Source organism: Pseudomonas sp. TWR1-1-3, assembly GCF_049896805.1.
Classification (GTDB): Bacteria; Pseudomonadota; Gammaproteobacteria; order Pseudomonadales; family Pseudomonadaceae; genus Aquipseudomonas; species Aquipseudomonas bubulae.
Map to the genome: position 1 here is coordinate 516,161 of NZ_JAFCUZ010000001.1, position 56,885 is coordinate 573,045.

At 60.4% G+C, this 56,885-nt stretch carries 49 protein-coding genes (2 of these 49 running past the window's edge); 26 read left to right on the forward strand and 23 right to left on the reverse strand.

Annotated features, from left to right (window positions below):
- Together ACP7BE_RS02380 and ACP7BE_RS02385 are read left to right on the forward strand one after the other, a co-directional pair.
- Window positions 1-527: the 3' end of a lactonase family protein gene (locus ACP7BE_RS02380; RefSeq protein WP_426104574.1), read on the forward strand. It extends 646 nt beyond the left edge of the window; the window shows 527 of its 1,173 coding nt (coding positions 647-1,173); its start codon lies beyond the left edge, outside the window; its stop codon occupies window positions 525-527.
- 51 nt (window positions 528-578) lie between these two features.
- The gene (locus ACP7BE_RS02385; RefSeq protein ID WP_130871612.1) at window positions 579-842 is read left to right on the forward strand and encodes a hypothetical protein; all 264 of its coding nucleotides are present in this window, start codon (window positions 579-581) and stop codon (window positions 840-842) included.
- A gap of 78 nt (window positions 843-920) precedes the next feature.
- Here the strand turns inward: ACP7BE_RS02385 and ACP7BE_RS02390 are convergent, their stop codons facing one another.
- Window positions 921-1,652, reverse strand: a complete 732-nt coding sequence (locus tag ACP7BE_RS02390) for an anti-sigma factor family protein (protein ID WP_095000560.1) — start codon at window positions 1,650-1,652, stop codon at window positions 921-923.
- Complete coding sequence (locus ACP7BE_RS02395) at window positions 1,649-2,155, reverse strand: sigma-70 family RNA polymerase sigma factor (protein ID WP_095000559.1); 507 nt, start codon at window positions 2,153-2,155, stop codon at window positions 1,649-1,651. The genes ACP7BE_RS02390 and ACP7BE_RS02395 overlap by 4 nt, the downstream gene beginning before the upstream one ends.
- Before the next feature lie 161 nt (window positions 2,156-2,316).
- Between ACP7BE_RS02395 and ACP7BE_RS02400 the strand changes: the two genes are divergently transcribed.
- Complete coding sequence (locus ACP7BE_RS02400; RefSeq protein WP_095018125.1) at window positions 2,317-3,399, forward strand: catalase family peroxidase; 1,083 nt, start codon at window positions 2,317-2,319, stop codon at window positions 3,397-3,399.
- A complete protein-coding gene (locus ACP7BE_RS02405; RefSeq protein ID WP_426104577.1) occupies window positions 3,396-3,938 on the forward strand; it encodes a cytochrome b in 543 nt (180 codons plus the stop codon). The genes ACP7BE_RS02400 and ACP7BE_RS02405 overlap by 4 nt, the downstream gene beginning before the upstream one ends.
- Before the next feature lie 57 nt (window positions 3,939-3,995).
- Here the strand turns inward: ACP7BE_RS02405 and ACP7BE_RS02410 are convergent, their stop codons facing one another.
- The 9 genes from ACP7BE_RS02410 to ACP7BE_RS02450 all read right to left on the reverse strand — a co-directional run bounded on the left by ACP7BE_RS02410 (window position 3,996) and on the right by ACP7BE_RS02450 (window position 16,423).
- Entirely contained in the window at window positions 3,996-4,643 is a 648-nt protein-coding gene (locus ACP7BE_RS02410; protein ID WP_426104579.1) for a glutathione S-transferase, read from the reverse strand.
- Window positions 4,640-8,281: an AAA family ATPase gene (locus tag ACP7BE_RS02415; protein WP_426104581.1), complete on the reverse strand. Its 3,642-nt coding sequence runs from the start codon at window positions 8,279-8,281 to the stop codon at window positions 4,640-4,642. Before ACP7BE_RS02415 ends, ACP7BE_RS02410 begins: the two co-directional genes overlap by 4 nt.
- Window positions 8,278-9,522: an exonuclease SbcCD subunit D C-terminal domain-containing protein gene (locus ACP7BE_RS02420; RefSeq protein ID WP_426104583.1), complete on the reverse strand. Its 1,245-nt coding sequence runs from the start codon at window positions 9,520-9,522 to the stop codon at window positions 8,278-8,280. Before ACP7BE_RS02420 ends, ACP7BE_RS02415 begins: the two co-directional genes overlap by 4 nt.
- 66 nt (window positions 9,523-9,588) lie before the next feature.
- On the reverse strand, window positions 9,589-11,223 hold the full coding sequence (locus ACP7BE_RS02425) for a BatD family protein (RefSeq protein WP_095039211.1): 1,635 nt from the start codon (window positions 11,221-11,223) through the stop codon (window positions 9,589-9,591).
- Window positions 11,220-12,962, reverse strand: coding sequence for a VWA domain-containing protein (locus ACP7BE_RS02430; protein WP_426104585.1), 1,743 nt, complete (start codon window positions 12,960-12,962; stop codon window positions 11,220-11,222). The genes ACP7BE_RS02425 and ACP7BE_RS02430 overlap by 4 nt, the downstream gene beginning before the upstream one ends.
- Complete coding sequence (locus tag ACP7BE_RS02435; protein WP_095025859.1) at window positions 12,959-14,032, reverse strand: vWA domain-containing protein; 1,074 nt, start codon at window positions 14,030-14,032, stop codon at window positions 12,959-12,961. Before ACP7BE_RS02435 ends, ACP7BE_RS02430 begins: the two co-directional genes overlap by 4 nt.
- Entirely contained in the window at window positions 14,025-14,519 is a 495-nt protein-coding gene (locus tag ACP7BE_RS02440; protein ID WP_095000550.1) for a DUF4381 domain-containing protein, read from the reverse strand. The genes ACP7BE_RS02435 and ACP7BE_RS02440 overlap by 8 nt, the downstream gene beginning before the upstream one ends.
- Window positions 14,516-15,460: a DUF58 domain-containing protein gene (locus ACP7BE_RS02445; protein ID WP_095000549.1), complete on the reverse strand. Its 945-nt coding sequence runs from the start codon at window positions 15,458-15,460 to the stop codon at window positions 14,516-14,518. The genes ACP7BE_RS02440 and ACP7BE_RS02445 overlap by 4 nt, the downstream gene beginning before the upstream one ends.
- 3 nt (window positions 15,461-15,463) lie before the next feature.
- Complete coding sequence (locus tag ACP7BE_RS02450) at window positions 15,464-16,423, reverse strand: AAA family ATPase (protein ID WP_016780594.1); 960 nt, start codon at window positions 16,421-16,423, stop codon at window positions 15,464-15,466.
- A gap of 752 nt (window positions 16,424-17,175) precedes the next feature.
- On the opposite strand from ACP7BE_RS02450, the gene ACP7BE_RS02455 reads away from it, so the two are divergent.
- From ACP7BE_RS02455 to ACP7BE_RS02475, 5 genes are all read left to right on the forward strand, one after another.
- Window positions 17,176-17,901, forward strand: coding sequence for a DUF1120 domain-containing protein (locus ACP7BE_RS02455; protein WP_095000548.1), 726 nt, complete (start codon window positions 17,176-17,178; stop codon window positions 17,899-17,901).
- A 120-nt stretch (window positions 17,902-18,021) separates the two neighbouring features.
- Window positions 18,022-18,756, forward strand: coding sequence for a DUF1120 domain-containing protein (locus tag ACP7BE_RS02460; protein ID WP_095000547.1), 735 nt, complete (start codon window positions 18,022-18,024; stop codon window positions 18,754-18,756).
- A 126-nt stretch (window positions 18,757-18,882) separates the two neighbouring features.
- Window positions 18,883-19,578, forward strand: a complete 696-nt coding sequence (locus ACP7BE_RS02465; protein ID WP_315263810.1) for a fimbria/pilus chaperone family protein — start codon at window positions 18,883-18,885, stop codon at window positions 19,576-19,578.
- Window positions 19,579-19,674: 96 nt separating this feature from the next.
- A complete protein-coding gene (locus ACP7BE_RS02470) occupies window positions 19,675-22,035 on the forward strand; it encodes a fimbria/pilus outer membrane usher protein (protein WP_426104590.1) in 2,361 nt (786 codons plus the stop codon).
- Between the two features lie 13 nt (window positions 22,036-22,048).
- Window positions 22,049-22,645, forward strand: a complete 597-nt coding sequence (locus ACP7BE_RS02475; RefSeq protein WP_095000544.1) for a fimbrial protein — start codon at window positions 22,049-22,051, stop codon at window positions 22,643-22,645.
- A gap of 29 nt (window positions 22,646-22,674) precedes the next feature.
- On the opposite strand, the gene ACP7BE_RS02480 is transcribed toward ACP7BE_RS02475, so the two are convergent.
- Window positions 22,675-23,418, reverse strand: coding sequence for an amidohydrolase family protein (locus tag ACP7BE_RS02480; RefSeq protein ID WP_426104593.1), 744 nt, complete (start codon window positions 23,416-23,418; stop codon window positions 22,675-22,677).
- A 150-nt stretch (window positions 23,419-23,568) separates the two neighbouring features.
- Window positions 23,569-23,925 (reverse strand): hypothetical protein, encoded by a 357-nt coding sequence (locus tag ACP7BE_RS02485; RefSeq protein ID WP_095000542.1) that lies wholly within the window; start codon window positions 23,923-23,925, stop codon window positions 23,569-23,571.
- A gap of 433 nt (window positions 23,926-24,358) precedes the next feature.
- Here ACP7BE_RS02485 and ACP7BE_RS02490 point away from each other — a divergent pair, with 433 nt between their 5' ends.
- Window positions 24,359-29,215, forward strand: coding sequence for an NAD-glutamate dehydrogenase (locus ACP7BE_RS02490; RefSeq protein WP_426104595.1), 4,857 nt, complete (start codon window positions 24,359-24,361; stop codon window positions 29,213-29,215).
- 77 nt (window positions 29,216-29,292) lie between these two features.
- Here the strand turns inward: ACP7BE_RS02490 and ACP7BE_RS02495 are convergent, their stop codons facing one another.
- Entirely contained in the window at window positions 29,293-29,556 is a 264-nt protein-coding gene (locus ACP7BE_RS02495) for a DUF4404 family protein (RefSeq protein WP_095000540.1), read from the reverse strand.
- 297 nt (window positions 29,557-29,853) lie between these two features.
- On the opposite strand from ACP7BE_RS02495, the gene ACP7BE_RS02500 reads away from it, so the two are divergent.
- The 3 genes from ACP7BE_RS02500 to rssC all read left to right on the forward strand — a co-directional run bounded on the left by ACP7BE_RS02500 (window position 29,854) and on the right by rssC (window position 32,549).
- Window positions 29,854-30,543, forward strand: a complete 690-nt coding sequence (locus ACP7BE_RS02500; protein ID WP_095000539.1) for an MlaA family lipoprotein — start codon at window positions 29,854-29,856, stop codon at window positions 30,541-30,543.
- Between the two features lie 342 nt (window positions 30,544-30,885).
- Complete coding sequence (gene rssB, locus ACP7BE_RS02505; RefSeq protein ID WP_095000538.1) at window positions 30,886-32,070, forward strand: two-component system response regulator RssB; 1,185 nt, start codon at window positions 30,886-30,888, stop codon at window positions 32,068-32,070.
- The gene (gene rssC / locus ACP7BE_RS02510) at window positions 32,067-32,549 is read left to right on the forward strand and encodes an anti-sigma factor antagonist RssC (protein WP_095000537.1); all 483 of its coding nucleotides are present in this window, start codon (window positions 32,067-32,069) and stop codon (window positions 32,547-32,549) included. The genes rssB and rssC overlap by 4 nt, the downstream gene beginning before the upstream one ends.
- Before the next feature lie 95 nt (window positions 32,550-32,644).
- Here the strand turns inward: rssC and ACP7BE_RS02515 are convergent, their stop codons facing one another.
- Entirely contained in the window at window positions 32,645-33,766 is a 1,122-nt protein-coding gene (locus ACP7BE_RS02515; RefSeq protein ID WP_426104598.1) for an aryl-sulfate sulfotransferase, read from the reverse strand.
- An 82-nt stretch (window positions 33,767-33,848) separates the two neighbouring features.
- On the opposite strand from ACP7BE_RS02515, the gene ACP7BE_RS02520 reads away from it, so the two are divergent.
- Window positions 33,849-34,919: a GlxA family transcriptional regulator gene (locus tag ACP7BE_RS02520; protein ID WP_095026874.1), complete on the forward strand. Its 1,071-nt coding sequence runs from the start codon at window positions 33,849-33,851 to the stop codon at window positions 34,917-34,919.
- Between the two features lie 56 nt (window positions 34,920-34,975).
- Here ACP7BE_RS02520 and ACP7BE_RS02525 read toward each other — a convergent pair whose 3' ends face one another.
- Window positions 34,976-35,884 carry a LysR family transcriptional regulator gene (locus tag ACP7BE_RS02525; protein WP_130871603.1) on the reverse strand — a complete coding sequence of 303 codons (909 nt, stop codon included), beginning with the start codon at window positions 35,882-35,884 and terminating at the stop codon, window positions 34,976-34,978.
- Between the two features lie 124 nt (window positions 35,885-36,008).
- On the opposite strand from ACP7BE_RS02525, the gene ACP7BE_RS02530 reads away from it, so the two are divergent.
- The 9 genes from ACP7BE_RS02530 (at window position 36,009) to dctM (ending at window position 44,927) form a co-directional block, all read left to right on the forward strand.
- A complete protein-coding gene (locus tag ACP7BE_RS02530; RefSeq protein WP_095026873.1) occupies window positions 36,009-36,836 on the forward strand; it encodes an FAS1-like dehydratase domain-containing protein in 828 nt (275 codons plus the stop codon).
- 21 nt (window positions 36,837-36,857) lie between these two features.
- Entirely contained in the window at window positions 36,858-38,021 is a 1,164-nt protein-coding gene (locus tag ACP7BE_RS02535; protein ID WP_095000532.1) for an acyl-CoA dehydrogenase family protein, read from the forward strand.
- Between the two features lie 16 nt (window positions 38,022-38,037).
- A complete protein-coding gene (locus ACP7BE_RS02540) occupies window positions 38,038-38,430 on the forward strand; it encodes a VOC family protein (RefSeq protein ID WP_095018112.1) in 393 nt (130 codons plus the stop codon).
- Entirely contained in the window at window positions 38,427-39,797 is a 1,371-nt protein-coding gene (locus tag ACP7BE_RS02545) for an MmgE/PrpD family protein (RefSeq protein WP_095025855.1), read from the forward strand. The genes ACP7BE_RS02540 and ACP7BE_RS02545 overlap by 4 nt, the downstream gene beginning before the upstream one ends.
- Complete coding sequence (locus tag ACP7BE_RS02550) at window positions 39,794-40,999, forward strand: CaiB/BaiF CoA-transferase family protein (protein ID WP_340068710.1); 1,206 nt, start codon at window positions 39,794-39,796, stop codon at window positions 40,997-40,999. The genes ACP7BE_RS02545 and ACP7BE_RS02550 overlap by 4 nt, the downstream gene beginning before the upstream one ends.
- A gap of 16 nt (window positions 41,000-41,015) precedes the next feature.
- Window positions 41,016-41,843, forward strand: coding sequence for an HpcH/HpaI aldolase/citrate lyase family protein (locus ACP7BE_RS02555; protein WP_426104603.1), 828 nt, complete (start codon window positions 41,016-41,018; stop codon window positions 41,841-41,843).
- A gap of 76 nt (window positions 41,844-41,919) precedes the next feature.
- Window positions 41,920-42,912 (forward strand): TRAP transporter substrate-binding protein, encoded by a 993-nt coding sequence (locus ACP7BE_RS02560; protein ID WP_095000527.1) that lies wholly within the window; start codon window positions 41,920-41,922, stop codon window positions 42,910-42,912.
- Window positions 42,913-43,011: 99 nt separating this feature from the next.
- Window positions 43,012-43,650, forward strand: a complete 639-nt coding sequence (locus ACP7BE_RS02565; protein WP_095000526.1) for a TRAP transporter small permease — start codon at window positions 43,012-43,014, stop codon at window positions 43,648-43,650.
- Window positions 43,647-44,927 carry a C4-dicarboxylate TRAP transporter large permease protein DctM gene (gene dctM, locus ACP7BE_RS02570; RefSeq protein ID WP_095000525.1) on the forward strand — a complete coding sequence of 427 codons (1,281 nt, stop codon included), beginning with the start codon at window positions 43,647-43,649 and terminating at the stop codon, window positions 44,925-44,927. The genes ACP7BE_RS02565 and dctM overlap by 4 nt, the downstream gene beginning before the upstream one ends.
- 529 nt (window positions 44,928-45,456) lie before the next feature.
- Here dctM and ACP7BE_RS02575 read toward each other — a convergent pair.
- Both ACP7BE_RS02575 and ACP7BE_RS02580 read right to left on the reverse strand, forming a co-directional pair.
- Entirely contained in the window at window positions 45,457-45,834 is a 378-nt protein-coding gene (locus tag ACP7BE_RS02575) for a redoxin domain-containing protein (protein ID WP_198417394.1), read from the reverse strand.
- A gap of 108 nt (window positions 45,835-45,942) precedes the next feature.
- The gene (locus ACP7BE_RS02580; protein ID WP_170943704.1) at window positions 45,943-46,425 is read right to left on the reverse strand and encodes a MarR family winged helix-turn-helix transcriptional regulator; all 483 of its coding nucleotides are present in this window, start codon (window positions 46,423-46,425) and stop codon (window positions 45,943-45,945) included.
- Between the two features lie 142 nt (window positions 46,426-46,567).
- Between ACP7BE_RS02580 and ACP7BE_RS02585 the strand changes: the two genes are divergently transcribed.
- The gene (locus ACP7BE_RS02585) at window positions 46,568-47,779 is read left to right on the forward strand and encodes a YeeE/YedE family protein (protein ID WP_095000522.1); all 1,212 of its coding nucleotides are present in this window, start codon (window positions 46,568-46,570) and stop codon (window positions 47,777-47,779) included.
- Between the two features lie 38 nt (window positions 47,780-47,817).
- Here ACP7BE_RS02585 and ACP7BE_RS02590 read toward each other — a convergent pair whose 3' ends face one another.
- From ACP7BE_RS02590 to ACP7BE_RS02610, 5 genes are all read right to left on the reverse strand, one after another.
- Window positions 47,818-48,183: a hypothetical protein gene (locus ACP7BE_RS02590; protein ID WP_176464265.1), complete on the reverse strand. Its 366-nt coding sequence runs from the start codon at window positions 48,181-48,183 to the stop codon at window positions 47,818-47,820.
- 197 nt (window positions 48,184-48,380) lie between these two features.
- Window positions 48,381-49,895, reverse strand: coding sequence for a nucleobase:cation symporter-2 family protein (locus ACP7BE_RS02595; protein ID WP_095000520.1), 1,515 nt, complete (start codon window positions 49,893-49,895; stop codon window positions 48,381-48,383).
- Between the two features lie 96 nt (window positions 49,896-49,991).
- On the reverse strand, window positions 49,992-51,350 hold the full coding sequence (locus ACP7BE_RS02600) for an 8-oxoguanine deaminase (RefSeq protein ID WP_095000519.1): 1,359 nt from the start codon (window positions 51,348-51,350) through the stop codon (window positions 49,992-49,994).
- Between the two features lie 556 nt (window positions 51,351-51,906).
- Entirely contained in the window at window positions 51,907-53,610 is a 1,704-nt protein-coding gene (locus ACP7BE_RS02605; protein WP_146540973.1) for an amidase, read from the reverse strand.
- A gap of 215 nt (window positions 53,611-53,825) precedes the next feature.
- Window positions 53,826-54,695: a LysR family transcriptional regulator gene (locus ACP7BE_RS02610; RefSeq protein ID WP_095000508.1), complete on the reverse strand. Its 870-nt coding sequence runs from the start codon at window positions 54,693-54,695 to the stop codon at window positions 53,826-53,828.
- Between the two features lie 154 nt (window positions 54,696-54,849).
- On the opposite strand from ACP7BE_RS02610, the gene ACP7BE_RS02615 reads away from it, so the two are divergent.
- Both ACP7BE_RS02615 and ACP7BE_RS02620 read left to right on the forward strand, forming a co-directional pair.
- Window positions 54,850-55,887: an amino acid ABC transporter substrate-binding protein gene (locus ACP7BE_RS02615; protein WP_095000507.1), complete on the forward strand. Its 1,038-nt coding sequence runs from the start codon at window positions 54,850-54,852 to the stop codon at window positions 55,885-55,887.
- Window positions 55,888-55,900: 13 nt separating this feature from the next.
- Window positions 55,901-56,885 carry the 5' portion of an amino acid ABC transporter permease gene (locus ACP7BE_RS02620; protein ID WP_150628375.1) on the forward strand. The gene runs 170 nt beyond the window's last position, so 985 of the gene's 1,155 nt are visible here — the first part of the coding sequence; the start codon lies at window positions 55,901-55,903; the stop codon falls past the right edge of the window.

Below are 56,885 nucleotides of genomic sequence, written 5' to 3' on the forward strand. Positions count from 1 at the left end.
CGGAGCATCCACTGGTAGCCGCGGCACCGGCCTTCATTGAGTTGCCGGCAGGTAGCGGGCCGCGTCATCTGCTGTTTTCCAAAGATGGCAAGCATGCGTACCTGACCACTGAAATGAGTGCCCAGGTGTTTGTGTTCGACTATGCCGATGGTCAGCTCAAGCAGCGTCAGGTGGTGGATCTGGCTCAGGGTATGCCTGCGCAAAATCGTGCCGCCGGTGCTGTGCATGCTTCACCTGACGGCCGTTTCCTGTATGTCAGCAACCGTGGCAAGGCCAATGAAATCCTGGTGTTTGCGATCGATCCGGGCAATGGCGAGTTGACTGAAATCCAGCGCCGCTCGGTGGAGGGTGATCACCCGCGCGAGTTTGCCCTGAGCCCCAATGGCAAGTTTTTGCTGATTGCCAACCAGATGAGCAATGCCATTGTGGTGCTTGAGCGTGATCCTGCCAGCGGCAAGCTGGGCAAGGCCGTGCAGTCCCTGGCAATGGACGCGCCGTCTGATGTGAAATTTATCAACCGCCCGTAATCAAGGGCGTGCTGGCCTCTATCAATTGCGCTGATAGAGGCTAGTGCTGCAATGAATTTCTGCACGATCGCCCTTGGCGTTAAGTTGGTTGCACGGCCTGAAAAGGCAAGCAAACCAACTGAATCGTCGAGGGTTAGTGCCATGAACTTCAATCTGTTCTCTGTAATTGCTGCTTCAGCCATCTCCGCTACTGTGGCTTTGCCTGCCAGCGCGACCCCGGTGCTTGGCGACAAAAAGTCTGCGGCCTATACCCAGAAATACCTGCAACAAAGCGCCCATTTTTATGCGGCGCTGAATCATAAAACCCGCTCTTGAGAGCACGCTAACCGTAGCAGCTGCCGAAGGAACGAGGCTGCGTTCCTTCGGCAGCTGCTACGAAATACTTGTGCGCGTTTAAAGCTTCACCGTCTCCAGCAACCCGGCCGGGCCAACCATGGCGTAGTTGTAGCCAGGGCCGGACCAGTACTGGGCCTGCAGTTCGCCATCCTGGCGGTTACCCCGTGGCAACAGGCTGTTGTGTGGCCCAGGCGGACGGATATAGAAGCTGATCTGGCGCCCTTGCCGATCCTGGTATAACACCATCGCTGCGCCGCCCTGGTCGGTGGTCAGCAGGCGACTGCTCACCGGTCTGAAGCCTGCGCCCGTCAGATCCGGCAAGCGTTCGGCGTGGCTGAAGTAACGGTCAACCCAACCTTGCATCTCGCTGCTTTGTACGACGTTATAGTCCGCGGGCAAAAAACCCTGCTCGGCAAACATGCGATGGGCTGCCAGGGCGTCGCTCATGGGCAGGTTGCCAGGCTGGATGATTTGTCGGGCTTGCCAGCCCCCCAGCCCACCCACACTCACGGCAATCAGCAGCACCGCCGCACTGGCCCAGTGGCGCCGTGATTGTCGGCGCTGGTGCTGGCGCAGGGCCGTTGGGTCAAGTGCCGGGTTGGCCGGTTGCAGCAAGTCTTGATTCAACGCAGAGCGCAGGTTCTGTGCATCGCGCTGCCAGGCTTCGACCTGGGCGGCGATAGGCGGGTTGGCTTGCAGATAAAGCTCAACTTGATGGCGTTGAGCATCGCTGAGCGCGTGATCGACGTAAGCATGAAGATCGCGCTCGCTGGGCGGGATGCTGATCATTTGAGTCTCCGCAGGGCAGGGCGGGTGATTTCGCCCTCGCTGAGTTGGCGCAAGGCGTTGCGCGCTCTGGACAGGCGCGACATGACGGTGCCGATCGGCACGTCGAGTATTTCGGCCACTTGTTTGTAGCTCAAACCCTCCACCGACACCCACAACAGCAGGGCGCGCTGTTCGGTGGCCAATTGGTCGAAGGCTTCGAGTGTCGATTGGGCAAGTACCGTGCGTTCAGTCGAAGGCTGGGTGTCATCGCGGCCGGTAAAAAATTCCAGCATGCGCGCATAGCGCCGTGACCGCCGGTGGTTGTCGACAAACTGGCGATACAGGATGGTGAACAGCCAGGCGCGCAAGTCACCGTCAGGGCGTTTATCGGCAACGCTGCCGAGGGCTCGCTCCAGGCAGTTTTGCACCAGGTCGTCGGCATTGCTGGCATGACGGGTCAGCGACAGGGCGAAGCGCCGCAGGCGCGGGATCAGTTCACGCAGTTGCTCATCAAGTGAGGTCATCGTCTGGCCAAATGACTGGGTGGGTGCAGGCAAGACGTTCAGGATGAGGCCTTATTCCCGGTGTTGTCGAAAAAAATTAATCGTTCATGGCTGGAATAAGATTTTGCGGCCTGCGTCCTATAGGTCATTCACCTCACGGTCCTGTGGCCCCGGAGTTTTATATGGTCGATCAATTGCCGCCTGTGCGGCCCGCCACACCCCCGTTAAGTCCTGCCAGTGTGCTGTTGCGCCTGGCGGGCATCGGAGGGGTGGTGGCGGTTATCCTCGGCGGGTTCTATTACGTCAACGGCACGCTGGACCCGCAGCGTTTGAGCCCCGGCAAACTGGTCAATGCGCTGGAACACAATAACGGCGTGCATCCGGGTTACCGGCGTAACCATGCCAAGGGCCTGTGCGTGGCGGGTTATTTTGAGGGCAGTGGTGCTGCGCAGGGGTTGTCTACCGCGCAGGTATTCGGTACCGGGCGTACGCCGGTGGTCGGGCGTTTTGCCTTGCCCAGTGGCAACCCCTATGCCCCCGACAGCAGTGTGCCGATCCGCAGTTTTGCCCTGCGCTTTACCCAGGCCAATGGTCAGCAATGGCGTACAGGGATGAACAGCATGCCGGTGTTCCCGGTGGGCACGCCTGAGGCGTTCTACCAGATGCTGCAAGCCGGTGCCCCAGAAGCGGCCACGGGCAAGCCTGCGCCCGGTGCCATGCCGGCGTTTTTTGCCGCGCACCCGGAAACGGCGGCCTTTTTGCAATGGGTCAAAACCGCGAAACCCTCGGCCAGCTATGCCACCGAGAGCTATAACGGGATCAATGCGTTTTATCTGGTCAACGCAGCCGGGCAGCGGCAGGCGGTGCGCTGGGGTGTGGTGCCGTTGGGGCAGGACGCGCCGGGTGCTGCGGCGCCCGACGATGCCGATTATCTGGAGCAGGATCTGGATAAACGCCTGGCGGCGGGGCCTTTGAAATGGCAATTCAACCTGACATTGGCCGAGGCGGGTGACCCGACCACTGATGCCAGCAAGGCCTGGCCAGCGGGGCGCAAGGTGGTGGATGCAGGCACCCTGGTACTGGTTAAGGCCCAGGCGCAGAACGACGGCGAATGCCGCGATATCAATTACGATCCGCTGATTTTGCCCAGTGGCATAGAGGGCTCGGCTGACCCCTTGCTGGCGGCGCGCTCGGCGGCCTATGCCAGTTCCTATGTACGACGCACCAGCGAAGTTGACCAGCTACCCAAGGAGACACGGCCATGAGCGCACCCACTAAGCATTTCGCCCCGGTGGCGCGCCTGCTGCACTGGCTGATGGCGCTGATGATTATTGCCATGCTGTTTATCGGCGCAGGTATGGCGGCTTCGGTGTCGCAGCGGCATGAATGGCTGCTCAATCTGCACAAGCCCTTGGGTATCGCCATCCTGTTGCTGGTGGTGGTGCGCCTGTTTGTGCGTTTTGCTACCCGCCAGCCGCCGTTGCCTGCAGATCTGCCTGGGGTACAGGTGCTGGCTGCCAAGCTGTCCCATCTGTTGCTGTATGCCTTGATGCTGGTGTTGCCGCTGGTGGGCTGGGCGATGATTTCGGCAGCGGGGGACCCGGTCATGCTCGGCGGTTCATTGCAGTTGCCGGGTATTCTGCCGGCTGATCCCAGGGTGTTTGCATCGTTGCGCAAAGCGCATACATTTCTGGCGTATTTGCTGTTTTTTACCGTCCTGGCCCATTTGGCAGCGGCGCTGTTTCATGGCTGGGTGAGGCGCGACGGGGTGTTGCAGAGCATGTTGCGGGGCAAGCAGGGTTGAGCCTGAGTCAAAAGCCTCTCACCCCAACCCTCTCCCGGAGGGAGAGGGAGCTGATTATCAGTGGTCTTGAAGTCGCGTATGCTCAGTCCCCTCTCCCTCCGGGAGAGGGGTGGGTGAGGGGCTTTTGGCCATCGCCGAAGCAAACAGGTCAGAAGCCAGAAACCGCTCCAGCCAGGCATTCAGGTGCGGCAACGGCGCCTGCGCAAACCACTCGCGATCGACATGGGCAAACTGTCGAACAAAGGGCGCCAGAGCCACATCGGCAAGACCCAGCGCAGACCCTGCAAGGTACGGCGTGTGCGCCAGCACATCTTCCAGCCGCTGCAAATACTCGACACCCTGAGCCCGGTAATGCTCCATCGGATGCTCCGGATAGCGGATGGCGTATTTGTAGCGATCCAGGAGTACCTTGAGCACGCTGTCATTCGCCTCGATCAGCCCCCTGTGATCCGCTTGCAACCAGTTGTCCGGATCATGTTGGCCCAGCGCCCAGAGCATGATCTCCAGACTTTGTTCGATTACCCGACCATCAGCACAGACCAGCACCGGCACCGTGCCCTTGGGCGAGGCCGCGAGCATTTCGGCCGGCTTGGCCTTGAGGCTGACCTCGACGATCGATAACGGCACGCCGCTGTAACGCAAGGCCATGCGGGCCCGCATGGCATAGGGGCAGCGGCGGAAGGAATAAAGCAGGTGCCGGTTCATTTCACCTCCACGGTGCTCAAGCCGTTGCCTTGGCGCTGCACCTGGATTTGCACCGGGATGCGTTCATGCATTTCCTGCACATGGGAAATCACCCCCACCTTGCGCCCCTGGGCCTGCAGGCCGTCCAGGGCGTCCATGGCCAGTTGCAGTGACTCGGGGTCGAGGCTGCCAAAGCCTTCGTCGATAAACAGCGATTCGATTTTCAGGGTGCTGGAGGCCATCGACGCCAGCCCCAGGGCCAAGGCCAGCGACACCAGGAACGTTTCACCCCCCGACAGCGAATGCACCGAGCGCAGCTCGTCACCCATTTCGGTGTCCATCACCAGCAGGCCAAGCATGCTACCGCCACGCTTGAGGCGGTAGCGGCGTACCAACTGGCGCAATTGCGCGTTGGCGTGATGCACCAGCAGGTCGAGGTTGTAGGCCTGGGCGATCTTGCGGAATTTGTCGCCGCTGCCCGAGCCGATCAGCTCGCTGAGGCGCGCCCAGCGTTGCCATTCGCTATCGGCTTGGGCGATACGTTGCCCAAGCGCCTGATTGACTTCCTGGCGCCTCTGGTCTTCTGCCTGTTGTGCGCGCAGTTCGGCGATCTGCTGTTCGCTGGCGCTGATCAGCGCAGTGAGTTCGGCCAGTGCCTGGTTGAGGGCGTCGGCGTCCAGGTTGCCATTGGCTTGCGCCTGGTGTTGGGCCAGGCGCTGTTCGCGCTCCTGCAGCAGTACGCGGGCTTGCTCGACGGCTTTTTCGCCGTTTTGCAGTTGCTGACGCAGTTCGCGCACCTGTGTGTCGTCGTAACTGAGCAACTGTTGCAGTTGGTTGTCATCAAGTTCGCTGTGCAGCGCGCGCCATTCGCTGAGCCGGGCGCTCAGGTTGGCGTGTTCCTGCTGCAAGGCCTGCAGGCGCTCCTGGCCGGATTTGAGCTCGGCGGCCAGTTGCAGCAACTGGTTGGCGGTGACCTGCAAGGTTTGCCCGGCCTGGGTCTGGACCGTGCGGGCCTGTTCGACAGCCTGCTCCAGGGCCTGCTGCCACTGTTCGGCGCTGCTGTAGTCACCCAGCAACGCCTTGAGGCTGTGCTGGCTTGCCTGTTGCTGGGCCTTCAGTTCGCTGACGCTGCGCTGCAGGGCGTCCAGTTCCTTGCTGCGATTGGCTTGCTGATACTGCTCGCGCTCGATGCTGCTGGCCCTCTGCGCCTGCTCCGCCTGTTCGTCGCGCTGCTGATCGAGTTGGGCCACTCGCTCAGCCACTTGCTGGTCGAGGCTTATAAAGCAGGCGGATGCGTTGTCGCGCAGGGCATTGAGGGTGGCCGGTGGCAGCAGGCTGGCAAATTCGCGCAGCTCGTCCTCAAGGCGCTGGCTGTCGGCATTGAGGTGTAATTGCTGCTCTGCCAGTTGCTGGCCAGCGAGCTGGCTGGTCTCGCTGCAGCGCTGCACTTGTTGCTGCAGGTGGGCCGCTTCCTTTTGCAGGCCAAGCAGGACGTTCTGACGCTGCTCGTCCTGGCTGATGCTGTGCTGCAACTGGTTCAGGCGCAGGGTCAGCCATTGTGCGCGCTTGTCCGGGTCCTGGGCCTGCCACTGTTGATGCAGTGGATGCGCTTCAAGGCTCGGCGCGAGGGCCTGTTGTTCTTCAATGAGGTGTTGATGTTGCACACGCAGTTCCTGGATCTGCGCTTTCATTGCGCTGAATTTATCGCGCAACTGATCCAGTGTTTCTTTAAGCCCGTCTACGGTTTGACGGGCGTTGGTTTCTTCCCGTTCATCGTGGCGGGACAAGCTGTGCAACAAGGCTTCGGGCTGGTGGTAGGGGTGTTCGTGGCTGCCGCATACCGGGCAGGGCTGATCGTCCTGCAGTTGTTCGCGCAGCTCTTCAACGCTGGCGCTACGGGCCAGGCGCTGGCGCTCCAGTAGCTGGCGGGTGATTTGCAGGGCTTGCTCGGCAGCCTCGTACTGACTTTTGGTCTGGTTGCCTTGCTCGACCAATGTTTCGCGCTCGGCGTGCAGTGCCTGCAGTTTGGTGTGTAACGCCAGCAGGCGATTGTCGAGGGTCTGCCAGGTGCTGCTCAGGCGTTGCAGCTCTTCAAAGGCGCGCTGCTGCTGGCGGTTGTCCTGGAGCAGGCTGCCCAGGGTCTGGATTTGCTCGTTGACCGCATGGGGCTCGGCGCCTGCTTCCTGGAACAGGATTTCCAGGCTGTTGCGCAGCTCGGTCAGTTGTTGCGTGGCCTGTTGGGCGCGTTGTTCAAGGCCGGGCAGTTCCTTGCGCCCGGTAGTGAGGTTATTGCTCAGCCGCACCAAGTGTTGCAGCCGGGGGCGATAGGCGTCCCAGGCGCTGGCCAGTGGCGCCAGTTCGCGGCTGTGTTCGAGTTGTGTGGCTATGTGCGCCAGGCGTTCGGTGCCTTGCTGCTGGCGCTCAAGCAGGGCATTGAGTGCCTGCTGGCCTGTGCTGCAGGCCTGTTCAGCCTGCTGCTGGAGGGCTTGTTGGGTGCTCAGCGCCTGGGTCAGGCGATCGAAGTTGGCTTGTTCCAGCAGGGCTTGCTGGACCTGCGGTGCGGCTTCCCGTTGCTGCGTCTGTGCCTGGGTTGCCGCCAGCGTGGCGCTTTGCACCTGGGCTTGCAGCTGGACCTGGCGCTGGCTCAGTTCGGTCTGTTGCTGCAGCTGGGCGCCGATGTGCTCGGCCAGCGGGTTCAGTTGCCCATTTAGCTCGGCAAGGCGGGCAAATTGATGCCGTTGCGGCGCCAGTTGCTCAAGCAGATGCAGGGTCTGGCGCTGTCCGGCCTGGCTGTCGAACAGGGTTTGTGCCTGTTGCAGTTGCTCGACCGCGCTCTGGCGCTGTGCTTGCAGTTCGCCCAGGGTGTTGAGCCAGGTCTGTTGCAGCTCTAACTGTTTGAGCTGGCCCTGCCGGTTTTTCAGCTGTTGCTGCGCTTCGTTGAACTGTCGGTCCAGTTCGGCTCGGGCTTCGGGTTCCAGGGGGGTAATGCCCACAGCCTGGTCTTTGAGTTGCTTGAGCGCTTCCCGGGCTTCTTTGGCCTTGTCGAAGGCACGTTTGCCCAGGCGCGTATAAAGGGCCGTGTCGGTGAGCTTTTCCAGCAGTTCACTGCGCTCGTTGTCATCGGCCTTGAGAAAGGCGCTGAATTCGCTTTGCGCCAGCATCACCGCACGGGTGAACTGTTCGAAGTTCAAGCCCAGGCGCGCTTCGAGCTGGACTTTGTAATCGCCTTTCTGGCTGGCCAGCAATTGATCGCTGTCCAGGTCGCGCAGGCTCTGGCGGCTGGCCTGCAGCTTGCCGGTGGCCTTCTCGCGGGCGCGGTTGGCTTCCCAGCGGGCGCGGTAGCGGCGCCCGTCGATACCGACAAAATCCACTTCGGCATAGCCTTCACCGGTGCCGCGGCGCAGCAGGGTGCGCGGGTCGCCGGTGGCGATTTCACCGTCGGCATCCGGCACTTTGGCATCGCGACCGGTGTTGTTCAGCCGTGGCACGGCGCCAAACAGGGCCAGGCACAGGGCGTCGAGCAGGGTGCTTTTACCGGCGCCGGTGGGGCCGGTAATGGCGAACAGGCCGGCACTGGCCAAAGGTTCGGCGGTAAAGTCCAGTTCAAAGGGGCCCGCCAGGGAGGCAAGGTTTTTCAGGCGAATGGCGAGGATTTTCATGGCTGTTCACCTTCAAGCTGTACTTCCTGCAGCAACACGGCAAAGTCCTTGAGGGTCTGTTCGTCGACTTCGCTGCCGTAGCTTTCCTGCCAGGCGCGGCTGAACAGTTCCTGGGGGGTGAGCTGGTCGAGTTCGATCAGGCGGGTGGCATCGTCATCGCCGTGGCGGCTGCCGCTGCCGGCATAGTCGGCGGCGATGCGCACCAGGCGCACGGACTTGCCCTGCAGCGCGGTTTCGATCTGCTGGCGTAAATCGGGCTGCGGTTCGTCGAGGGTGACCCGCACTTCGAGCCAGGGCTGGCGCTGGGTATCGGCGAGCAGGTCGATATCAGGCAGTGCGGCCAGGTGGGTGAGGATTTCAGCCAGTGGCAGCGGGCCAATGCGTTGCAGGCTGACGGCGCGGGGAATCAACAGCGGCTCAACGCTGACCAGGGTTTCGCCTTTGAGGGTGACATCGAGGATCTGGTGCTGATAGCCAATTTCCGAGAAGGACAACGGGATCGGCGAGCCGCAATAGCGGATGCGTTCTTCGCTGTTGACCCGCTGCGGCTTGTGTAAATGGCCCAAGGCCACATAGCTGATATCGGGGCCGAAGAGGCTCGCGGGCAGGGCTTCGGCATTGCCGATGATCAGGCTGCGCTCGGAGTCTTCGCTGACCGAGCCGCCCGCCATATGGGCATGGCTGATGGCGATCAGGGCCTGGCCCGGCTTGCGTTTGGCGTTGGCGGCTGCGATCAGCCATTCATGCACCTGGCCGATACCGCGCAGGTAGTCATCGCCCAGGTGGGCGCCGGTGACTTCGGCGGGGCGCAAAAACGGCAGGGCCAGGCACCAGGCGGCAATTTTGCCCTTGGCATCGGGCAAGGGGATCAGCAGGCGTTCGGCATCGAGCTGGCCGTCGTCGAGCCACAGCACCCGGCCCAGGGCATGGGTGCGCAGACGACGCATCAAGGGGGCGGGCAGTTCGATCCGCGAGCCGGAGTCGTGGTTGCCGGCAATCATCACGATGGTCAGTTTGGGCTGTTGCTCATGGGCGCTGACGATAAAGTCGTAGAGCCGCTCCTGGGCTTTGACCGGCGGGTTGACGGTGTCGAAGATATCACCGGCGATCAGCAACACATCGGGCTTGTGTTCTGCCAGCCGGGCCAGTAGCCAGGTGAGAAAACAGGCGTGTTCGAAGTCGCGGTCCTGGCCGTGGAGGTTTTGCCCCAGGTGCCAGTCGGAAGTGTGAAACAGGCGCATGACAGAATCCGTTTTCAAAGGTGCAGGCAGCCCGTTCGCTCAGGCGGTTCAGGGGCTGCCTTGAATTTATTTGGGGTAAAGCGGCGGCAGGCTGCTCGGCTCGGCGCTGTCTTGCTGCTCGCGCTCGGCGGCAGGAATACTGCGGATGGCCTTCCACAGTTCTTCGCCTTGCCAGTGCTGGCCGGTTTCGCTGTAGAGCGCCCCATTGAGGCCGTCGAGGGCATCGGACAGTAATACAAAACGAGCGGCCATGTCGGCCAGGGTTTCCGGCTGTTGCCGCGCCCAGGCATCCAGGGCCTGGCGGGTGGCTTGCGGGTCGTTGGCCAGGCTCGCGCGCTTGAGGTCGTCCAGCAGGGTGCGCGGGCTCGGGCCGGTTTGCGCGGCGCGCAGGATTGCCGGTTGCCAGCGGGCACGCCACCACAGGCCCAGGCTCGCCAGGGTGGTGAATGCCAGGAACAGGGTGCTCAGTTGCCAGATCCACAGCGAAGACGTTTCGTTCAGGGCTGCGGGTGTGCCGCTGGCAGGCGTGTCCACGGCCAGATTGGGATTGGCCGCCGCCATCAGGGTGCGGGCGGGCAGGTAAGTGCGCTCCAGATGATCTTCGTGGGTGTTCCACCACACCACTTCGACTGCGGGCAGTTCAATCTGGCCAACCCGGGTCGGGACCAGTGCTTCGCGTTCTTCGCGGCTGCCGATCAGGCCGTTTTCGGTGATCTGGTTGCTCAGTTGCGGCAGGTCAGGGTAGCGCCGCAGGCCGTTGACATCGGTGGCAGGCAGGGGCGGCAGCTGGGCGCTGGACAGGCCTTCGGCCTTGAGCGTGAGGGTGCGGGTCAGGGAGTCACCGACGAGTGTATGGTCAGGTTCCGGGTTCCAGGTTTCGCTTATGCTCAGGCTGCGCGCAGGCAACCAGGGAGCCGTGGCTGGCCAGGCGTCGGGCTTGGGCAACACGTTCAGGGGGATTTCAGCCGAGGTTACGTGGACCATCTTGCCGGGTGTTGGCCCCAGCGGGGCAGGGGCCGTGGCTTGCTGGCTGTCGACCTGGGTGGCGCTGAAGGTTTGTGCCGGGATGATCAGTTCGCCGCTGCGCTGCGGGTAGATGCCGTAGCGGCGTTCGATCACACCATGGCGCACGCCGTTGATAAGCTTTTCATAGGTGCGCGACTCGCCCAGTTGCTCGACGATGGCGTCGTCCAGGTGCAGGGTGGTCAGGCTGCTGTCGTCGTACAGCGCTACGGAGTGGTAAATGCGCAGGGTCAGCAGCGCCTGTGCCTGCACATAGACCTTGGGCTGGTCGAGGCTGGCCTCGATAAACACCGGTTCCAGTTCGCTTTCGCTGGCCACGCTCTGGGTCACGGTGAGGGTGATCGGCTGGCTGTGGTAGTCGCCGATTTGCAGTGACGGGATGATCACCGTGCCGGTCTGTCTGGGTTGCAGGGTGATGATCCAGCGGGTGGTGCCCTTGTTGTCGTCGCTGAGGCTGTTGAGCTGGTTGACCTGGCGAGTGCCGCGCACTTCGAACAGCCCGTCCAGCGGGGTGAGGTCGGGCTTGCCGAACTGGGTGACGTCGTCGGATTCCAGGGTCAGTTCGACGGTTTCACCGGAGTTGAGCTGGTCGCGGTCAACACTGGCGATCAGGCCCAGGGCGTTTGCCGGCAAGGTCCAGCAACACAGCAAAAGAAGCAAAACACAGAGGCGGTTCATTTGGGCGTGTCCTGATGGAGCTGCTGTTCGTACCAGAATTTGCGGCGTAACAATTCGGCAGGGTTGTCGGGGATCTGTCTGAGCCATTGTTCCAGGGCCTGGCGTTGTTCTTCTGCAGTCTGGTTGGCGGCCGGAGCGGGCGGGCGCGTGGTGGGCCCGTCGTCCGGTTCGCCGTCGGCGTGCGGAGCAGTGTCGGGGTCGAGCTGCTCGTGCGGCGCAGGCTCGGTGGTGGAGCTGGTGGCCGAGCTGTTGTCTTCATTGCGGGTGCTGCTGCTGGTGGCACCCTGTGCGCTGCTGCTCAGCGGGGTTTCAGTCTCGGCTGGCGCGGGCGGCTCGGGAGGGTGTTCGGCTTCGGCTTCAGCTTCGGCCTGGGCGCGTTGCTGCTCGATCAGCTGTTCGACCAGGGCTTTGTTCTGTGCCGCAGCCTCCAGCTCGGGTTGCAGTTCCAGCGCCTGTTCCCAGGCATCGATGGCCGCTTCCAGCTCGCCGTTCATGGCCAGTGCATTGCCGCGATTATAGTGCGCGCTGGCGCTGTTGACTTCGGCAAAGCGTCGGGCTGCACCCGCATAGTCGCCTGCCCGGTACAGGGCCACGCCCTGCCAGAGCGGGTCAGTGAAGTGTTCCACGGCCAGCAGCGGCTTGTTTTGCTGCAACAGGCGCAGGCCCTGTTGGTCGGGACGCAGCCACAGGTCGGTAAAGCTCATGGCCTGCGCCGGCTGCGGTTGCAGCATAAACAGCAGGGGCAGGCAGAACAGCCAGCCACGGCGGCCCGCGCAGGCCACCAGCAGCAGAAGCGGCAGCAACAGCCAGTAACCCTGGTCGGCCCAGGTATCCAGTTGCAGGGTCTGGCCGTCATTGCGCAGGTTGCGCGGGCCGTCGAGCAGGCCCAGGCCGCGCAGGTCGTTGTCATCCAGACGCGCCTGGCGGTAGCGGCCACCCACATCGAGGGCAAAGGCGCGCAGGCTCGGGCTGTCGAGACGCGGCAGGAGAATGGCACCCTGGTCGTCCTGGAGAAACTGCCCGTTTTCATCCACCACGGGGGCGCCTTCGCGACTGCCAATACCCAGTATCAGCAGTTGCGGTGCATGGCCGCTCAAGGCCTGGCGGATGCCGTTGCGCTCCTGTTCACTGAGCGATGAGGTGATCAGCAGCAAGCGGCCCTGGCCCAGTGCGCTCTGATCCAGCAGTTCAAGGGCTTTGCCAATCGCCAGGTCGGCGCGATGGCCCGGCTGCGGCATGATCGACGGTTTGAGGGCTTCAAGCAGGTTGCGGCTGGTGGCCATGTCATCGGACAGCGGCACCAGGGTATGGGCGCTGCCCGCGTAGACAATCACGGCGGTTTGCGCGTCGCTGCGGTTTTGCAGCAGGTCGTAGATTTTGCGCCGTGCCTGCTCAAGACGGTTGGGCGAACTGTCGGTGGCGAGCATTTCGGGGGTCAGTTCGAGCATCACCACCAGCGGGTCTTCGGGTTTCTGCGAGGACTGCTCGACGCGCTGCCAACTGGGCCCGAGCAGGGCCAGCAGGGCCAGCAGCCAGCCGAGTCCGAGGGCGATCCATGGCAATTTGCTGCTACGCCCGCTGCCGCCGCTGAGCAGCACCCGATGAAAGGCCGGCGGCAGGATTTTCTGCCAGCGGCCCGCGCGTTTTTCCCGGTGCCAGCGCTGCCACAGCAACCAGCCGAGCAGCGGCAGGATGAGCAGCCATTCGGGGCGGAACCAGTGCGGCCAGAGCGTGCTCATCGACGCCTCCGCAGGCGCAGGCGTGTGAGGCGCGCACGCCAGTCAGGATGTTGCTGCAGAAAATGCTCCTTGCTCAGCCAGCGCTGCACAGGGTTGTTGGGCCACAGTTCGCGGATCACCAGCAGCATACTGAGCAACAGGGCCGCGGCCAGCGGCCAGCTGTAGAGTGCCTGCGCCGGACGCGCCTGGGTCGGTTGTTGGGCCACAGGCTCCAGTTGGTCAAGGGTGTCCTTGATGGCCGCCAGCTCACCGCCGTTGCGGGCGCGGAAGTAGCGGCCACCGGTGACTTTGGCGATTTCTTCGAGTGCCGGCTCATCGAGGTCGACCCCGGGGTTGATGCTGAGCAGGCCCTTGCTGCTCTCGTCCGGGTCTGCGCCGATGCCGATGGGGTAGATTTTGACTCCCTCTTCGGCAGCCAGGCGAGCGGCGGTCAGCGGGTCGATATGCCCGCCGTTGTTGGCGCCATCGGTAATCAGGATCAGCACCCGGCTTTGTGCCGGGCGTTGTCGCAGGCGCTTGAGGGCCAGCCCAATGGCGTCACCGATGGCGGTGTTTTTACCGGCGATGCCAATGCGAGCTTCGTCGAGCCAGGTATGCACGGTGTGGCGGTCGAAGGTCAGCGGCGCTTGCAGGTAAGCCTGGCTGCCGAAGAGGATCAGGCCGACGCGATCGCCCTCACGGTTTTCGAGGAACTCGCCGAGCAGGTTTTTGACCAGGTCCAGGCGGGTTACGTCTTCGCCCTGCCATTGCATGTCGGGGTAGTCCATCGAACCCGAGACATCCACCGCCACCAGCAAATCACGGCCGCTGGCGGCAATCGGCAAAGGTTCGCCCAGCCACTGCGGGCGGGCAGCGGCCGTCAGCAACAGCAGCCAGAGCAGGACATGGGGAATTTGCTGGCGCCAGGAAGGCAGGGTGGCGCGGGCCTTGCGCCGGGTCAGTTGTTCAAGGTCACTCAAGAAACTGACCTGCAGCGCCGCCTCCCCGCTGTCGGCAGGCGGCAGCACCAAGCGCATCAACCAGGGCAGGGGCAGCAGGATGAAGATCCACGGCCAGGCAAATTCAAACATGTTTGCGAATCCAGGTTTCGACCGCCTGATTGAGCCCGGCAATGGCCTTGTCGTCGAGCTTGCACTCGGGCTTGTAGGCACCTTCGACCAGCACCATCCAGCGGGTCAAGCCGGCAGCCGGGCAGCGGTTGTCCAGGAACGCCAGCCACTTGCGGCCATTGAGGGTGTGGCTCTGGCTGTAGGGGTAGTGGTTGCGGCACAGGCGCTTGAGCAGGCCGTTGAGCTGTTGCAACCAGGCGCCGGCCGGTGCGCCATCGTAGGGTTTGGGGAAACGGGCCAGTTCTTCCAGAGCAGCCAGGCGTACCGGGTCGAGCGGTTGTTCGGTGCGTGCCGGCAGGCGTTTGGCGGGCAGGTAGCGACGCAGCCACCACAGGCCCCATCCCAGGGCGGGCACCACGAGCAATAATAGCCACCAGCCCGGCGCTGGCGGCCAGATGCCGAGTGCAGGCGGCAGGATCAAGGGTTGCAGTTGTTCAAGTTCTTTCATGAGGCTTTGCCGGGGCGTTTGGCGTTCAGGTATTCGCGCAGCTGTTCGACCATCTCGCTTTGAGTGCTCAGCGGCATCAGCAACACCCGCAGTTTTTGCGCCAGCAGTTCCCAGCGGGCGATGCGGGCCTCGGCCTGGGCGCGGTAGGCCTGGCGCAGATCATAGTTGAGGGTGTCCAGTTCCAGTTGCGCGCCGCGCTCGGCAAAGCGCAGCAACCCTGCCGCGGGCAAGGCGTGGTCGAGAGGGTCGGACAACGGCAGCAGCATCAGGTCGCAATGGCGTGACAGCAGGCTCAGTTGCTGCTCGGCGGCGTCGGTGAGGCCGCGTTCATCACAGATCACGATCACCAGGCTGCCGGGGCGCAGTACTTCACGGGCGCGGATCAGGGCCATGCCCAGCGCGTCGCGGTCCGATTGCACTTCGGTGTGCAGCGACTGGTTGACCCGCACCAGGCGGTTCAGCAGCTGCAGCAGGCTCTGCTTGCTGCGCCGCGGCTTGATTTCGTAGTGTTCATGGTCGCCAAACACCAGCCCGCCAACACGATCGTTGTGGCCCAGGGCGGCCCAGCCGATCAGGCTGGCGGCCTGGGCGGCAAGCACCGACTTGAACATCAGCCCCGAGCCGAAAAACAGCCGCCGGCTTTGTTCGGCAAGGATGAAAATTGGCCGCTCGCGTTCCTCATGGAACATCTTGGTATGCGGTTCCTGGGTACGCGCCGTGACGCGCCAGTCAATGGTGCGCACATCGTCACCGGCCTGATAGACCCGCACCTGATCGAAGTCGACCCCGCGTCCGCGCAGTTTCGAGTGATGCAGGCCCACCAGCGGGCTGCGCTGGCTGGGCGAGGCGAACAGCTGCACTTCACGCACCCGATGGCGCATCTCGATCAGTTCCGCAAGGGTGACGCGGATGCCGGGCTCGGCGGGCAGGGGGGTGTTCATGGGTCAGGCAACGGCCACGACGTCGAGGATGCGTTGCACCACGCGGTCCTGGTCGATACCGGCGGCTTCGGCTTCAAACGACAGGATGATGCGGTGGCGCAGCACGTCAAACAACACAGCCTGGATATCTTCGGGGCTGACGAAGTCGCGCCCGGCCAGCCAGGCATGGGCCCGTGCGCAGCGGTCCAGGGCAATCGAACCGCGGGGGCTGGCGCCGTAGGCGATCCACTCGGCCATTTCCGGGTCGAACTTGCCCGGGGTGCGGGTGGCCATGACCAGTTGCACCAGGTACTCCTCCACGGCATCGGCCATGTACAGGCCGAGGATTTCCTTGCGCGCGGCGAAGATGGCCTGCTGGCTGACCCGGCGCTCGGGCTTGGTTTCCCCGTTAAGGGCTTCGCCGCGTGCCTGCTGCAGAATGCGGCGTTCGACGGCGGCATCCGGGAAACCGATTTTGACGTGCATCAGAAAGCGGTCGAGCTGGGCTTCGGGCAGCGGGTAGGTGCCTTCCTGCTCAATGGGGTTTTGCGTGGCCATGACCAGAAACAGCGGCGACAGCTCATAGGTACTGCGCCCGACACTGACCTGGCGCTCGGCCATGGCTTCAAGCAGCGCCGATTGCACCTTGGCCGGGGCGCGGTTGATTTCGTCTGCCAGTACCAGGTTATGGAAGATCGGCCCTTGCTGGAACACGAAACTGCCGGTTTCCGGGCGATAGATCTCGGTGCCGGTGATATCGGCAGGCAGCAGGTCGGGAGTGAACTGGATTCGATGGAACTGCGCTTCAATACCTTCTGCCAGCTCCTTGATGGCCTTGGTCTTGGCCAGGCCGGGGGCGCCCTCGACCAGCATATGGCCATCAGCGAGCAAGGCGATCAGCAGACGGTCGATCAGTTTTTCCTGACCGAGGATCTGGGTTGAAAGAAAGGTTCGCAGCGCCAGTAGCGCTTCACGATGTTCCATCGATGACTGTTCCTGAAAAGGACACCGGCGGCGCAGAAATTACACCGGGGCTGGGGGCGTTACTTTAATCCATTGGAGGCATTGCGGACTAATGGTGGTGGGAGTTTTTGTAGGAAAATACTTAAATATGCTCGGTTGTTGAGAATGGTGCTCATCTGTGTGGGGCTTGGAGGGGATGTGAGGGATAAACGTGGGGGCAGACGCTGCACGAGTCCTTAGCGGATACAAAGGGGGTGGGCACCCTCGACATGTTTCGCCAGTCATGCCGCACAGGCATCGCGCGGCCCTTACAAGTGTGTTTGGTTGAACTTGGAAGCGGGTGTCTTAGCGATGCAGGATGGCCCCGGGTTAACAGCGTGTCCCCGGCTTGTTATATAACAGTTTGATCCAGTTACTAATATTGGGCGGGCGTGCATAAAGAGGCGGATGTTCTGCCGGGCAGAAAGTTTGCGATAGGTTCGCTCAAAGGCTAAGCATAACCCTTTGCGAGTTGGTTTGACTGGGCGGGCTTTGCCTGGTGGATCAATAAAGATAGTTAGCGTGCTTCTTTTGTCGGAGATTAAAGCATTATATTGCGAGGTGTATATAAAGTTTGCCTGGATAAACTACGGGTGGTAAGGGGGGTGTATTATTTTTCCTGAAAAAAACACCTGCCTGAATCTCATCTATAGTTATTTCAGGAGCATTCTGTAGATGAGATGGAGTGGAAATAGCTTTGTTGGCCGATCAAAGACAAACCGAGTAGTTGAGCCATGATCAAACAGCCGAATTTGAAATGTGTTTCATTAACTGCCTGTGCGATTGCCATGCTGACAGTGACCTCCACACAGGTGTTGGCCGAAACCGTAGATTTAACGGTGGTAGGCACCATTAGTCCTGCAGCCTGTACCCCTGCGTTAACTGGCGGTGGCATTATCGATTACGGTGTTATTAGCCCTTCCACGCTCAGTCCCACGGCGCTGACTGTCTTGCCAATAAAAACGCTAACATTCAGCATTGCATGCACGGCGCAGGTAAAAGTAGCCTTGTCGGCTATCAATGGCCGCGTCAATACGGCGGCCGGTGTGGCAACTCCTGGCACCAACAGCGATGGCCTTACCCCTGTAACGCTGTTTGGGGGGACTACTACCGGGGTTGCAGGGTTAGGCCTTGATTCTGTAAACAGTGCAAAAATTGGCGGGTATGCAGTGCGCATTGATCCTGGCTCAGTTATTGCTGATACGAACAGTGTGCTCAGTCTGCGTAAAACTGTAGCGGCGAGTACCTGGATCAATGATTCGCAGTCGGGTGATTTGTATGATCCCGCCACCACGCGACTGATTTCCTGGGCCGCCGCCAGTACAACCGTCCCTGTCGGAATCACTAACCTGAGTGGCACTCTGAGTGTTCAGGCCTACCTGAATAACTCGACGCAGCTCAGTTTAAATCACGTCATCACGTTGAATGGTTTGACCACCATTGAATTGAGCTATTTATGATGGGTTGATTCGGCTTCGTGGAAGCTGGCTTGTATGGGGGGCAGGATAGGGGGGCGTACGTATGACTTTATGTCGGTATTCTGGACGTGATTCAAGACTGAATATCGGGTCGGCGGCCATATGATCAAGTCTCACTATTCGTTTGTACTTGCCCCGGGCATGTTAATGTTTTTAAGCCTGCCAGTGCCGGCAGAAACTGTAAGTGTGAGCATTATCAGTGCGTTGGCTCCTACCGCCTGTACTCCGACGCTCACTGGAGGGGGTGTTGTCAACTACGGGACTATATTGGCCAGCCAATTGAGTGCCACTGTGTTTACCGCCTTGCCCATCAAGCAGATAGGTTTGACGATCAGTTGTAATGCGCCGGCCAAGGTGGCAATCAGGACTCTTAACAGTCGGGTAGGTTCTTTGGTGGGGGCAACCGAGAGCGCTCAAGGGGTCGGGACAAACCCAGTGGCATTGTTGGGCGTTGCCAGTGGTTTTCCTGTTGTTGGGTTGGGTTTCGATATTGACGGTACAACTAAAATTGGCGGGTACGCAGTAGGCACTGTGGGCGGCAGCTTCACCAGTGATAATGGTCCGGTTGATATTATCGGTCAGCGCTCGGCGACTACGCCAACAACTTGGGTTAGTCAAAATGTCAGTGCCAGTGCCGGCAGTTCTCTTTATACATCTTTCAGTAATCAGTTTAAGTACGTGTCGTGGGCCAGTACGGGCACGTTAATCCCGGTAGCATTCATGACACTTAGCGGAACGCTTCAGCTTCAAGCTTATTTGAACAGGACTACGGCATTCAATTTTAATCATCCTATCCATTTGAATGGGTTAAGTACGCTGGAAATTATCTATTTGTGAAGTATCGGTTGCTCAGTGTGTTTAAGTAATGCCTTGTTCCATGCGGGCGCTTTTACCATGCCTTTTTGATTGGTTTTTTATAGGTGCGTTGGTCATATAACGACTTTGTCGTAGGGGTGATTATTTATGAAGCTATTACAGTTGTTTGTAATCTTTTGCATTGCTTTATTAGCATCGCTCTCTGCCCATGCCACCGGTATGGTGCCTGAAACATCGGTTGTAATCGTCGAGCAAAGTGATGGTGAGGGGGCCATTAACCTGAAAAATACCGATGACGTCCCCATGTTGCTCTTAACGAATCTGCAAAATATACCCGATGATAGCCAAACGTTATTGGCTGTTACGCCTCCTGCTGCTCGTGTCGAGCCCGGCAAATCACAGCGTGTACGATTTATCGTGACCGCCCCGCAGCCGTTGAAAACAGAGCGTTTGAAACGGGTTGTATTTGAAGGCGTACCACCACAGGGCAAAGGCGCAAACGTAGTGCGCATGACCTTGCGCCAAAATTTGCCGGTGATTATTCGCCCTGCCGGCCTGGAAAAAGACCTGGCGCCCTGGAAACACCTGATCTGGACGCTGAACGGCAGCAACCTCACTGTCAACAACCCGTCTGCGTATGTGGTTCGGTTGGGACAAGGCGTAAGAACACTGCCGGGTAATGCCGATTGGGTTTTGCCAAACAGTTACATCCTTCCAGGGCAGACGCTGACCCTGCTGGCACAGCAGGGCAGGTCCGTGGGTGCTGTCCAGCAGGTAAGGATTTCCCCGGCAACAACCTGGGGTTATAGCGTTGATACTTATGATGCTGCATTGAGCAAGTAAAACGTGATTCTGATATTAAACACCTCACCTGAACTCTCTCAATGGTTAATCCGTTCATTGGGTTTGGTGGCCGCATTGACTGTTTTTACGACAGCCATGGCAACTGAAAGTGAGCAGGCTGAGGGCACTCTATTTGATGTGGAGGCGCTGAAGTCGAGGGGGGTTGATCCACGAGTGGGTGAATTGTTTCGAAATTCCCCGCGTTTTTTGCCCGGCGAATCCACTGTCGCGTTGACTGTCAACGGCTCTGCCCGGGGCAAGGTCAAGGCCCTTTTTGATCAAGACGCTCAGCTGTGCGTCGACAAGAGTTTTTTGAAGGCCGCCGGCCTGATAACGCCGTCAGGGTTTCCTGATAAGACGCCCTGTTTTGATTTGAAAACAGCATGGCCTCAGACCGAGTGGCATATAGATCCGGGTGAGAGCCGGGTCGATCTGGTCGTGCCCCCAGAGGCCGTTTCTGCACCGGGGGCTGCGGATCAAAATTGGAATCACGGCGGTTTCGCCGGGATGTTCAATTATGATGCCTCGTATCTGGACTCTGCCGGTGCGGGAGCAGGCGTCAACTTCCTGCAAGTGAACACCGAGGCCGGTTTCAACCTCAGCGACTGGATTGTGCGCAGCCGTCAGTCGTACTCGCGTCTGGATGGTAAGGGTACTCTGCAGTATCAGGCCGCTTACGCGCAGCGCACGTTTGCCGAGCGCAAAGAGGTGTTGCAGGCTGGTCAGATCAGTTTATCCAACTCGATGTTCGGTACGGGGCAGGTGATGGGCTTTCAAGTGTTTCCGGAGGCTGCCTTGCAGAATAACTGGGGGGGCGCAGGGCTGGTTGAAGGTTTTGCGGACAGCCAGTCGGTTGTTGAAGTTCGACAGTCCGGTGCGCTGGTCTACACCACGACTGTTCCGACAGGCCCTTTCAGGCTGCAGGGCTTTCCTTTGCTCAACACGCGTTCTGACCTGAGTGTGACTGTCATTGGCAGTAACGGGGACAGGCGCCAATTTATCGTACCGTCTTCGGCCTTGTTGTTGAGTGGTCCTGCCGTAGCCCCTGGTTTGTCGTATGGTGTGGGGAGGCTCGACCAGCAAGGCAGCAGTGAATCTCCGCTGATCGGCACTGTTGCCAATGGCTGGCTGCTGAACCCCATGACCACGCTGAATGCCGGATTGCTGGGCTCATCGCCTTATCGTGCACAAGCACTTGGGCTGAACAGTCAGCTGTTGAGCACGACCGCTCTATTCGCCCAAGTGACCCTGGCGCAAGATCAAAAGCACGGTGACAAAGGGATTTCTGGTCTTGTGGCGTTGAACCATAACCTGACCGAGCGTATCGGCCTGAGCCTGAATGCCTCACAGCAGACAAGTGGCTATCGTGAGCTGAGCGACGCTGTGCAGCGTGACGATGGTAACACCCTGAGCCGCAGTCAGCGTCAGATTGGTGCCGGTGTCAGTTGGTCCCAGGAAACGCTCGGCACTATGTCGCTGTCCGTGAGTCGCAGCACCGACTCCGATGGCGCCAGTACCCGCTATTTGCGCGGTGGCTGGAGCAAGGCTTTTGGCAGCGTCTTTGTGGGGGCCAGTCTGGAGTACGACACAGGCTACCAGAACAGTGACGTTGACAGTCAGTACAGCGGTTCGCAGAAGCGCTTCTATTTGACGGTGAGTATCCCGTTAGGCCAGGGGCGCAACCTGAACAGTTACCTTAATAACAGCAGCAGTGGCAGCCGTCTCGGCACCCGTTTCAGCGACCGCACCAACCGGGATTTTGGCTGGAGTCTGGCCAGCGAGCGCGATTTTGGCAGTCGGCGTACCACCGGTACGGGCAGTCTGGATCTTGTCACGCCAGTGAGCCAGCTCAGTGGCAGTATCAGCAGTGATAACAATCACTATACAACCTGGTCGGCGAATGCCAGTGGCGGGGGGGTTGTGCACGACAAGGGCATCACCTTTTCTCCCAACCGTATTGGTGACACCTTTGGCATTGCCAAAGTAGGGGAGGAGAGCGGTGTGCGGATGGACACGCCCGGTGGCCCTGCCTGGACCGATAGCCGCGGTTATGCAGTGCTGCCGAGCCTCACCGGCTACCGGCAATCGACCATTCAACTGGATACGCGCACCTTGGCTAAAAATGTTGATATCAGCAACGCCTGGCAGGATGCTGAGGCTGCGCGCGGCTCGGTGAATTACGTGAACTTTGATGTGGTACGGACTCGTCGGGCGCTGGTTGCGGTGACGGACATCAAGAACCAGCCGTTACCCTACGGTGCCAGCATTTTTGATGACGCCGATCACTTTGTCACCGTGGTCGGGGAACAAGGCAGCGTATTTATCCCGGACGTCACGGCCAGAGGCAGATTTGTTGTTCAGCAATCCGGCAGCACGCTCTGCTCGTTTACATTGGCATTGCCGCAGAAAGCCGATGTGAGCGGATTTTATGAAACGGCCAGTGCGGTGTGCCGTTAAAAAGGAGGGTGTCATGAACCGGTTTATAACGACAGGTCTGCTGTGGGGGGTATTGATTTATCCGGGCGTGGCGATGGCTGACTCCGAGATCCCCGGGGCTGGCATCCAGCCAGCTTTACCGGCGGATACTCGCTGCAGCCTGTCTGCCGGGGCACCGGTGATTGATTATGGCAGTCAGTCACGAGGGCAGCTCCAGGTTGGGGATAACCCCCAGGCCCTGTCGTTGGGCAAGCGCACACTGATGGTGAATATTGGCTGTCCTTTCCCCCAAAACATGCGTCTGGCATTGCGCGGGGCGCAAGGGGTAAATGGTGATTTGCTCCATGGCGATCGTGGCAGTGTCAACGTCCTGGTGCTGGATGCGCAAGTCGATGGTCAGGCGGTGTTGTTGTCAAGAACCACGCCAGACGGGGTACTGCAGGGGGGCGCAGAGACCGGCTTGCGATTGCAGCCTGGGAATAACTTCGCTGCCACGCAAAATGGGCATTTTGTTCAAGGTAAAAGTTTTACTGCGCGGATTGAAATTGAGCCCGTTTTTCCTGAAAGCGCTACACGTGTGTCTGCCCGACAAACGAGTGAATCACTCTTGATCCTGGAACTCGTGAAGTAAGCCCGCAACCGGCGAGCCTGCCAGGGGTGTTATTGATAAAACGTTCTGGCGTTATGCCACAGGGCTTTGTGTGCGCCGTCTTCGCCAAGGGCCTCTACCAGCAAGGCGATATCGTTGTCCTCAAAGGCACGTGGCGCCCGGGTTGATGGCAGGTCCGTAGCAAACATCAGGGCGTCGGGGTTGATGCTATGGATCTGTTGCAGTACTTGCGGCACGGCAAAATCAACCCGGCCAAAACCGCAGGCCTTGATCCGCACGCCGTGCTCCGCCAGGCGCAGCAGGCTGGGCAGGCCCTCATGGCTTATACCCAGGTGGTCGATGCTCAGCGCCGGCAGGCGTCGCAACCGGTCTTCCAGCCCTGACAGTTCCCGTGAGTCAACGTACAGCTCGGAATGCCAGCCCACTTGTTCATGCACGCGCATGGCCAATGATTCGAGCTGGTCAAGTTGTTCGGAGCCTCCGCGCTTGAGGTTGAAGCGCAGGGCGCGGATGCCCTGCCGGCGCAGGGTCTGCAGCTCGGCATCGGTGACACTGGCGGGCAACTGGGTCACGCCCACAAACCCCGGGCCTAAACGCTTGAGTGCAGCGATCAGGTAGCTCTGGTCGTAGCCCTGAAAGGAACCCGATACCACGGCACCGCCCACGATACCCAGGGGGGTGGCCCGGGCCAGGTAGTCATCGACACTGAAGAACTCGGGCACATAGCCATTGTTGGGAATCAGCGGGTAGGCGCTGTCAATGATATGGCAGTGGGCATCGAAGATCGGGCGCATGGTGGTGAGCTCCAGTGGAAGTGTATGACTGTGGGAGCGAGCCTGCTCGCGATGGTATCAGTGCGCTGGGCCAGACAGATCGCATCGCCTGCATCGCGAGCAGGCTCGCTCCCACAATGTGCCCTGCAAGACTCCCTTCCTCATGGAGGATTAATTCAGCTCGCTGATATAGGTACCGGTGCCCTTGAGGATGTTCTGCAGGGTCTCTTCGACTTCGCCAAGGTCTGCCGCAGGGGTGTTGTGGAGGATTTCCAGGTGGTCATCGCCCTTGAGAACGTCCGCATCACCCGCGCCGATTTCGATCAGCAGGCGGGTAGGGCTCAAGGTGACCTTGACGCCGTCCAGGGTCGAAGGCTCGTCTTCCAGGGTGATTTCCAGCTCGTCTTCGTCCGGGTAACGGGTCATCAGAAACATTTCGCCGCTGTCGGTGTGGCAGCACAGCATGGCCATATTGTCTTCTTCGTCGTCGCACGGGTTGGCGAGCAGGTGGTCGGTGGTCATTTGCATGGGTAATTCCTGGCGCTCTGGGCGCGGGTAGGTCGATCAGAGGCCAATTTTGCCAGCCTGAACCGATTTGTGCAGGTTTGAATGGAACAACTGGGCAAATGGTCAGTCATTTCTGTTGCTCGCTACGGAAACTACGGTGCTTTTATGAAGGTTTTTCGCTTGCCGATGCTAGGGTTGTTCTATGTCCGCCCTGGCGGTTGCGTCCCGATGACCGAATATGTCGCCGCACCGTAAGCAGGCCGTACAGCGCAATCGTTAAGCTGCGCGGTGATTGTTATCTCTAAAGACACAGCCTGTTCAACCGGCAGTCGTTTTTGTAGATCACCATCCTTGCAGGTGAATGTGACCCGTGGGTCACGGCCAGCTTCACCTCCTCACGCGGGAACAACACGCGACGCTTCTCTCAATAACAAGCCCAAGCGGAGTACCACAGATGGCGTTCTTCACCGCAGCCAGCAAAGCCGACTTCCAGCATCAACTGCAAGCGGCACTGGCGCAGCACATCAGTGAACAGGCACTGCCACAAGTGGCGCTGTTCGCTGAGCAATTCTTCGGCATCATTTCTCTGGATGAACTTACCCAGCGGCGCATGTCCGACCTCGCCGGCTGCACGCTGTCGGCGTGGCGCCTGCTGGAGCGTTTCGACCCGGCCCAGCCGCAAGTGCGGGTATTCAACCCCGACTACGAGCGCCACGGCTGGCAGTCCACCCACACGGCAGTTGAAGTCCTGCACCACGACCTGCCGTTTCTGGTGGACTCGGTGCGTACCGAGCTGAACCGTCGCGGTTACAGCATTCATACCCTGCAAACCACGGTGTTGAGCGTGCGTCGCGGCGCCAAAGGCGAGTTGCTGGAAATTCTGCCCAAGGGCACCACGGGGGAAGGCGTCTCGCAAGAGTCGCTGATGTACCTGGAAATCGATCGCTGCGCACACGCTGCCGAATTGAATGTGCTGAGCAAGGAACTGGAGCAGGTTCTGGGTGAAGTACGGGTTGCCGTGGCTGACTTCGAGCCGATGAAGGCCAAGGTGCAGGAGCTGCTGGCCAGTGTCGACAACTGCCAGTACGCCGTCGATGCCGATGAGAAAGCCGAAGTCAAAAGCTTCCTGGAATGGCTGGTGGGCAACCACTTCACCTTCCTGGGCTATGAAGAATTTGTGGTGCGTGACGATGCCGATGGCGGTCATATCGAATATGACCCCGACTCGTTCCTGGGCCTGACCAAGCTGTTGCGCGCCGGGCTCACCGCCGAAGACCTGCGTATCGAAGACTACGCCGTCAGCTACCTGCGCGAGCCGACCCTGCTGTCGTTCGCCAAGGCCGCGCACCCGAGCCGCGTGCATCGCCCGGCGTACCCGGACTATGTGTCGATTCGCCAGATCGATGCCAGCGGCAAGGTCATCAAGGAGTGCCGCTTTATGGGCCTGTACACCTCTTCGGTGTACGGCGAGAGCGTGCGGGTGATCCCTTATATTCGTCGCAAGGTGGCAGAAATCGAGCGCCGCTCGGGCTTCCAGGCCAAGGCTCACCTGGGCAAGGAACTGGCCCAGGTGGTGGAAGTCCTGCCCCGTGACGACCTGTTCCAGACTCCGGTGGACGAACTGTTCAACACCGTGATGTCGATCGTGCAGATCCAGGAGCGCAACAAGATTCGCGTGTTCCTGCGCAAGGACCCGTACGGCCGCTTCTGCTATTGCCTGGCCTACGTACCGCGGGATATCTACTCCACCGAAGTGCGGCAGAAAATCCAGCAGGTGCTGATGGAGCGTCTGCAGGCGTCGGATTGCGAGTTCTGGACCTTCTTCTCGGAGTCGGTGCTGGCCCGCGTGCAGCTGATTCTGCGGGTTGACCCGAAAAACCGCATCGATATCGACCCGCTGTTGCTGGAAAAAGAAGTGGTCCAGGCCTGCCGCAGCTGGCAGGACGATTACGCCAGCCTGGTGGTCGAAAGCTTTGGCGAGGCCAATGGCACCAAAGTGCTGGCCGATTTCCCCAAAGGTTTCCCGGCAGGCTATCGCGAGCGCTTTGCTGCACATTCGGCCGTGGTCGACATGCAGCACCTGATGAACCTCAGCGAAAAGAACCCGCTGGTGATGAGTTTCTATCAGCCGCTGGGGCAAAGTGCCGGTCAGGAGCTGCATTGCAAGCTGTATCACGCCGATACACCGCTGGCCCTGTCCGATGTCCTGCCGATTCTGGAGAACCTCGGCCTGCGCGTGCTGGGCGAGTTCCCGTACCGTTTGCGGCATGCCAATGGCCGTGAGTTCTGGATCCATGACTTCGCCTTTACCGCTGGCGAAGGCTTGAACCTGGATATCCAGCAACTCAACGACACGCTGCAGGATGCGTTCGTGCATATCGTACGCGGCGATGCCGAGAACGATGCGTTCAACCGCCTGGTACTGACTGCCGGCCTGCCATGGCGCGACGTGGCGCTGCTGCGTGCGTACGCGCGTTACCTGAAGCAGATTCGCCTGGGTTTTGACCTGGGGTATATCGCCAGCACCCTGAACAACCACACCGACATCGCCCGCGAGTTGACCCGGCTGTTCAAGACCCGCTTCTACCTGGCGCGCAAGCTGACGGCCGAAGACCTCGAAGACAAGCAGCTGCGTCTGGAACAGGCGATCCTGACAGCCCTGGACGATGTGCAGGTGCTCAACGAAGACCGCATCCTGCGTCGTTACCTGGACTTGATCAAAGCCACGTTGCGCACCAACTTCTACCAGCCGGATGGCAACGGTCACAACCGTTCCTACTTCAGCTTCAAGTTCAACCCGCACCTGATCCCCGAGCTGCCAAGGCCGGTGCCGAAGTTTGAAATCTTCGTCTACTCGCCGCGGGTTGAAGGCGTGCACTTGCGCTTCGGCAACGTGGCCCGTGGCGGCTTGCGCTGGTCGGACCGTGAAGAAGACTTCCGCACCGAAGTGCTGGGCCTGGTAAAAGCCCAGCAAGTGAAAAACTCGGTCATTGTGCCGGTGGGTGCCAAAGGCGGCTTCGTGCCGCGCCGCCTGCCGCTGGGCGGCGGCCGTGATGAAATCCAGGCCGAGGCGATTGCCTGCTACCGGATCTTTATTTCCGGCCTGCTGGACATCACCGACAACTTGAAAGACGGCGCATTGGTACCGCCGTTGAACGTGGTCCGTCACGATGATGATGACCCGTACCTGGTGGTGGCTGCCGACAAGGGCACCGCGACCTTCTCCGATATCGCCAACGGCATTGCCATCGATTACGGCTTCTGGCTGGGCGATGCGTTCGCTTCGGGCGGTTCGGCCGGTTATGACCATAAAAAGATGGGCATTACCGCCAAAGGTGCCTGGGTTGGCGTGCAGCGTCACTTTAAAGAGCGCGGGATCAACGTTCAGAAAGACAGCATCAGCGTGGTCGGTATCGGCGATATGGCCGGTGACGTGTTCGGCAACGGCCTGCTGATGTCCGATCAGTTGCAACTGGTCGCAGCGTTCAACCACCTGCATATCTTTATCGACCCGAACCCGGAGCCTGCCAGCAGCTTCGCCGAGCGTCGGCGCCTGTTCGATCTGCCGCGTTCGGCGTGGTCGGACTACGACACCGGCATCATGTCGGCGGGCGGCGGGATCTTCTCGCGCAGCGCGAAAAGCATCGCCATCTCCGCGCAGATGAAAGAGCGCTTCGCGATTACCGCTGACAGGCTGACCCCCACCGAACTGCTCAATGCCTTGCTCAAGGCCCCGGTGGATCTGCTGTGGAACGGCGGTATCGGCACCTACGTCAAGGCCAGTAGCGAAAGCCATGCCGATGTCGGCGACAAGGCCAATGATGCATTACGGGTCAACGGCAATGAGCTGCGCTGCAAGGTGGTAGGCGAGGGCGGCAACCTGGGCATGACCCAGCTGGGCCGTGTCGAGTTCAACCTCAATGGCGGCGGCTCCAACACCGACTTTATCGATAATGCCGGCGGTGTGGACTGCTCTGACCACGAAGTGAATATCAAGATCCTGCTCAATGAAGTGGTGCAGGCCGGCGATATGACCGAGAAGCAGCGTAACCAGCTGCTGGGCAGCATGACCGATGAGGTGGGCGGCCTGGTCCTGGGCAACAACTACAAGCAGACCCAGGCCATTTCGCTGGCCGCGCGCAAGGCCTATGAGCGGATTGCCGAATACAAGCGCCTGATGAACGATCTGGAAGCCCGTGGCAAGCTGGACCGTGCCATCGAATTCCTGCCGTCAGAAGAGCAGCTCAACGAGCGCGTAGCGGCGGGCCACGGTCTGACCCGTGCCGAGCTGTCGGTGCTGATCTCGTACAGCAAGATCGACCTTAAAGAGGCGCTGCTCAACTCCCGGGTGCCGGATGACGACTACCTGACCCGGGACATGGAAACCGCGTTCCCGCCGATGCTGGTGAGCAAATTTGCCGAAGCCATGCGTCGCCACCGCCTGAAGCGTGAAATCGTCAGCACCCAGATTGCCAACGATCTGGTCAACCATATGGGCATCACCTTTGTCGAGCGCCTGAAAGAGTCGACGGGGATGAGTGCTGCCAACGTGGCCGGCGCCTACGTCATCGTGCGTGATATTTTCCACCTGCCACACTGGTTCCGGCAGATCGAGGCGCTGGACTATCAGGTACCGGCTGAAATCCAGCTGGCGCTGATGGATGAGTTGATGCGTCTGGGGCGCCGCGCTACACGCTGGTTCCTGCGCAGCCGTCGTAACGAGCTGGATGCTGCACGGGATGTGGCGCATTTCGGCCCGCATCTGGCGGCATTGGGCCTCAAGCTCGACGAACTGCTGGAAGGGCCGACCCGCGAAGGCTGGCAGACCCGCTATCAGGCCTACGTCGAGGCGGGCGTGCCGGAGTTGCTGGCGCGCATGGTAGCGGGTACCACGCACCTGTATACCCTGTTGCCGATTATCGAGGCTTCGGATGTCACCGGGCAAAATGCTGCGGATGTGGCCAAGACGTACTTCGCCGTGGGCAGTGCGCTGGACCTGACCTGGTACTTGCAGCAGATCAGCAACCTGCCGGTGGAGAACAACTGGCAGGCCCTGGCCCGCGAGGCGTTCCGCGACGATATCGACTGGCAGCAGCGGGCAATTACCATTTCGGTGTTGCAGATGACCGAGGCCGGGGAAAGTATCGAGGCACGGCTGGCGCTGTGGCTTGAACAGAACCACTCGATGGTTGAGCGCTGGCGCTCGATGCTGGTGGATCTGCGTGCCGCCACCGGCAGCGACTATGCCATGTACGCGGTGGCCAACCGCGAGCTGCTGGACCTGGCGTTGAGCGGTCAATCAGGGCTCTGACAGCCTGAGTTGCAAAACAAAGCCCCGGCTCATGTGCAATGAGTCGGGGCTTTTTTGTTTCTGGGGGTTACCGGAAATCAGATGCCGATATTGCCCAAGGTTTGCACGATGCTGCGCAGGGTAACGGCGAGAGTGGGATGATCGACCTCAAAGCGCTCTACAGCGAGGTTGACGCTGTCGGCAAGGCTGGAATCGTTGGTCGCTTTTTCGATGTCGATCTGAGCCTGGATTTGTGTGGCGAGCTGGTTCAAGTGTTCACGCTCTTCCTGGGTGAGCGGCGGGTTCTGTTCCAGTTGCTCGCGCAAGGTATTGAGTTGTTCTTGCAGATCGCGGGCAGGCATAGCATTCATCCTTTATTGATAGGCTCTGGTGTAGACCTTCGAAGTGAGCAAAAGGTCTGTCTCTAGATTAATCCACTCGCGGGCGAAGTGCATGATCTCTATCAAAATCCCCGATGCGTGTTTTTGTCGTTCAGGCGGGTGGTTTTAAAAGAATCGGCAGCGGGGGGAACGTCTATCTTTTATACAAGTCTGTTTAGGCGATTGCTTGGGGGCTGCCTAAAAGCCATTTGCCGTTATACTGATGTTCAGACTCAGGGCATAGCGCCCAAGTGTTGAGTAACTTCAGGGAGTTTTGCTATGCGCTGGACTGTTCGTCTCGCCCCATTGTTTGTCTGTGCCGGTGTGGCCATGATGCCGTTTGCTGCCAATGCCGCCACCGAGGATGACCCGTGGGAAGGGTTTAACCGCGTTGTGTTCAAGTTTAACGACACCCTCGACACCTATGCCCTGAAGCCGATTGCCCAGGGCTACCAGTTCATCACTCCGCAGTTTCTGGAGGATGGCATCCACAATATGTACCGCAACGTCGGTGACGTGCGCAACCTGGCCAACAACGTGCTGCAGGTAAAACCCCACGCTGCGGGCGTGGATACCGCCCGTTTGCTGATGAACACCATTATCGGTGTCGGCGGCTTCTTTGATGTGGGCACCAAGATGGGCCTGCAGCGCAACGACGAAGACTTTGGCCAGACCCTTGGCTACTGGGGGCTGAGCAGCGGCCCTTACCTTGTATTGCCGCTGCTGGGCCCAAGTACGGTGCGAGATGCCCTGGGCATCTACCCGGACTCCTATGCCGAACCTTACCGCTACATGCATGACGTTTCAGCACGTAACACCGTTGCCGGGATGAAAATCATCGATGCCCGCGCCAATCTGCTGTCGGCCGAAAAATTGATCACGGGGGATAAATACATCTTTATCCGCAATGCGTATCTGCAAAGCCGTGAATTCAAGGTCAAGGACGGGCAGGTTGTCGACGACTTCTGAGTCGTTTGACCGATGCGCAAAAAACGGCCCTTGTGGCCGTTTTTTGTATGGGTGCAGATGAGAATCAATCGGCTTTGCGGCCTTTGTTACCAAGGTTTTAGTTGCCGTAAACGTGGTTCTTATAACCCGCAGTAATTTAACGTGACGAACACCTCAAGCCGCTATCGGCCTGAGCTTGAAACACCCCGCGGATGGGAGTACCGTCTGCGCCTTACACGGGCACCTTTGTAGGATCGAGCAATACAGTCGATTTGAATCAGGGATGTTCACAAGCCATTTCAGTTGTTGAGCCCGACGTTTACGAGCTTCAACGACAACCTAATTCTGGCGCCATTTGCCCACATGCAAAAAACCAGTGCCACGCTGCTGATCATTGATGACGACCAGGTAGTACGCGCAAGTCTGGCGGCCTACCTGGAAGACAGCGGCTTCAGCGTCCTTCAGGCCAATAATGGCTTGCAAGGCCTTCAGATGTTCGAGCAAGAGCAGCCAGATCTGATCATCTGTGACCTGCGCATGCCGCAAATGAGTGGCCTGGAGGTGATTCGCCAGGTTGCCCAGCGGTCGGCGCAAACGCCGGTGATCGTCATCTCGGGCGCAGGCGTGATGAGCGATGTGGTCGAGGCTTTGCGCCTTGGCGCTGCCGACTACCTGATCAAGCCGCTGGAAGACCTTGCCGTGCTGGAGCATTCGGTTCACCGAGCTCTGGATCGTGCGCGGTTGCAGCTTGAGAACCAGCGCTACCGTGAGAAGCTGGAGTCGGCCAACCGGGAACTGGAAGCCAGCCTGCATTTGCTGCAGGAAGACCAGAACGCCGGCCGGCAGGTGCAGATGAACATGCTGCCGGTCAGCCCCTGGACCACTGATGAGTTCAGTTTTGCCCACAAGATCATCCCGTCACTGTATCTGTCCGGGGATTTTGTCGACTACTTCCGGGTTGACGAGCGTCGGGTCGCTTTCTATCTGGCGGATGTTTCCGGGCACGGCGCCTCTTCGGCCTTTGTCACGGTGCTGCTCAAGTTCATGACCACGCGCCTGCTGTTCGAGTCCAAGCGCAATGGCACCTTGCCGGAGTTCAAGCCCTCCGAAGTGCTTGGGCATATCAACCGTGGTCTGATCAACTGCAAGCTGGGCAAGCACGTGACCATGGTGGGCGGTGTGATCAATGAAGAAAGCGGCGAGCTGACCTATAGCATTGGCGGGCACTTGCCGCTGCCGGTGCTCTACACTCCAGACAGTGTCCGTTATCTGGAAGGGCGGGGTTTGCCCGTTGGCCTGTTCAACGAAGCCACCTATGAAGACCAGGTTATGAAATTGCCTGAAGCTTTCAGCCTGACTCTGATGTCTGACGGTATCCTGGATCTTTTGACCGAGCCGACGCTCAAAGAGAAAGAAGCTGCTTTGCCGCAACGGGTGAAAGCAGCAGGCGGCAGCCTGGATGGTCTGCGCAAAGTGTTTGGATTAGCTACGCTAGGGGAGATGCCGGATGATATCGCCTTGTTGGTGTTGAGCAGGAATCTTAAATGAGTACCGGTAGAATTCAGTTCGCCGAACAGGACGGCACTTTTGTCCTGAAGTTTGTGGGTGAAGTGCGTCTGACGTTGTGTTCGGCACTGGATGCGACGATCGAGAGGATTTTCACGGCGTTGAATTTCAATGCCATCGTGATTGACCTCACCGAAACCCGCAGTATCGACAGCACCACCTTGGGTTTGCTGGCGAAACTGTCGATATTGTCGCGCCAAAAAACAGGCCTGTTGCCGACTGTTGTCACCACCCACGAAGACATCACCCGGCTGCTGGAGTCGATGGGCTTCGATCAGGTGTTCAACATCATCGGCAAGCCGATCCCTTGCCCGGATTGCCTGACCGACCTGCCTTCGCAGGATCAGACAGAAGAAGTTGTGCGGGTAAAAGTGCTGGAAGCGCACAAGATTCTGATGGGGCTCAACGACTCCAACCGTGAAGCTTTCCATGATCTGGTGAATGCACTCGAGCGGAATTGATTTCCGGTCGCCTCATCCCGCAGGTTGTCAAAGATCAAAAGCCCCTCACCACGCCTCTCCCTCCGGGAGAGGCGTGGTGAGGGGCTTTTAGCTTTTTATGTTACAACCAACCATGGTATTTCCCGGCGCTGATAACGGTGCGCGCGGAAGATCGCGTTGTTTTCACCCGGCAGATAGGCTCTGGAGGCTGCATCCGGGTACGGGGCAAAGAAGGGATTGATATATTCCCAGACCACTTCTCCCGTCGGCGTGATTTCAAACAGTCGACCAAAATTGGCCTCGGTCACCAGCGTATTGCCGTTGTGCAGGCGTTGCGCGCCGCCCATGAACGGGGTGAAAAAGGCATAGCCCGGGGTATCGGCGTACTGCCACACGATCTGTTGGCTCAGTGGCTCTATTTCCAGTATTCGTGAGTGCGGCATGCTGGTATGTGGCCGAAAGATGCCGTTGTCGAATACCAGCACGTTGCCGTTTTCCAGCTCGCTCGGGCAGTGCTGTTGCGCAACCAGATCATGGCCCAGGCGCCACAGCACCTTACTGCTGCTGCGCGAAATGGCAATCACCGCAGAGACGCTGCGCAGGCTGAGAATGATCTTGCCATCGCGGCCCGGCGAGACGGCGTTGGTCATCGGCCAGTGGTAGCGTTCAAACGCATCATGCAGCGGATAGTCTTCAGGGCGCAGGTGCTCCCAGCTGCGCCACTCCCACACAACATGGCCCTGGCGGTCGACTTCTTTGACCACATCGGCATAGATCACCCCGCCGGGTGCTTCGCTGCCAGGAATGCCGCCCACCACGCGGCTGGCCAGCTGCGGGCTCAGCGGTTCAACGGTGGTGTAGAGCAGATGACCGTTGTCCAGCCATTGGGCATCGTGATGGTGCATCAGGTCAGTGTGTTCCCACACCACTTCTCCCTCGGCAGTGACTTCGCTGAAGGCGCCGCCGTGCCAGACTGACCAGCCCGTAAACAACTCTGGCGAGTCGGGGTGGTTGCCGTTGTATCCCAGGTTGCCGTTGCGCAGTATTACGGCGTCGCGGCCGGGGCGCCAGGGCAGCTTCCAGCGGTGTACGATTTCGCCTTCCAGATCGATCAGGAACACATTGCCATCTGCCGTTTGCGGGGCGAACAGTGTGTAGCCACCGGCGCTACGGGCGTGGTCGACGCCGACCAGACCGGTCTTGTGGCGCTTCAGGGTGGTGTTGTGCAGTTTTGACATGGTGCCACTCCCACTAGGTTCCACTGGTATTGTGCGCGGCAGGGGAGCATTGTCGGTCTCCCCTGTGTGCGTGGAATCGAGTATGTCGAGGCAAACCGTGGCGCTCCATGCCAAACACCCCTCTTTTGCTGCCATGCCGGACGCCACGCCGCGTACGGTGGTGGTGCTGGCATTCGATGAGCTGTTGTTGCTCAACGCCGCGGGGCCACTTGAGGTCTTCGCCGCGATACCGCGGCTGTTGGGCGGCACTTTTGCCAGCGATCCACCTTATCGGCTGTTGCTCGTATCGCCCATGGGAGGCCAGATAACCTCGGTTTCCGGGATCAGCGTCAATACACTGTCCCTGGAACAGATCGACCAGCAAGCGGACGTTATCGATACCCTGATCGTGGCAGGGGGGCCGGGTGTGGCAGCACTTGAAGCCAGCGTACCTGTGTGCAGCTGGTTGCGCCGCCGCGCCACGGCCGTACGCAGGCTGTGTTCCATAGGTACTGGCACATTCGCCTTGGCCGCTGCCGGTCTGCTTGAGGGGCGCAAGGTGGTGACCCACTGGAAGTTTGCCGAAGAACTGCAAGCCCGCTACCCGACGCTCCAGTGCCAGACTGAAGGGTTGTACCTGCATGACGCGAACCTGTGGACGTGCGCGGGAGCTGCTGCCGGTATCGACCTGGCGCTGGGGTTGGTGGAGCAGGATCTTGGCCCCCATGCGGCATTGGAGCTGGCGCGCTATTTCACCGTTTTCGTATGGCGCTCGGCGGCTCAACCCCAGCTCAGCGCTTCGCTCAATGCCCAGTCCCTGGCCTTGCGTACCGCCCCTGACGTGCGCCTGGTGCGTCTGCATGCCTGGATTGCAGCCAACCTGCAAAGCGACCTGCGTGTGGAAATACTGGCGGAGCAATTTGGCATGAGTGCGCGCCACTTTGCCCGTGCCTACGTGGCCACTACTGGCCATACACCTGCACATGCGGTAGAGCTCTTACGTATTGAAGCTGCCTGCCAGTTGCTGAAAACCACCAGCGAGCCGATCAAGCGGATAGCCGAAACCGCAGGTTTTGGTCGGGAAGAGCGTATGCGGCGAGGGTTTCACAAGCACTTGGGCATCGGCCCGCAGCATTACCGCAACCAGAGTCGATGCGCTGCACCGCAAGGCTGATCTGACGGCTTATCGCATGCCGGGTCTGATCGCTGGCCAAGGATATCGGTGCAGGACTAATTGCCAGGCTCAACGCTCTTGTGATGCTCCAGCACCCTGTTGATCAAGGCCCGGGTCACCTTGGGCAGTGCCTGCAGGTCGCGCACCAGAATGCTGCGTTCGCGCACCCGCCAGGGCTCGTCCAGTTCGATCACCGACAGGCCCATGGTCTGCTGGTGACGACGGGCCGAAGACTCCGGCAGGATGGCGATACCCACCCCGGCTTCGACCATCCGGCACATCGCTTCGAAGCTGTAGACCTTGATGCGCATGTTCAGGGTATTGCCGTGCAGGGCGACCTGTTCATTTAAAAATCGCAGCAGGGTAGTGCCTTCGTGCAGGCCGATATGCGGATAGGCCAGGGTTTCGGCCAGCTTGATCGACCTGGAGCGGGCCAGGGGGTGATCCAGTGAGGTGACCAGGATCAATTGGTCGGTGCTGAAGTGGATGACCTGCAGGCTGTCAGCCTCGACCGGACCGGCGATGATGCCCATATCGGTTGAGCCATCCATGACCCCGCGGACGATATCGCGGCTCAGGCGCTCTTGCAGGTCCACTGTCACACCTGGGCGTTCGGCAAGAAAACCGGCCAGGATACCGGGCAAGAATTCCGTGGCTGCCGTGGTGTTGGCAAAGATCCTGATATGCCCCGACGCGTCGGTGTCGTACTCGGTGAACTCGCTTTTCATATAGTCCACCTGGCGCATGATCATCCGCGCATGGTGCAAGAACAGTTCACCGGCGGGGGTCAGTTCAACCCCGCGGCTGTCGCGGTACAACAGGCGGCTGGCCAGGTTCTCTTCCAGGCTCTTGATCCGTGCACTGGCGGCTGGCGGCGAGATAAACGCCTTGCGCGCACCCTGGGTGAGGCTGGGGGATTCGGCGATATGAATAAACAGGCGCAGGTCGACAAGATCAAAATGCATGGCTGATTTCCGTTGGGCTTGAGCGTTAAGTAAAACCGAACGCCCCCTTACCGAAACGCAGATTCACAGATCGCCCGGCTTTTGGCAATCATGGCCAAAATAACAAGCCACGGGGCAATCACCGATGAGCGATAACGCACTGGCCGACTGGATCGGTCGTACTGAAGAAATCCATGACGTTCTTAGCCTGAACCTGGTCACCCGTATCGCCGCGACCTTCGGTGAGAAGGTGCCGCAGGCCGGGGAGCCTCTGCCGGCGTTGTGGCAGTGGTGTTTCTTTCAGCCCACGGTAGAGGAACAGGGGCTGGGTGATGATGGTCACCCGGCCCGGGGCGGCTTTTTGCCTCCGGCCCACAACCGCAACCGCATGTGGGCGGGCGGGCGTGTCGAGTTCTTTACTCCGCTCAGGGTGGATGCCAGGGCGACGCGTTTTTCCACCATTCTCGATGTTCGGGAAAAACTCGGTAAAACCGGCTCGCTGCTGTTTGTCACTGTCCAGCATGACTATCTGCAGGACGGCCAACTGGCCATTCGCGAAGAACAGGACATTGTCTACCGCGAACCAACCCCGCCCAAGCTGGCAGAGGGCGAGCCCTTGCCTGCGGGCATCTGGCAGGAGTCGATCACGCCGAGCCCCACCTTGCTGTTCCGCTACTCGGCGGTCACCTTCAATGGCCATCGCATCCATTACGACTGGCCTTATGCGACCGCAACGGAAGGCTACCCGGGGCTGGTGGTACACGGGCCGCTGATGGCCACCCTCAGTCTGCGCGCTTTTTGCCGCGCCAATCCCCAGGCCCAAGTGCGGCGCTTTGCCTATCGCGGCGTGCGGCCGTTGATTGCGCCTCAGCCCTTTGTGCTGCGGGGGCGGGTCGTGGCGGCGGGCAAAGCCGAGTTGTGGGTGGGCAACGCAGAGGGTATCGCCCAGCAGGGCGAAGTGAGCTTCGACTAATAACGACAACAAGGAGCGCTAATGAATCCGTATCTGAACGAAGACTATAACGCCATTCGCGAGGGTGTCCGCGCCCTGTGTGCGGAGTTTCCAGCCGAGTACTGGCGCAAGATTGACGAAGACAAGGGCTTTCCTGAAGCCTTTGTCGCCGCCATGACCGAAGCCGGCTGGTTGTCGGCGATGATCCCCGAGCACTACGGCGGTTCGGGCCTGGGGCTGGCTGAGGCCTCGGTGATTCTTGAGGAAGTGAACCACTGTGGCGGCAACTCCGGCACCGTGCATGGCCAGATGTACAATATGTTTACCTTGCTGCGTCACGGCAGCGAGGCGCAAAAAAGTTATTACCTGCCCCGGCTGGCCAGTGGCGAGCTGCGTTTGCAGTCGATGGCAGTGACCGAGCCAACCACGGGCACCGACACCACGAAGATCAAGACCACTGCTGTGCGCCAGGGCGACACGTATGTGATCAATGGCCAGAAGGTGTGGATTTCGCGGGTTCAGCATTCCGACCTGATGATCCTGCTGGCCCGCACCACGCCGTTGGCCGACGTGCAGAAAAAAGCCGACGGCATGTCGATCTTTCTGGTCGATCTGCGCGAAGCCATCGGCAACGGCCTGACCGTGCAGCCGATTGCCAATATGGTCAATCACGAAACCAACGAGCTGTTTTTCGACAACCTGGTAATCCCCGCCAGCAGCCTGATCGGCGAAGAGGGCAAGGGCTTTCGTTATATCCTCGACGGGCTCAATGCCGAGCGCACGCTGATCGCCGCTGAATGCATCGGTGATGGCCGCTGGTTCAATGAAAAGTCTGCACAGTACGCCCGTGATCGTGTGGTATTCGGTCGTCCGATCGGGCAGAACCAGGGCGTACAGTTCCCGATTGCCGAAGCCCATATCGAGCTGGAAGCCGCTGACCTGATGCGCTGGCGCGCCTGCGAAGAATACGACAGTGGGGGTAAAGCCGGGGCGGCGGCCAATATGGCCAAGTACCTGGCAGCCAAGGCCAGCTGGGAAGCGGCCAATGCCTGCCTGCAAACCCACGGCGGTTTCGGTTTTGCCAATGAGTATGACGTCGAGCGCAAGTTTCGCGAGACCCGTCTGTACCAGGTGGCGCCCATCTCCACCAACCTGATCCTGTCCTATGTGGCCGAGCATCTGCTCGAGTTGCCGCGTTCCTTTTAATTAACGGAGACAGAACATGCAGATCAGTCATCTGGACCATCTGGTCCTGACAGTACGGGATATCCCCACAAGTCTGGATTTTTACAGCCGGGTGCTGGGCATGCAGCCCGTGGTGTTCGGTCAGGGCCGCCATGCCCTTGGGTTCGGCCAGCAAAAGATCAACCTGCACCAGGCCGGTGCCGAGTTCGAGCCCAAGGCCAGCCAGCCACTGCCGGGTTCGGCAGACCTGTGTTTTATCGTCGCGACCCCATTGGATGCTGTGATCGAGCAGCTGCACGGCCTGGGTGTTGCCATCCTCGAGGGGCCGGTCATGCGCACCGGTGCCCAGGGGCCGATTCGCTCGATTTACCTGCGTGACCCGGATCTGAACCTGATCGAGTTGTCCAATCGAGTGGAGAGCGCGGCATGAGTCAGCACACGCAAGCGCTCACCCGTTTTTTGGCCAGCCTGGATTACCAGCAATTACCCGAAGCCGTTATCAGCCGTACTGAAGAGCTGTTTCTCGACTGGCTGGGATCGGCCCTGGCCAGTCAGGGCGCGCACCCGATCCCGTTGTTTGAACGCTACGTGGCGAAGATGGGCCCGGGCACCGGGCCTGCCGGTATTCTGGTCAATGGCCAGACCACCTCGGCGTATTTTGCCGCGCTGGTCAATGGCGCCAGCTCCCATTTGGTGGAGCAGGACGACCTGCATAACAGCTCCGTGCTGCACCCGGCGACCGTGGTGTTTCCTGCGGTGCTGGCGGCGGCACAGGACCTGGGAAAATCGGGTCGCGATCTGATTGTCGCCGCCGTCGCCGGTTATGAAGCGGGCATTCGCATCGGTGAGTTTCTTGGTCGTTCGCATTACCGCATCTTTCACACCACGGCTACAGTCGGCACCCTGGCGGCAGCGGTGGGGGTCGGCAAGCTGATGGGGTTCAACCCGCAGCAGTTCACCCACCTGCTGGGCACTGCCGGGACCCAGGCCGCGGGCCTGTGGGAGTTTCTGCGCGATGCCGCGGACTCCAAGCAGCTGCATACCGCCAAGGCCGCCGCTGATGGTTTGCTGGCTGCTTACCTGACGGGCGAGGGTCTGAGCGGTGCGCAAAATATTCTTGAGGGTGAGCAGGGCATGGCTGCCGGCATGTCCAGCGACGCCAACCCGGCGTGCCTGTCCGATCGCCTGGGCAGCCGCTGGGCGCTGACGGAGACTTCGTTCAAGTTTCACGCCTCGTGCCGCCACACCCACCCGGCGGCCGATGCGCTGCTGGCGTTGATGCAGCGGGAGGGGCTTGGAGCAGAGGACATCGCCAGTGTCACCACCCGCGTCCATCAAGCCGCCATCGATGTATTGGGCCGCGTAGAGGTGCCGCAGAGCGTGCACCAGGCCAAGTTTTCCATGGGCACGGTGCTGGGCCTGATTGCCGTCTATGGCAAGGCCGGCTTGCCCGAGTTTCATCAGCATGCGCTGAGCGATGCGCGCGTTGGCGCGTTTCGCGACAAGGTGCGTATGGTCCTCGATAACGACGTTGACGATGCGTATCCACAACGCTGGCTGGGCCGGGTGCTGGTGACCACGGTGCAGGGGCGCAGCCTGCAGGGCAGCATCGATGAGCCCAGGGGCGACCCGGGCAATACGTTGAGCCGCGCCGAACTGGAAGACAAGTTTCGCCGCCTGCTGGCCTTCTCGGGAGCGCGTAGCGACGAACAGGCCAGCGGGCTGCTCGAGCAGGTCTGGCACCTGCGCCATCTTGACGACTTGAGTGTACTGACCTGCATCGGGAGACCATCATGACCGCCACCGCGCACAAACCCCGGCCGCTGGACGGTATTACCGTGATCAGCCTGGAGCATGCTATCGCCGCGCCGTTTTGCACCCGCCAGCTGGCTGACCTCGGTGCACGGGTGATCAAGATCGAGCGCCCCGGCTCCGGCGACTTTGCCCGCGACTATGACGGGCGGGTCAACGGTCTGGCCTCGCACTTTGTCTGGACCAACCGCTCCAAGGAAAGCCTGACCCTCAACGTCAAGCAGCAGCAAGCTGCCGACGTGCTCGACAAGCTGCTGGCCACGGCCGATGTGCTGGTACAGAACCTGGCGCCGGGGGCGGCAGAACGTATGGGGTTGTCGTTTGCAACCCTGCATGAGCGTTTCCCGCGGTTGATCGTCTGCGATATTTCCGGTTACGGCGAAGGCGGACCCTACGAGCAGAAAAAGGCTTACGACCTGCTGATCCAGAGTGAAGGCGGGTTTTTGTCGGTGACCGGCGGGCCGGATGAACATGACATGGCCAAGGCCGGTTGCTCGATTGCCGATATCGCTGCAGGCATGTATGCCTACACCGGAGTGCTTTCGGCGCTGCTGCTGCGGGACAAGACCGGGGAGGGCAGCCGCATCGATGTGTCGATGCTCGAAAGCCTGGTGGAGTGGATGAACTACCCGCTGTATTACGCCTACGACGGTGCCGCGCCCCCGCCGCGGGCGGGGGCCGCGCATGCCACCATCTACCCCTACGGCCCGTTCCCCACCGGCGATGGCGGCACGGTGATGCTTGGCCTGCAGAATGAACGCGAATGGCAGCAATTTTGCGACAGGGTGTTGCTACAGCCAGACCTGGCGAGCAACCCGCGCTTTAATGCCAATGCACGGCGTTCAGAAAACCGTAGCGAGTTGCGCGCCATCATTGTTGAAACCTTTGCCAGCATGGGTGCCGATGAAGTGATTGCCCGGCTCGACGGGGCAGCGATTGCCAATGCCCATGTCAACGATATGGCCGGTGTGTGGGCTCATCCGCAACTGGCCGCCCGTAAACGCTGGCGCGAAGTGGACAGCCCGGCGGGCAAGTTGCCGGCGCTGCTGCCACCGGGGTGCAACACCGCTTTCGAGCCGCGTATGGAGGCGGTTCCCGGTCTGGGCCAGCACACCGACAGCCTGCTGGGTGAACTGGGTTATGGCGCGGATGAGATCCAGCGTCTGCATCAACTAGGAGCGGTATAAGGCATGGAGCATCGTGATGGATAACACCAGCATACGTTCAGCGCTGTTCGTCCCGGCTACTCGCCCCGAGCGGATACCCAAGGCGCTGCAAAGCGGCGCCGATCAGGTGATCGTCGATCTGGAAGACGCTGTGGCCGAGGACCTCAAGGCCCAGGCCCGCGCCAGTCTGGATGCTTTCCTTAATGACAATCCGCAGGCCAGGGTGCTGGTGCGGATCAATGCGCCGCAGCATCAGCAGCAGGCAGCCGATATCGAGTTGTGCCGTCGCCAGCCCGGCGTGGTGGCGGTATTGCTGCCCAAGGCCGAAAGCGCTGCACAGGTCGAACAGGCTGCGGCGTGTGGCAAGCCGGTGTGGCCGATTATCGAAAGCGCCAGGGGCTTGCTTGAATTGCCGGCCATTGCCCGGGCTCGCGGGGTGGAGCGCCTGAGTTTCGGTGCGCTGGACATGGGCCTGGACCTGGGCCTGGCCAGCGATACGGCTGGCGCGCAGCGCATTCTCGATCAGGCCCGCTACGCCATTTTGCTGCACAGCGTCCTGGCGCAACTGGCGCCGCCGCTGGACAGTGTATTTGCGGACATCAACAACAGCGCCGGCATGGCCCGCATGGCCGCCGATGCCAGGGATATGGGCTTTGGCGGCCTGCTGTGCATTCATCCTGGTCAGGTGGCAGTGATTCACGCCGCTTTTATGCCGCGTCAGGACGAGCTGGACTGGGCGCGGCGGGTTCTGGATGCGGTTGCATCCACAGGCGGGGTGTTTGTGCTTGACGGGCAAATGGTCGATGCCCCGGTCATCGGCCTTGCCCGGCGGGTATTGCGCCGGGCCGGTCTGCCTTGTAACTGAGGCCAGGCGAAGCGGTTAAACGCAGCACAGGCAACACCAGGCACTACCAAATCTATAACAACAAGAGGTATGTCCCATGTTCAAGCACACTCTCAAGGCTCTGGCCTGCGCATTGCCATTATTCGCAGGTTTTGCGGGCGCTGCCGACCCCATCAGCATCAAATTCGCCCACGTTGTCGCCGAGCACACACCCAAGGGGCAGGGCGCGCTGTTGTTCAAGAAACTGGCCGAGGAACGCCTGCCCGGGCAGGTCAAGGTCGAGGTCTATCCGAACTCCTCGCTGTTTGGCGACGGCAAGGAAATGGAAGCGCTGCTGCTGGGTGACGTGCAACTGCTGGCGCCGTCGCTGGCCAAGTTCGAGCATTACTCCAAGCCGATCCAGATTTTCGATTTGCCCTTTCTGTTCACTGATATCCAGGCCCTCGACCGTTTCCAGCAAAGCCCGCAAGGTCAGGCTCTGCTCAAGTCGATGGAGGGCAAGGGCATTACCGGGCTTGGTTACTGGCATAACGGGATGAAGCAACTGTCCGCCAACAAAGCGCTCTACGAGCCCAAGGACGCCCGCGGCCTGAAGTTCCGCGTACAGGCTTCCGCCGTGCTGGATGAGCAGTTCAAGGCCCTGCGCGCGGCGCCACGCAAGATGAGTTTTGCCGAGGTTTATCAGGGCTTGCAGACCGGTGTGGTGAATGGCACCGAGAATACCTGGTCCAACTACGAAAGCCAGAACGTCTATGAGGTGCAGAAGTTCTTCACCGAGTCCAACCATGGCGCCATCGATTACATGGTGATCACCAATACCAAGTTCTGGAATGGCCTGCCTGAAGAGGTGCGCAACACCCTGGATGCGGTCATGGCCGAGGTCACCGTGGAGGTGAACAAGCAGGCCGAGGCGCTTAACCAGGCTTCCCGCCAGCGCATTGCCGATTCCGGCAACAGCGAAATCATCATCCTTACCCCGGAACAGCGCGAGTTGTGGCGTGAAGCCATGCGCCCGGTATGGAAGAAGTTCGAGAGCGACATCGGCCCTGATGTGATCGCGGCCGCCGAGCAGGCCAACCAAAGCAGTTAATAGTCGCCAGCGCTGATTGCCGTCGGTGGTCCCGCAGGGGATCGCCACGGCAACCTTTGCTTTGTCGTTTCTCGACCGTTCTTTCAAGGGAGATTACCCATGCACGCAGCCGTTCGTGTCTGGAATCACGCGGAAGAAATGCTGGTGGCATTCCTGCTTGCAGGCATGACCCTGGTCACCTTCGCGTATGTCGTATTCAACAACCTCTATGGTGTTTTCTATTCCCTGGGGGACTCGCTGCCGTTCGCCAACGAGACCCTGCTCGGCATCGGCGACAGTATTCTCTACGTCGCCCAGGAGATGACCTGGAGTGTGGCCCTGACCAAGGCCATGTTCGGCTGGCTGATTTTTGTCGGCCTGGCCTGGGGCGTGCGCATTGGCGCGCATATTGGCGTCGACTTGCTGGTGCGCCAGTTCAAGCCTGCCAATCAGCGGCGGGTGGCCTTGCTGGCAGTGGCCATTTGCCTGGGCTATTGCGTGCTGATGGCGTACTCCAGCGAGCAGTGGGTGGCCACGTTGTATGCCGTTGGCACCAGTGCCGAAGACCTGGACCGCTTCGGTATCAGGCAATGGCAAATCGTGATGATCGTGCCGATCGGTTTTGCCTTGATGTTTGTGCGTTTTCTGCAGGTTTTTATCCGCATCATTCAGGGCAAGCAGCAAGGCCTGGGCTTGCACAGTGAAGTGGAGGACGCCGTCAAACTGGCGGAAAACGACCAGCAGGGGACTCCAAAATGACTATTGCCTTCCTTTTTGTCGCCCTGTTCGTGCTGATGTTTGTCGGTATTCCGGTGGCGATTTCCCTGGGCTTGTCCGGGGCCATGACCATTCTGTTCTTCAGTAACGACTCGGTGCGTTCGCTGGCGATCAAGCTGTTTGAAACCAGCGAGCACTACACATTGCTGGCGATCCCGTTTTTCCTGCTATCGGGTGCATTCATGACCAGCGGCGGCGTGGCCCGGCGCCTGATCGATTTCGCCAACGCCTGCGTCGGGCATATCAAGGGTGGCCTGGCCATCGCCGCAATCCTGGCCTGCATGCTGTTTGCGGCGCTGAGTGGCTCTTCTCCGGCCACGGTGGCGGCGGTGGGCTCGATCGTTATCGCCGGCATGGTCCGTTCTGGCTACAAGCAGGATTTTGCTGCCGGTATCGTCTGTAACGCCGGGACCCTGGGCATCCTGATTCCGCCGTCGATCGTCATGGTGGTTTACGCTACCGCCACCGAAACCTCGGTGGGCAAGCTGTTTATGGCCGGTGTTGTGCCGGGTCTGTTGCTGGGGCTGGTATTGATGGTGACCATCTACATCCTGGCGCGGGTCAAGGACATGCCATCGCTGCCCCGGGCCTCGTTCAAGGAAATCGTCACCGCCGGGCGCCGTGCCGGCTGGGGCCTGATGTTGATCGTGATCATTCTCGGCGGTATTTACTCGGGCATGTTCACCCCTACCGAAGCGGCTGCTGTGGCGGCGGTGTATGCAGCGTTCGTGGCGATCTTTATCTACAAGGACATGACCGTCCGCGAATGCCCGAAGGTGATTGTCGAGGCGGGCAAGCTGAGCGTGGTGCTGATGTTTATCATTGCCAACGCCATGCTTTTTGCCCATGTGCTGACCACCGAGCAGATCCCGCAGTCGATTACCGCCTGGGTGGTGGAGCAGGGCTTTACCCCGATTGAGTTCCTGTTGGTGGTCAATATTGTGCTGTTGGTTGCAGGGACTTTTATGGAGCCTTCGGCAATCATCCTGATTCTGGCGCCGATCCTGTTCCCGATTGCCATGCAACTGGGCATTGATCCGATCCACCTGGGCATCATCATGGTGGTGAATATGGAAATCGGCCTGATCACCCCACCCACCGGGCTAAACCTGTTTGTCACCTCGGCGGTCACGGGCATGCCGCTCACTCGGGTGGTACGTGCGGTATCGCCGTGGTTACTGGTGATGCTGGCGTTCCTGGTGCTGGTGACCTATGTGCCGTTTGTGTCGCTGGCGTTGCCGAATTGGCTGGGGATGTAGCGGGCGGGCGCAGGGAATAGTGTGGGAGCGGGCTTGCATCGCGATGCAGGTGGCGCGGTCTGCAGGCTCACCGTATGGATGCCATCGCGGGCAAGCCGCGCTCCCACAGGTTTTGTGTCGTAGTTAAGAGCTGCGGTTTGCAGGATTCATTGTGGGAGCGGGCTTGCTCGCGATGCAGGCGGCGCGGTCTGGCAGGCTCACCGTATGGATGCCATCGCGGGCAAGCCGCGTTCCCACAGGTTTTGTGGCGTACTTAAGAGCTGCGGTTTGCAGGATTAATTGTGGGAGCGGGCTTGCTCGCGATGCAGGCGGCGCGGTCTGGCAGGCTCACCGTATGGATACCATCGCGGGCAAGCCACGCTCCCACAGGTTTTGTGTCGTAGTTAAGAGCTGCGGTTTGCAGGATTCATTGTGATGCAGGCGACGCGGTCTGGCAGGCTCACCGTATGGATGCCATCGCGGGCAAGCCGCGCTCCCACAGGTTTTGTGGCGCACACATGAGCTGATGCCTGCATGCACGCTGCTTGGGTCAAACGCGGCCGACTGCCGCAATCAATTCCTCAGGCTCCACCCGTTGCGCGTAGTCCAGGTTGAAGAACGCTTCGCGTATTACCGCATCCTGGTCGATTACAAATGCACTGGCCAGTGGCAGTGTCAGCGAGTCAGACCCGTTGACGCTCTTGAGGTCCGCACCCAGGGAACGGTAGATTTGGTCCAGTTCGTCCTCAAGCTCGAAAACAATGCCGTACTGACGGGCAAGGTGGTTGCCGATATCACTGAGCAGCAGGTAAGTGATCCCCAGCGCTTCACGGGTTTTACCCGTGAACTGCGGCGTCTGCGCCGAGACGGCAACCAGCGTCGCCCCAGCGGCCGTTAGATCACTGACCATCTGCTGGTATGCACTCACGGCCCCATGTCGAGAAAATCGCGCAGATCGACGTTCTACCCGTTCTCGTCCTTGAGTATCGCCAGCGGCGCCTTGTCGTTGGCTTGCAACGCCTTGCTGCTCAAATGGCTATCGACCAGCTTTTGTAGCGAGGTCGAGCGCTTGGCTGGCCGAGAGGCAATAGATCGACTCGGCCAGGGCCTGGCGTTGCCCGGGAGGCAAGTCCTGGATCATTCCGCTGATCCAGGCGGTGTGCTCGACAAAAACGTCATCGACCACGCGCTTGCCTTGCGCTGTCAGCGTAATAATCAATTTGCGCCGGTCCGTCGGGTCGGTTTTGCGCTTGATCAACGCGGCGCGCTGCAAACCATCGAGCAGCCCGGTGACCGTTCCCGTGGTAATCGACAATCGGGTCGCCAGTTCCAGAGGGGAGAGCTTGCCTCCCGCGTTTTTGAGGGTCAGCATGATGACAAAACGGCCCTCCGACAGGTTGTAGCTGGCCAGCCGTGTTGCGCAGGCGCGATTGATCGCCGCTGCCGCCGAGAGCAACTCGAAACACAGCTTTACGCTGTCCCTGACCTCGGGCGCTGCGCTCTCTAGTTCACGCAGCATGATGTGGTGCTTGTTCTCTAAAGTATTCATAAGGCGCAGTTTATCTTGGCGCCTTACTAAGTCAAACGGTTAGGCCGCAGCCCCGCCTGGGGTATACTTTGCCGCCACGCAATTCAGCCAAATCATACGTATCGGGATTTCCATGAGTCGTTCTCTTTCCATAACCCCTGGGCGCAAACCGCTTGCGCCGCTGTTGGCCTTTATCTTGTTGCTGCAGGGCGCTGTTTTCCTGCAAAACAATGTCGGTACGCGCCAGGTGTTGTTGCTGATCGTCGGCGCGGCGCTGGGCTTGACCCTTTATCACGCTGCATTCGGTTTTACCTCGGCCTGGCGAGTCTTTATCAATGATCGCCGTGGTGCAGGCCTGCGCGCGCAAATGGTGATGCTGGCCGTGGCTGTGGTGCTGTTTTTCCCCGCGCTGGGAGCGGGCACCCTGTTTGGCCAGCCGGTCGTCGGGCTGGTGGCGCCGATCGGTGTGTCGGTGGTGTTCGGTGCGTTTATTTTCGGCATCGGCATGCAGTTGGGCGGCGGGTGTGCGTCCGGCACCCTGTTCACTGTCGGCGGCGGCAATGCGCGCATGCTGGTGACCCTGTTGTTCTTTATCTGCGGATCATTAATCGCCACTCAGCATGTTGACTGGTGGTTTGCCCTGCCTGCGTTTCCGGCGACCTCTATCGTTAAAAGCTTCGGGGTGGTTCCCGCCTTGCTGCTGAGCCTGGCCGTGTTCGCGATCATCGCCGCAGTGACCGTACGCCTGGAGAAATCCCGTCACGCCAGCCTTGAAGCAGGGGTGACCAGTGAACATCAGGGCCTGCGCCGCTTTTTGCGTGGGCCGTGGCCTCTGGTCTGGGGGGCGATAGGTCTGGCGCTGCTGAACTATGCCACGCTGGCACTGGCCGGGCGGCCGTGGGGTATTACTTCGGCGTTCGCGCTGTGGGGCGCCAAGGCGGCAAGCGGACTGGGGGTTGATGTTGGCAGTTGGGGGTTCTGGCAGATGCCGGGCAATGCCAAGGCACTGGCCGCGCCGGTGTGGGAAGACATCACCAGCGTAATGGATATTGGCATCGTTCTCGGTGCGTTGTTGGCCGCCGGCCTGGCCGGTCGTTTTGCTCCCAGCCTGAAAATCCCGCCGCGCTCGCTGCTGGCGGCAGTGATTGGTGGCCTGCTGCTCGGGTATGGCTCGCGTCTGGCCTACGGCTGCAATATTGGCGCGTACTTCAGCGGCATCGCCTCAGGCAGCCTGCATGGCTGGGTATGGCTGGTGGCAGCGTTTATCGGCAACACGGTGGGCGTGCGCCTGCGACCACTGTTCTTTACCGGCGAGCGGCCACAGGCGGCGTTGAGCGGCTGCTAAAAAAGGTACAGGGGTTGCTTTCTCGGCAGCCGTTTTTTTCAGCGACGATAGTCGCGGTGATGGTTGTCGTAACGCTGGTGCATGGCCCGGTCATGACGGCGGCGCTCGGCTTCGCGGCGGGCTTGCTCCCGACGCCATTGATCGCGACGCCAGTTTTCTCTGCGGCGATCGTCTCTGCGAGCTTGCCAGCGGTTGTCATACCGGTGGTGGTCGTCACGGGCAAGCAGGGGTGCTGTCTGTTCACCGGCCAGCCTTGGCCAGGGATTGGCAGCCGTCGTCTGAACGGCTCCAGGTTCAGTAGCAAAAACCGCGGGCGGGGTCTTTGTCGGTGTAGCTGATGCCGAGCCCATTGCCGCAAACGCGAACAGGCTCAAAAGCACCATCCGTGGGGCGTGGAATTTCATGAGCGAAGATAACCTCTGAATATCATTCGAATGTGTCGCCATCTGCTGACTGACGCCTGGAGCTCGCGCTTGTCGCGCAGATACGCGTACTCACATAGACAGATAAACAGGGAAAAGTTCGCAAGCTGGCTGCTTGTGTAAATCGGCGCAGTATGCAAAACGGCGCCTGAGCGCCGTTTTGCCGGGTTTAAGGCAGGTTAGTGTTCTTGCTCGAAGCTCTTTTTACGCAAGGGCGGGGACTGTTCGTAGTGCTCGTCCGACTCCACCACGGGTACTTCCTTGCCATTGCAGTCGAACAGCTTGCCATCGCGAAATACATCGCCATCGTTGAGGCAGCTGATATCCCGGGAGCGCAGGATACGGTCGCTGGCGGCGACGAATACCGACTGCTGGTCGGAGTTGCCGGCCCGCAGATGGTTGAACAGCAGGTTGAGCAGGATGGCCATGATTGCGGCCGAGCTGATGCCGGAGTGGAAGATGGTCTCGAACCAGGTCGGGAAGTGCTGGTAGAAGTTGGGCGCTGCAATGGGGATCATGCCGAAACCGATCGATGTGGCGACGATGATCAGGTTCATGTTGTTGCGATAGTCCACCTGCGCCAGGGTGCGGATGCCGCTGGCGGCGACGGTACCAAACAGGACCAGGCCAGCACCGCCAAGCACGGCAGTGGGCACGGCGGCGACCAGGCGACCCATCACCGGCAGCAGCCCCAGTGTCACCAGGATCAGGCCGCCGGTGGCCACCACATAACGGCTCTTGATACCGGTCACGGCGACCAGGCCAACGTTCTGTGCAAAGGCGCTCTGGGTAAAGGAGCCGAACAGCGGCGCCAGGGCACTGGAAATCATGTCTGCGCGCAGGCCGTTGCCAAGGCGTTTGGCGTCGACCTTGGTGTCGATGATTTCGCCCACTGCCAGGATATCGGCGGAGGTCTCGACCATGGTCACGATAATCACGATCAGCATCGACAGGATGGCTGCGAGGCGGAACTCGGGCATGCCGAAGTGCAGCACCTCGGGCAATGCGACCAGCGGGCCTTCCAGCACCCGGGAGAAGTCGGTCATGCCCACGGCCGTGGCAACCAGTGTGCCGATAACGATAGCCAGCAGAATCGACAGGCGTGAAATACTGGCGCTGCCCAGCTTGCTGAGCAGCAGCACGAGCACCAGGGTGATTGCCGCCAGGCCGATGTTGGCCATGCTGCCGAAGTCAGGTGACTGACTGTTGCCGCCCATGGCCCAGCGCGCCGTGACCGGCATCAGGGTCAGACCGATGGTGGTGATGACGATGCCCGTCACCAGGGGCGGAAAGTACTTGGTGATGCTGGAAAACAGCGGTGTGATCAGCAAGCCGATCACGGAAGCCACGATCACCGCCCCGAACACCACCGGCAGGCCTCCTGCGCCGTCACCGCCAATGATGGCGACCATGGTGGAGACACCGGCGAAGGACACCCCCTGCACCAGCGGCAGGCGACAGCCAAAGAAAGGGATACCCAGTGTCTGCAACAGTGTGGCCAGGCCACCGGCGAACAGCGAAGCGGCGATCAGCAGGCCAACGTCGGCCGATGAAAGGCCGGCTGCCTGGCCAATGATCAGGGGCACCGCAATGATGCCCCCATACATTGTCAGGACGTGCTGCAGGCCGTAGGCCAGGTTGGCGCCAGTACCGAGGTTTTCGTCTTCTGGACGAGGGGAAGCGGTAGAAGTCATGGTGAGTAGCTCGCTTTTGTTATTTTAGATGCGTCTAACAGCACGTTCTCAGTTGCATCCGTTGAGCCCTGTCAGGAACTCAACGGCCTGAAGGGGTTATTCACCGCTGACCAGCTGGTGGGCCAACTGGTTGTGGCGTTCCAGCACCCGCGGCAGGTCGACGGTGGTGAGGTGGCCATCCCTGACCACCACGCGACCATTGATCACGCTGGTATGGACCTGGGTCGGGGTACAGAACACCAACGCTGCCAGCGGGTCGTGATGGGCTCCGGCGTAGGCCAGATGGCCAAGGTCGAAAGCGACAAAATCCGCCACCATGCCCGGTGCCAGTGCACCAATATCATTGCGGTTAAGCACCTTGGCGCCCCCCAATGTGGCAATTTCCAGCGCCTCGCGGGCGGACATCGCATCGGGGCCAAAACCCACCCGCTGCAACAGCAGGGCCTGACGTACTTCACCAATCATGCTGGCGCCATCGTTGGACGCAGAACCGTCAACCCCCAACCCCACCGGCACGCCGTGGTCGCGCATCCTGCGAATCGGCGCGATCCCCGAAGCCAGGCGCATGTTCGAGCACGGGCAGTGGGCGACCCCAGTACCGGTGCGGGCGAACAGCTCGATGCCGTGCTGGTCGAGTTGTACGCAATGGGCGTGCCAGACGTCGTGGCCGACCCAGCCCAGGTCTTCGGCGTACTCGGCGGGGGTCATGCCGAACTTCTCGCGGCTGTAGGCGATGTCACTGACGTTCTCGGCAAGGTGGGTGTGCAGCGAGACCCCGTACTGGCGGGCGAGTACTGCGGCCTCGCGCATCAGGTCGCGGCTGACCGAGAAGGGCGAGCAGGGCGCCACGACCATGCGCAGCATCGAGCCATGGCGGGGGTCGTGGTAGTCCTCGATCAGACGCTGGGACTCTTTGAGAATATGGCTTTCTTTCTCAACCACCGAGTCGGGCGGCAAGCCGCCCTGGCTACGGCCCACGCTCATGCTCCCGCGTGCGGCGTGAAAGCGCATGCCGATCTCTGCAGCGGCATGGATGCTGTCGTCCAGCTTGCAGCCGTTGGGGTAGATATACAGATGGTCACTGGAAGTGGTGCAGCCAGAGAGAATCAGCTCGGCCATTGCTGTTTGGGTCGAAACCGCGATCATTTCCGGCGTGAGTCGCGCCCAGATTGGATACAGGTTGTTGAGCCAATTGAACAACTCGCCGTCCTGGGCTGCCGGTACAACGCGGGTCAGGCTCTGGTACATATGGTGGTGGGTGTTGACCAGGCCCGGGATAACCACCTTGCCGGTCATGTCCAGAATCACGTCGGCCTGTTGCGGCAGGGATTCGCTGGGGCCGACCTGCTTGATCAGGTTGTCTTCGATAAACAGGCCGCCGCGCCGGATTTCCCTGCGTTCACCATCCATTGTGACCAGCAGTTCTGCGTTCTTAACCAGTAAAGTCTTTGCCATGGGTATTCCTCTTCCGTTTGGAGTTTGCTTTCAACGTGATGCGGTTGCAGGCATCGGTTTTCGGCTTGAGCCAAGCCCTGGCAGCCGGATGCAGCATGGCTGGGCAGGGGCGGTCGGTTCACTGGCACACCCATGGGCGCAGTGAATACGCGATGACATGCGCCGGTAAGGCGCGTTGAATTGAAGCGGCTGTGCAAGCTGCATGGTGTTTGACCATCGCAATACGCAGCGGCGATTGCCGGAGTCGTAGGCGTGCAATGATGTAACCAGAATTGGTTATTATTGTATACAACTAAAAATGCAGTGATGTTGTCGATTGTGACCGGGGACTGGCAGGGGAGAAAATTTGCTGGAGTCTGGAGAGTCGATCAGGAGCGGGTGCGGGGGCGGGTAATGTGGGAGCGAGCCTGCTCGCGATGCAGGCGACGCGGTCTTTCGGGCAATGGGGATGTCTTCGCGAGCAGGCTCGCTCCCACAGGAATTGCGGGGTGTTTTTACCACCCGGTGCGAGGGCGGGACCTATGAGCGGCGCTGCTCACAGATCCCGCCCATGCCATCACGTCAACGCTGGTGTACGCGGCGGGATCATGCGCTTGCTGCCGGTTGCCTCAAATGCCGAAGCAAAGCGCAGCAACGCCGAATCGTCATAGGCGCGACCGGCAAACGTCAGCCCCACCGGCATGCCGATGTCGGCCATCACGCCCATGGGCACGGTCACGGTCGGTACGCCCAGATGGCGGATGGCCAGGTTGCCGTTGGCCACCCACACGCCGTTGCTCCAGGCGATATCCGCCGACGCCGGGTTCACATCCGCATCTGCCGGGGCCACATCGGCCACGGTCGGGAACAGCACGGCATCCAGTCCCAGGCGGTCCATCCAGTCTTCCAGGTCGATGCGCCGGGTTTTTTCAAGGCCGCGCAGACCGTCTGGCACGCTACTGATCTGATCCCACGGGGTAATGCCGCGCTGGGCCATGCGCACGTATTCGTCCATGCCTGCCGCCAGTTCGTCTTCACGGTTGGGCAGGGTGCCCGGGTCGTGAGGGAAAATTAGCGGCCCATCAACGTCGGCCAACCGGTTGAGTTTAGGGTCACCGTTGGCGCGCAGGAAATCATCGAACGCCCACGCGGACAACTCCCAAAGCTCGTCATGCATAAACTCTTTGGACACCAGCCCGCGGGTGAACACGGTTGGCGCGCCGGGGCGATCGCCTTCGCAGTTGGAAACCAGCGGGAAGTCCACTTCAATCACTTCGCCGCCCTGGGCTTCGATGGCCTTGCGCGCGGCTTGCCACAGGTCGATCACCGAGGCACGGGTGATGATGCGTTGCCCGGTGGGGCCGCCGATGCCCGGTGCTTCGGATGTGCCGGCCTCGGGGTCGGCATTGATATACATGCGCGGTACGCCAAAGCGTTTGCCGGCCAGCGCTTCGCTGCCGGCATTGAGTTGTGCATAGGAGGCCGGCCGCACCGAAGCCACACTCGGAATCGGTACCCAGGGCTGCAGGCGCCACAGGTCTCCACGGGTATCAGTATCTTCAGCGACGACCACATCGAGCACTTCGAGCAAGTCGGCCATGGTGCGGGCAAAGGGCACCACCACGTCCATGGTCGGCGTCAGCGGCCAGTTGCCACGTACCGAAATCACGCCCCGTGAAGGGGTGTAGGCGCACAGGCCGTTGTTGGACGCCGGGCCGCGCCCGCTCGACCAGGTTTCTTCCGCCAGGCCGAAGGCCGAGAAGCTGGCCGCCGTGGCCGTACCCGCACCGTTGGACGAGCCGGAGGCAAAAGGTGCCGTCAGGTAGTGGGCGTTGTACGGGCTTTCGGCGCGGCCATAGACCCCGCGCTGCATGCCGCCGTTGGCCATGGGCGGCATATTGGTCTTGCCCAGGCAGATGGCACCGGCACCGCGCAGGCGCTCGATGGTGAATGCATCGCGGTACGCCACCAGGTCCTTGAAGGCGGGGCTGCCCGACGCGGCGGTCAAGCCCTTGACCAGGTAGCTGTCCTTGGCGGTATAGGGGATGCCGTCCAGCGGGCCGAGGGTCTGGCCCTTGGCCCGGCGGTCGTCGGAGGCCTGCGCCTCGGTCATTGCCAGGGGGTTGCGCACCACCACGGCATTGAGGGCGGTGGGGGTGTCAGCTGTGTCGTAGGCGTCGATCCGCGCCAGATAAGCCTGTACCAGTTCTACCGCCGTGGTCTGGCCGGATTCGAGCGCGGCGCGCAGTTGGGCTATGGACACCTCGGTGACTTCAATCATGGGCTTACCGCTTGAGGACAATGGGAAACCGCAGAGCTTAGCGAAACTCCTGCCTGCACAGCCAGCCCATGTGATATTTGATGTCGTAAATATGTACCGTGCCTTGTGGGAGCGGGCTTGCTCGCGATTGGGTCGGCGCGGTGTATCCGCAATACAGAGGCGCTGGCTTCGCGAGCAAGCCCGCTCCCACAAGGGGCTTGCGCATCAGGTGGATTTTACAACCGCTGCCAGAGCGCTTCTGCCTGGGGGTTGCGGTTGTCACGCCAGCGCACCAGGATCACTTCCAGATGGTCGGACTCCATGTCCGGGTACACGCGCACCAGTTCACCGCGCTCAATCAGCGGCGCCACCATGCTGTGGGGCATGCACGCCACCCCCTGGCCACTGGCGACCATCGGTTTGAGTGCCTCGGACACCGTGGCCTCGAATACCTGCAGCAAACGCTGAGGCTGGGGGTGACGGTTGATCTGGGTACGCGACAGTTCATGCAATTGCGCACTGCGCGAATAGCTGAGCAGCGGGATCGGTTCGTCGGTCTGGGTGCAATGCGCCGCCAGTTGCGGAGTGGCCACCCAGTACAGCTCGTCATGACCCAGGGACTTGACCTCGAACTCGCTCTGGCGCGAGTAGGGTGCGGTCTTGGTGTCGCGATAGAACAGGATGAAGTCGCAGCGCCCGGACATCAGCGCCATGTAGTAGTCGTCGGTGCTGCGATAGCCCGTGTCGATACGGGTGAACAGCGGCGCCTGCGGGCTGTTCAACTGGCTGATCCAGCCCGGGAAAAAGTTGCACGCCAGGGTATGCAGCGAGGCAAAGGTCAGCGGCCGGTTGAGCACCTTGACGCTTTGCTCGCAGTCGCGGGCCATGCGTACCAGCTCAACGGCATTGGGCAGCAGCGCTTCGCCAGCAGCGGTCAGGCGCACCGGGTTGCGCTCGCGGTCGATCAGGGTCGCGCCCAGGTGGGCTTCCAGCAATTGAATGCGTCGGCTCAGCGCCGATTGCGATGAGTTGCGCATGCTGGCCGCGGCCGTGAACTTGCCGGTATCGGCCAGGGCGAGAAAATCTTCGTACCAGTCAATGTTCATAGACTTATTCCAATATTCGATAGCCCGTCCAGCATAGTGGATCAATTGCCGCTATCCGCGCCATGCCGCCGTCTTTATTGTGCACCTAAACCGCCACCTGCCGTTGGATTGTGGTTGACAGGCATAACAAGAAGAATTTTAAAAGGGCAATGATATGCACAAATTGAATAGGGCCAAGCTTTTGCTGGGGGCTCCGCTGTTGGCCCTGCTGTTGACCGGTGCCCAGGCTGCCCAGGCAGGTGTGCTGGACAAGGTCAAGGCCCATGGCAGCGTGCGCTGCGGGGTCGCAGGTGACAAGCCGGGGTTTTCGCTGATCGATGACAAGGGCCGCTGGACCGGTATGGACGTAGACCTGTGCCGCGCTGTGGCCGCTGCGGTGCTGGGGGATGCAGACAAGGTCGAGTACCTGACCACCACCGCCAAAAACCGCTTTACCGCCCTGGCTTCCGGGGAGATCGACATTCTGTCCCGTGCCGCTTCCTGGACCGCTGAACGCATAGCCAACCTGGGCGTGGACTTCACCACGGTCTGGTTCTACGACGGCCAGGGCTTTATGACCCACGCTGCCGACGGCATCGAGAAACTCACCGACCTGGACGGTGCCACTTTCTGCCTGTCACCGGGCACCACCTCCGAGCAAAACCTGGAAGACTATTTTGGCCGCCGTGGCCTGACTTACAAAACCGTGGTCATCGAAAAAAGCCCCGAACTCTACGCTGCCTTCCAGCGCGGGCGCTGTAACGCCATTTCCAATGACTCTTCGGGGCTGGCGGCGCGTTTGGCGCTGATGAACAACCCCAAGGACTATGCGCTGCTGCCCGAGGTGATTTCCAAGGAGCCGTTGGGGGCCTTTGTCGCACAGGGTGATACGGTCTGGCGCAATATTGTGACCTGGACCGCCTATGCCCTGATGACCGGCGAAGAACTGGGCGTGACCTCGGATAACGTCGACGAGTTGCGTGGCAACAAGAGCGCATCCACCGATATCGCCCGTTTGCTGGGCACCGAAGGCACCATCGGCAAGTCCTTTGGCCTGGACAGTGACTGGGCCTATCGCGCCCTCAAGCAAGTCGGCAACTACGCGCAAATCTACGACCGTAACCTCGGCCAGCAGACGGCATTGAACATCCCGCGCGGCCTCAACCGCAGCTGGAAAGACCATGGCCTGATGTACGCGCCGCCGATTCGCTGAGGGGATTTCTGTGATGTCGACCCATCGTTCGTCCAATCTGCGCCTGTCGAGCGTGCTGCAGCAGGGGCTGGTACTGGCTCTGGTTGCCGCGGTGTTTTATCTGCTCTCCAGCAACGCCGCGCTGAACTTGAAGAACCTCAATATCGCCTCGGGATTCGGTTTTCTGTCCCAGCGCGCAGGCTATGACATCAGCTTCTCGCTGATTGATTACACTCCGGATGCAACCTATGCCCGCGCCTATCTGGTGGGCTTGCTCAACACCTTGCTGGTGTCGGTGCTGAGCATTGTGCTGGCGACCCTGCTGGGAGGTGCGCTGGGCATGGCGCGCGTCTCGGACAACTGGCTGATCAAGCGCCTGAGCGGCACCTGCATCGAATTTTTGCGCAATGTGCCGCTGGTGGTGCATCTGGTCTGGTGGTACGGCCTGGTGCTGGCGCTGCCCGGGGTCAAGCACTCGGCCTCGCTGTTTGGCGTGGTGTTTCTGAACAACAACGGCCTCACTCTGCCCTGGCTCGAACAGGGCAGTGTGGTCGGCTGGGGGCTTTTCCTCATGCTGCTGGGCACGTTGCTGGCTTATGTGTTTTGCCGCTTGAAGGAAGCCCGCGGGCCGTGGCGCAGTTTTGCCTGCAGACGCTGGCCCGCGCTGTTGGCTGGGGCTGTGCTGCTGCCCGTGCTGGTGTATGCCTTGAGTGATGCCCATGTGCAATGGGAAGTACCGGTGCAGCGCGGTTTCGGTTTCAAGGGCGGAATCACCCTGGTGCCGGAGATGCTTGCGTTATGCCTGGCCTTGTCGTTCTACAGCGCCAGTTATATCGCCGAGATTGTGCGTGGCGCGATTGAGTCGGTACACCGCGGCCAGTACGAAGCGGCCAGGGCACTCGGCTTCAAATCCGGTTCCACAATGCGCCAGTTGATCGTACCCCAGGCCATCTACCCGATGATCCCGCAGATCACCAACACGTACCTGAATATCGTCAAGAACTCTTCACTGGGGGTGG

Bases quoted from the DNA above. Each gene is read 5' to 3' on its own strand.
- rssC (WP_095000537.1), top strand. From the start codon at position 32,067: ATGAGTACCGGTAGAATTCAGTTCGCCGAACAGGACGGCACTTTTGTC.
- ACP7BE_RS02585 (WP_095000522.1), top strand. From the start codon at position 46,568: ATGAGTCGTTCTCTTTCCATAACCCCTGGGCGCAAACCGCTTGCGCCG.
- ACP7BE_RS02420 (WP_426104583.1), bottom strand. From the start codon at position 9,522: ATGCGCCTGTTTCACACTTCCGACTGGCACCTGGGGCAAAACCTCCAC.
- rssB (WP_095000538.1), top strand. From the start codon at position 30,886: ATGCAAAAAACCAGTGCCACGCTGCTGATCATTGATGACGACCAGGTA.
- ACP7BE_RS02470 (WP_426104590.1), top strand. From the start codon at position 19,675: ATGGCAACTGAAAGTGAGCAGGCTGAGGGCACTCTATTTGATGTGGAG.
- ACP7BE_RS02495 (WP_095000540.1), bottom strand. From the start codon at position 29,556: ATGCCTGCCCGCGATCTGCAAGAACAACTCAATACCTTGCGCGAGCAA.
- ACP7BE_RS02450 (WP_016780594.1), bottom strand. From the start codon at position 16,423: ATGGAACATCGTGAAGCGCTACTGGCGCTGCGAACCTTTCTTTCAACC.
- ACP7BE_RS02600 (WP_095000519.1), bottom strand. From the start codon at position 51,350: ATGGCAAAGACTTTACTGGTTAAGAACGCAGAACTGCTGGTCACAATG.
- ACP7BE_RS02500 (WP_095000539.1), top strand. From the start codon at position 29,854: ATGCGCTGGACTGTTCGTCTCGCCCCATTGTTTGTCTGTGCCGGTGTG.
- ACP7BE_RS02395 (WP_095000559.1), bottom strand. From the start codon at position 2,155: ATGACCTCACTTGATGAGCAACTGCGTGAACTGATCCCGCGCCTGCGG.
- ACP7BE_RS02390 (WP_095000560.1), bottom strand. From the start codon at position 1,652: ATGATCAGCATCCCGCCCAGCGAGCGCGATCTTCATGCTTACGTCGAT.
- ACP7BE_RS02385 (WP_130871612.1), top strand. From the start codon at position 579: ATGAATTTCTGCACGATCGCCCTTGGCGTTAAGTTGGTTGCACGGCCT.
- ACP7BE_RS02535 (WP_095000532.1), top strand. From the start codon at position 36,858: ATGAATCCGTATCTGAACGAAGACTATAACGCCATTCGCGAGGGTGTC.
- ACP7BE_RS02540 (WP_095018112.1), top strand. From the start codon at position 38,038: ATGCAGATCAGTCATCTGGACCATCTGGTCCTGACAGTACGGGATATC.
- ACP7BE_RS02530 (WP_095026873.1), top strand. From the start codon at position 36,009: ATGAGCGATAACGCACTGGCCGACTGGATCGGTCGTACTGAAGAAATC.
- ACP7BE_RS02610 (WP_095000508.1), bottom strand. From the start codon at position 54,695: ATGAACATTGACTGGTACGAAGATTTTCTCGCCCTGGCCGATACCGGC.
- ACP7BE_RS02445 (WP_095000549.1), bottom strand. From the start codon at position 15,460: ATGAACACCCCCCTGCCCGCCGAGCCCGGCATCCGCGTCACCCTTGCG.
- ACP7BE_RS02440 (WP_095000550.1), bottom strand. From the start codon at position 14,519: ATGAAAGAACTTGAACAACTGCAACCCTTGATCCTGCCGCCTGCACTC.
- ACP7BE_RS02455 (WP_095000548.1), top strand. From the start codon at position 17,176: ATGATCAAACAGCCGAATTTGAAATGTGTTTCATTAACTGCCTGTGCG.
- ACP7BE_RS02410 (WP_426104579.1), bottom strand. From the start codon at position 4,643: ATGAACCGGCACCTGCTTTATTCCTTCCGCCGCTGCCCCTATGCCATG.
- ACP7BE_RS02565 (WP_095000526.1), top strand. From the start codon at position 43,012: ATGCACGCAGCCGTTCGTGTCTGGAATCACGCGGAAGAAATGCTGGTG.
- ACP7BE_RS02480 (WP_426104593.1), bottom strand. From the start codon at position 23,418: ATGCGCCCGATCTTCGATGCCCACTGCCATATCATTGACAGCGCCTAC.
- ACP7BE_RS02590 (WP_176464265.1), bottom strand. From the start codon at position 48,183: ATGAAATTCCACGCCCCACGGATGGTGCTTTTGAGCCTGTTCGCGTTT.
- ACP7BE_RS02550 (WP_340068710.1), top strand. From the start codon at position 39,794: ATGACCGCCACCGCGCACAAACCCCGGCCGCTGGACGGTATTACCGTG.
- ACP7BE_RS02595 (WP_095000520.1), bottom strand. From the start codon at position 49,895: ATGACTTCTACCGCTTCCCCTCGTCCAGAAGACGAAAACCTCGGTACT.
- dctM (WP_095000525.1), top strand. From the start codon at position 43,647: ATGACTATTGCCTTCCTTTTTGTCGCCCTGTTCGTGCTGATGTTTGTC.
- ACP7BE_RS02405 (WP_426104577.1), top strand. From the start codon at position 3,396: ATGAGCGCACCCACTAAGCATTTCGCCCCGGTGGCGCGCCTGCTGCAC.
- ACP7BE_RS02485 (WP_095000542.1), bottom strand. From the start codon at position 23,925: ATGCAAATGACCACCGACCACCTGCTCGCCAACCCGTGCGACGACGAA.
- ACP7BE_RS02545 (WP_095025855.1), top strand. From the start codon at position 38,427: ATGAGTCAGCACACGCAAGCGCTCACCCGTTTTTTGGCCAGCCTGGAT.
- ACP7BE_RS02615 (WP_095000507.1), top strand. From the start codon at position 54,850: ATGCACAAATTGAATAGGGCCAAGCTTTTGCTGGGGGCTCCGCTGTTG.
- ACP7BE_RS02435 (WP_095025859.1), bottom strand. From the start codon at position 14,032: ATGTTTGAATTTGCCTGGCCGTGGATCTTCATCCTGCTGCCCCTGCCC.
- ACP7BE_RS02605 (WP_146540973.1), bottom strand. From the start codon at position 53,610: ATGATTGAAGTCACCGAGGTGTCCATAGCCCAACTGCGCGCCGCGCTC.
- ACP7BE_RS02580 (WP_170943704.1), bottom strand. From the start codon at position 46,425: ATGCTGCGTGAACTAGAGAGCGCAGCGCCCGAGGTCAGGGACAGCGTA.
- ACP7BE_RS02555 (WP_426104603.1), top strand. From the start codon at position 41,016: ATGGATAACACCAGCATACGTTCAGCGCTGTTCGTCCCGGCTACTCGC.
- ACP7BE_RS02460 (WP_095000547.1), top strand. From the start codon at position 18,022: ATGATCAAGTCTCACTATTCGTTTGTACTTGCCCCGGGCATGTTAATG.
- ACP7BE_RS02520 (WP_095026874.1), top strand. From the start codon at position 33,849: ATGTCGAGGCAAACCGTGGCGCTCCATGCCAAACACCCCTCTTTTGCT.
- ACP7BE_RS02430 (WP_426104585.1), bottom strand. From the start codon at position 12,962: ATGAGCACGCTCTGGCCGCACTGGTTCCGCCCCGAATGGCTGCTCATC.
- ACP7BE_RS02400 (WP_095018125.1), top strand. From the start codon at position 2,317: ATGGTCGATCAATTGCCGCCTGTGCGGCCCGCCACACCCCCGTTAAGT.
- ACP7BE_RS02425 (WP_095039211.1), bottom strand. From the start codon at position 11,223: ATGAACCGCCTCTGTGTTTTGCTTCTTTTGCTGTGTTGCTGGACCTTG.
- ACP7BE_RS02490 (WP_426104595.1), top strand. From the start codon at position 24,359: ATGGCGTTCTTCACCGCAGCCAGCAAAGCCGACTTCCAGCATCAACTG.
- ACP7BE_RS02515 (WP_426104598.1), bottom strand. From the start codon at position 33,766: ATGTCAAAACTGCACAACACCACCCTGAAGCGCCACAAGACCGGTCTG.
- ACP7BE_RS02465 (WP_315263810.1), top strand. From the start codon at position 18,883: ATGAAGCTATTACAGTTGTTTGTAATCTTTTGCATTGCTTTATTAGCA.
- ACP7BE_RS02560 (WP_095000527.1), top strand. From the start codon at position 41,920: ATGTTCAAGCACACTCTCAAGGCTCTGGCCTGCGCATTGCCATTATTC.
- ACP7BE_RS02475 (WP_095000544.1), top strand. From the start codon at position 22,049: ATGAACCGGTTTATAACGACAGGTCTGCTGTGGGGGGTATTGATTTAT.
- ACP7BE_RS02525 (WP_130871603.1), bottom strand. From the start codon at position 35,884: ATGCATTTTGATCTTGTCGACCTGCGCCTGTTTATTCATATCGCCGAA.
- ACP7BE_RS02415 (WP_426104581.1), bottom strand. From the start codon at position 8,281: ATGAAAATCCTCGCCATTCGCCTGAAAAACCTTGCCTCCCTGGCGGGC.